Origin of the sequence: Candidatus Ichthyocystis hellenicum (genome assembly GCF_001460935.1) — a bacterium.
GTDB lineage: Bacteria > Pseudomonadota > Gammaproteobacteria > Burkholderiales > 2013Ark19i > Ichthyocystis > Ichthyocystis hellenicum.
On the sequence record NZ_LN906597.1, the window covers coordinates 992,652 to 1,050,322 of the forward strand.

Sequence of the window (57,671 nt, forward strand, 5' to 3'; positions counted from 1 at the left end):
TTGCCGTAATTGATAAGATGATTGATATTTTTGTTAGAAAGTGTGATGATGTGTTAAAGGAAGTAGTTCATTATAAGTGTTCATATATTTGTAATTATAGCAGTAATATTGACTGTGATCTTAGGAGGTTGGGTAATGAATTAAGTGATAAATTTAAGATTTTAATAGAAAAAGAATTTAATGAAAAAGTGGTAAATGAAAGATTTAAGGATAGTATTAGTAATTTTTTAAATGTTTTAGTTATATGGAGAGAGAATGAAAGTGTAGAAATAGATAGGGCGTTGATTGTTGATAATATTATTGATTACATGAAAAATATGTTGATGGATAGATCTAATAACAATGTATCTGATGTTGTTATGAGTTTTCGTGGATTGAAGGTGAGGTGTGGTAAGCGTTTCTCAAGTGATTGGAAGTGTAAGTTTGGTTTTAAAATTCATCCTGAAGATAGCTCAAAGATTTTGTCTATCAGGAGTAAGTTTGCTGATAAATCTAGGGCTATCGTTAAAAATAAGTTTTACGAAATGATAAAGGAGGAATATAAATTTTCAGACGGTACTACTGTTGGTATAGTCGGTTGGGATGAGATTTCGGAAAATATGTTTCCGGTTGCCCAAGAAACAATTAGGTGTTTTGTTGAGGCTGAACGTAAAGAGCTGCTCGAATTATTGAGCAATATTCGCATATTTGATGATGGTAGTATATTTGACGGATCCTCTTATGGTACAAGGAGTGCTACTTCTGAAGAAATGGATAAGATTTTTAAGCATTCTGTTGAGAATATATATAATTGCAGTAGAGATTTGTTTTCCAAGGTATGGAAAAATTTAATTAATAGTGAGAAAGTAGGGGTATTAAGGAGCATGGGTTACGGTGGACAATTAAACGGGGAATGTTCTCCGGGTGCTCCTTCTTATGCAGTGCAAAGCAACACGACTGGCTTTTACTCGATACCGGTAGAATTGGCAGAAAAGAACTGCAGTGTTTTTAGCATACTTGGATTAAACATCTTACCCGAGGATTATAACCTTATTCTTGGTATCAGAAGAAAGTTTTCTGTGAAAATTAGGTCTAATGTTGCTAAAATATTATCAGATACGCTGAGAAATAGAATTATATTTCCTAGTGGTGGTGTTATCAGATGTTCTCGTCGTTGTTATATTTATGGTGAATTATTTGATATGGCGGTAGAATTGTTTGGATTTATTGTTGAAGGCGAATCTGAAGAGTTAGGAAGAATATTATCTACATTGCATGTGGCAGATATTAACAGCGGAAATTATGTTTTTAGAATGACTACAGATCATGAAAGAGAGAATTTCATTACACGGTCTAGGAAGATTGCATATGCAAGGTTAAAAAGTCAAATTAGATCACTTTGGGCTAAAGTTTTTGATAAGGTTAAATATTGTGGTAGGGATGAAGATTGCGAAATTGGTGGGGTATGCACTTTACTAGATAAGATTAAGTGTAAATGTAATACTGGTATTGTTAATTTCAATAATAAATGTATGGGGGTAATTAGGTCTGAGATATTCAACAAATTTAGTGAAATGATAAAGAACAAGTATGAGTTTGATGATGGAACTACTGTTAGTAATAATTCTTCTTGGTTTGAGGTAGGTGATAAACTAAATCCGGTTGCTAGTGATTATGTTAAGCGTATTATGGAAAGTGAAGTTGATGAATTAAAAGCAATTGTAAATATATCATATGTAGTAATTGACTTCAAAGTTATTAGAAAGCTTACTGATAGAGAAAATTATGTAATTTCGTCGGATGTTATGTACTATATATATACTGCATCAAAGAAGTTGTTTGAGGTTATATGGGGTAACGTAATTGATTCATTGGCGGTCGAGTCTATTGGTGTTGACTGTTGTTTAGAGATTGGTAATTCTGATGATAAGTGTTCTTTTGTTAAATTATCTTCGATAGGGTTTAGAGATCTTATAGATGTAGACAAATCAAAGTTTGATAATGTTAGATTGGAATTTTTGGGTGTTTTGGGTCCAATGGTGAATGAAGTTATTGATTCATTGGCATTAAATAGGGATTTATCATTAACTTGTATAGGTGATGTTAGTTCTTGTGTTTTTGATATTGTGTCTAGAAGAAGTCACCATTTATTAAAGGAATTATGTTTTCTTGACAAAGCCGAGTCATTACTGCTGACAGCACAAGTGGTTATGGGATGTGGTGACAGTAGATTTATTACTGATGTGGAGAGTAAGTTTATACTCAAAGAATTTATGGATAGTATTGATCATGATATAGATTGTCTTGTTAAGAAGCGTATTAATAAATTTAAGGATTTGTTTTTTTTCAATGACGCTGAAAATGATGTAGGCCGTTGCAAATATCACTATGATCTTAAACTAGATATCGTTGCCGATGCTGTAAAATCGGTATTTTATGATCATTCTTATGCCAAAAAGCAGTGTTAACAAGAAATTGATCATATGTTTTTGTTGCAAACGGAATTTATGTATTTTGGTATACATCATTTTCATACAGAAAATATTTGTTAATTGTAAAAATTATGAAATATATTTCACGTATGTTATTTGTATAGCTGTTTCTGCTGTTGGTATTAAAAAATCATCTTATTTTTGTCTAAACTAATTAGTGTTTACAAGTGCAGTTACCGTTACCAAACTGCATTGTAAAAAGCTGATGTTATATGAGTTTTTCTTCAATTGTAAATATTATATTGATAAGAAAAAATTGGTACGCTATCCCATTATGTTCCCATAAATTTGGATATCAAGCTATTTGTCAATTATATTCTGAATAGGAATATAAGTGCTGGTGTAGTATATTTGGTGGTTTATTAACACTTTTGTAGATATACATCATGCATGATATAAATCATTACGGATATGAGTATGGCACAAGTCAGGATGACTCTAGTGTTTTATCTGTGGAAACTAATTTAGCACAGGTATCAGTTACAACTGATTTATCTTGTTTTACAGCGGCCAATAATTCGTTTTTATCTCATCAATTACCACGCAATTTCTATGTTGATTATGGGTATAGTATTGACATAGAAGAAGTATCAGAAAATTACGGTGATAATTTTTTGCGAGAATATGCTGCTAAGTGCGGATACCGATTTACCGAAGATTTTTTGTCAGCTATGGAAAAGCATAGGATGAATTTTATAGATAAAGTTGATCCTATATTGGTTTTTTTGTCTGATGTTTTTCCTAGATTTCCAAAAGAGTTAGAGTGTAGTAATGAAAACATTATATACGTAATGGATTTAATTAATAAAACTCGGGATTGTTTTTCTGAAAGAGTATGTCATTTGATGAATAAGTGCATTGACGTTTTGCGGTCTGATATCGTTCCTATAACAATAAGAAGTATTTTTAATTGTAATGTCATTGACTGTAATTCTCAGCGTAAGATGACTAACTCAGAGATGGAATTGTTGTTTTTACACTTTTTTTCTATCTTAGAGAAATCAGTTTTGCTAAGGGCAGTGAAGTATTGGCGATGTTTTTGTGATGATAATAAGTCGGTATTATCGTTTATTTCTGATGTTTATTATAGTGATAGATTTATTTTGGAACATCATCATAATAGAATTATTCCCCATATTAATTGTCAATCTGTTTTTATATGTAGGTTTGGTGCTTACATTTCTTTCATATCTGCAGCTAAAATTGATGAGATGATGGTTGGATTTATTGATAGATTCAGTAAATCATTTAAAAAAAATATTCGTTATAAATGTCACCGCATTTGTAATTTAAGTGATGAAGTATTTAGTAATATTGGAGAATTACGTGAAAAATTTTTTGATTTAGTGGCCGAAGAATTTGATAAAAAAATAATGAAAGATAGTGATATTTGTGTTTTCAGTGATTTTTTAAATGATATATTGATATGGGATAATGATAAATGGTTGGAAAATAGTGAGAAATCATCGGTTTTTGAAAGCATTGTAGATTATATGAGAAATTTTTGGGTAACTACTGCTACTACTGATGCATATAATATTGTCATAAGTTTTCAGGAAAAATTATCTCTAGAAGGACGCTTAATAGGTGATAAATGTTTACCTACCGTAGGAGACAAATGGAGATCAAGAATTCACCCCGACGATGATCGTAAGATTTTTTCTATCAGGAGAAAATTTAAGGCTAAATCTAAAGAAATTATTAAAGACAAATTTTGTGCAATGATAAAAGAAGAATATAAGTTTTCAGATGGCACAACTATTGTAGATGGTGATTGGGGGAAAATTTCAAAGAACCTTCTTCCTATTGCCCAAGAATCAGTTAGACATCTTGTTGATGAGGAATGTGTAGAGTTGTCAAAATTTTTATTTAACGTTCGCATATTAGGGGATAGCTGTGTGTCTGAATTTGATGAATCTTTTGTTAGTACGAGAAGAGCTAGTTCAAAAGAAATAAGAAATATTTTGGAAATAGTTGTCAACTATCTACATAGAAAAAATAGAAATTTATTCCATAAAACATGGAAATTTTTAATTAAAAATATGGAAATTAATTCACTAAATAGTATTGATTCTGGTAACGAGAAGAGATCATTTATAGATAGAATAGATCCCATTTTAGATACTACATTAGCACATTCAGTTGATGGAGAAAGTTCGTGCTCTTTAGTTAAACTGGAGGCTCCTGTTGTTGTTTCTATGCCGATAGATTTTTTAGGTAGAAGGGATAAAATTGTTAACACGTGGGGGCTAAGTCTACATCCTTATGATGATAAACTAGTTTTTTTTATAAGAAAAAAGTTCTCAGTAAAAATTTCTAATCATCTTCGTGGTCTATTTTATGGAATGCTGTTAAAAAAAACAGAACTTCCAAGTGGTAAAGCGCTATGCAATCATACTTGGGGAGATGTTTCTAGTGAATTATATCCAATAGCGGTGAAGTCTATTGAACCAATTATTAAAGAACAGTGTTCAGAGTTGCTCGTGGTTTTTTCTAAGTCACGGGTGATAGATGCTAATATGGATGATGAGTTCTCTTGCATTATTAGAAGAGTTACGGATGATGAAAAAAATTCTCTCATGTTACGTGCCGATGTTTGTACAAATAGCAGCTTAATGTGTGCTGCTAGATCAGCTTGGGTATCTGTAACTGGAACTTCAAAATCACATGTTTTTAAAGAAACTTTGGGAGTAAAACTTCGTTATGTTGATAATGTTGATATTTTGAATGCTAGAAAGAAATATTCAAGTAAAATTAAGTCTAAGATCTATGATAAATTTAGAGAGATGATAAAGAGCAATCATAAATTTGAGGATGGTACTACTATTGGTAATTTCTCTTGGGCGACGATGTCGAAAAAATTATTGCCAATTGTTCGAGATGAAATAAAAAATATTATTGATGATCAAACTAATGAGATAGAAAAAAATATATCCAAGGCACGTGTGGTACTTGATTTTGGAGGTGATAGGGAGATTACAGGCAAAGAAAAATCTGTTGTTTTAGAGCACCTTGATCGACTTATGTATGTTGCACTAAAGACCCTATCTAGGAGGGTATGGCACAGTTTGGTTATATCTTTGAAGGATAATTTTACTGATAAAGATTCTTTGGTAGCAGATGATTCAGATGTGAATTGTACTGACAACTTAATTGATGTTATTAATTCTACGGAGGTTAAATTAGGTAATAAGGACTGTGATGTAAGAATCAAACTTTGTTATAAAGATGATCTTGCTATTTTGAATATTAGGAAGAGATTCTCATCTGAGATTTATAGCTATGCTAGTGATAAATTTAGTGAAATGATAAAGGAAAGATATAAATTTGATGATGGTACTAGAGCAGGTGTTTATCGTTGGGAGAGAGTATCAAAAAATATTTTACCCATTATTAAGAAGGGAATTGAGCCAATTATAGAAAGAGAACGTATAAAAATAAGGGAAATGTTATCAGTGTCACGTTTAAATGTTTCCTCACCTGATAATTCTTCTGGTGCAACTACAATGACAAGAGAGCTTACACCTTTGGAAAGGAGTATTGCTCTTGATACAACTATGAAGTGTGTACATAGACAGGTCTTTCGTAATTTTTGTAGGATATGGAATGTAGCTGTTAAATTGTCATCTGTTGGTTTGTCATATCTTAGAGAAGTAGATAAATCAGAAATTGATAATATTCGTTTGGAATTTATAGATAGTTTGAGGTCAGTTGTGGATGAGGTTATTAATTCTTTATTATCTGATACCGATAAATCGTCATCTACATTAGACTATATGTGTCCTGATTTACATAGTATTTTATCTAAGAGAAGCTATAATTTGTTTAAGGTAGGTGGTTTTTCAAACCGGTTGATATTGTTATTGTCAAATGCACAACTTGCTTACCCATCTGAAAATGGTAGATTTATTACTTATGAAGAGAGAAAGTCCATGTTAGAAGAATTTATGGGTGTAATTGTTATTGAAAGGGATTATTTGGTTAAGGAGGCTATTGGAAAGTATAAAAATACATCTGTTTTTGGATTGCCTACTTGATTTGTTATGCGGTTTAGATTGAATACGAATTAATAGAAATAACTAGTTTATGTTTGATTAATTTAGTGTGTAATCTAAATTTTGCTCGTGTGGTAATTTTATTAAAATACGGTCTTGATTCATTGATAATATTATCTAATGTTTTTTGTCTTTTATTATATGTTGATATTATGAACTAGAGTTTGTGACTATAATAAAGTTGCGCTTTGCTGTGTAATAGTACTTAGTGGTAGTATCAGATGATGTTTTATTGTTTTCTTAATTATTATTAAAAATAAGAATAGATTTTTGTCGTAATATTGGTAATTACACTTCCGCATTTTATTAAAACTCCACAGAATCTTACCTGGAATATTTCATTGATTATTTTTTAACGATTATGTATTTTTTATTTAAGTTACATCATTTAAATTATAATTAATTGATTGGTGCTTTACTTTTTTAATAATGATACTATCATAAAATATACATACTATCATATGTATGACTCACGGGGTGGTCAATGAGTAATACACTTCATTATGAAGATTGTTGTTCAGTTAATAATTATGATGAAAATGAATTTTACGACAATAGATGTGATGATAATTTAGATTTTATATCATCGTCTGGGGTTGAGTATGGAAATTTGTTTTGTGATGATTATTTAGATCAACCAGAATTATTATCATCTGGTCCGATGCTAGCACCTGCAATGTCTGGAGTGAAAGATGTTTTATCGTTGTGTGATTTGTCACCGGTAGTGTCTGGTGCACAATATAATTTATCTCTATGTAATTTGTCGCCGGCAATGTCTGGTGCACAAGATAGTTTATCGCTATGTAATTTGTCGCCGGCAATGTCTGGTGCACAGGATAGTTTATCGCTATGTAATTTATCTCCGGTAATGTCTGGTGTGCAAGACAGTTTATTGCTAGGTGATTTATCTCCGGCAGTGTTTGAAGTACAAGACAGTTTATCGTTAGGTGATTTATCTCCGGTAATGTCTGGTGTGCAAGACAGTTTATTGCTAGGTGATTTATCTCCGGTAGTATTTGGTGAGCGAGACAGTTTATCGTTAGGTGATTTATCTCCGGCAGTGTTTGAAGTACGAGACCAGTTTTCGCTAGGTGATTTATCTACGGTGATGTCTGGAGTACAAGACGGCTTATTTTTGTGTGATCCAGAACCATTAAAATCTGATTTTTGTTCGTCTAAAATTGAACTAGGTGGATCCACTACCGTTATGTGGGGGCTAAATATTAATTCTGATGATGCTAAAATTATTCTAGGTATAAGAAGAAAATTTTCTGTCGATATTAGGGACAGTATTCGTATACTTTTTCGTAGTATGCTGGATAGAAAAGCATTACTTCCAAGTGGGAAGGTGCTGTGCAATTCTTCTTGGTCTGTAGTTTCTGAAGATCTATTTCCAATCGCTGTGGAGTCAGTTGGACCTATTTTGGAATGTGAGTATAAAGAATTAAATATAGTCTTGTCTGAATTACGTGTAGTTGATACTAACAAAAGTTCTAATTCCGGTTGTTTTTTTAGAAAAATTACGGATGAGGAAAGGATTTGTTTTATTGATCGTGCCAAGGTGTTTATACATAAAAGATTGTATCGCTCAGTTAGGTTAGTATGGTTATCTGTTGTTAGGACTTCAGTGGCTAATTCTTATAGGAGATATAAATTTATCTATGAAAAGTATACATGTGTTGGTTCAAAATTTGATATACATTGCACTGATAATGCTGCCATTTTGAGTATCAAGAAGAAATTTTCATCTATAATTAGGTCTGCGATTCATAGTAAATTTGTTGATTTGATGAAGATTAGATATAAATTTGATGATGGAACCGTTATTAGTAGAGTTGCTTGGTTTAGGATATCTAAAAAACTATTGCCAATTGCTCAATATGAAGTTAAACATATTCTTGAAGATGAAAGTAAGGAACTGGAAGAGGTTATATCTAGATTTCGTGTTACTGTTGATTACATAGTTTATAGGGATATTACTAGTCAGGAGAAATGTATCGTTTTAAGCAATATTATGAAAATTGTACATTCATCATTGAAAAATATTTCTAGGTATGCATGGGAGGATGTGGTAATTGCTTCTGCAGGAGATAATTATGGTGATGTTCCTGTTGATAATGCTAAAAAATCAGAAATAGTTAATAAAGGTTTTATTTCTAAAGTTAATCTTTGTTATGAGGATGATCGAGCTATTTTTAATGCTAGAAGAAAATTTTCACTTGCAATGAATAAATGCATTACTAGTAAGTTTCGTGAGATGTTTAAGGAGGGATATGAATTTGAGGATCATACTTTTATTTGTAAGACTCCTTGGAAAAAAATTTCCAAAAGATTATTACCTATTGCTCAGAAAGAAGTTGATGTAATACTGCAAGAGGAGTACGTGGAGATAAATAACATGCTCTTGAACTCTCGAGTGGTATTTTCTAATGATGATGGTGTTATTTCAGAGAGGAATATTACCCCAGTGGAGATATCTATTTTTATGAGATCTACTATGAAGCTTGTACTTAAACAGATGGTGAGTAATTTTAGTGTGGCTTGGAATAGAGTTATTAGATCACTAAAATAGTTAGTATTATAAATATTTAGTCGTTTCTTCATATAGAACTATCTGTTCATAAACAAATGATTTTTTATAAGTTGTATTAAATACAACGAATTAGGTAATATATGGATATTTTTCGTGTTTTAGTTGATGAAATTTGTTCTCATCCTAATAATATTTTGCTTAGCTGTATAAAAAGATAGTCTTGTCTATCTATAACTAACTGTATTATAGGTTGATGATAGAAGTAGATATGGTAATAATATGGATGGAATACATACTAATGAACAATATTATTTTATTAATCAGGATGGCTATTATGCGTGCTCTGACAAATCTGATGATGCTACATTTAGTTGCGATAAATTTCTTGAAATAAATGAACAGTATTCTTTTAAATCCTTGACAAGCACAGATCTTTTTCCTGTTAACTTAGTTATTTCTAACTCTACAAAAAACGATGTTACCTATTGCCATCAATTACTAAAATATTTATGTTGTGGTTATGGGTATAATATTAATCTTCAATCAATGTCAGAAACTTGTGATGATAATTTCTTGAAAGAATATGCAACTAAATGTGGATATAAGATTACTGAAGATTCTTATTCAATTATGAATAAATATAAAAATAATTTTGTTAATAAAATTGATTCTGTTTTGACTCATTTATGTAATAGTTTTAGTTTTTTGGAGAGATTAGGGGATGGTCGTGTAATTTTAATAGACTTAATGAATAAAATTTGCTCTTCTTTTTCTAGATACTTATATAAATTGAGACCTGTATGTATTGAGATTTTAGAATCTAAGATTATTCCTAAGGTGATAAAAGCTATTTTTGATTCTAAGGTTATTGATGGTGAGTTTGAGCGTAAAATGACCTATCCTGAAATGGAACAATTATTTTTATATTTTGTTACTTTTTTAGAGAGATTGGTCATAGTGAGGGCAATGAGGTATTGGAGTAATTTTTGCAATGAAAACAGACATCTATTGTCATTGATATCAAATATCGATTGGAGCAATCCTTTTACTAGTGCTTATAATTATGAAAAAATAAGTATTCCTAACATCATCCATCCAGCCGCGTTTACCCATAGTTTTGGGGAATATATTTCTTTTATGGCCGTTGCTAAGATCAATGAGATTATAAGTAATTTTTTTGATAAATATTATCATGAATTGAGGAAAATTATTCGCTCTAAGTGTTCTTATATTTGTAATTACAGTAGTAGTGTTCTTGACGATCTTAGAAAATTGCGTAGAGAATTGAATTATAAAACAAGTCCTCTTCTAGAAGAAGAATTAAAAAAAAAAATAATGGAAGAAAAAATAAAAGATAGCTTTATTAATTTTTTTGATGATTTATTGATATGGAATAAGTGCGAAGTTACAGAAAATGATAAATTGTTAATTTTTGACAATGTTGTCTCTCATATGCGTGATTTTTTGTTAGATAATTTTCCTGATGATATATATAAGATAATTATACGTTTTCAAAAAAGTGTATGGTCATCTAGAAGACGTGTGTTAAGAGGGGGAAATCATTTCCGTACTATAGAAGATAAGTGGGGGGTTAAACTTCATCCAGAAGATAATTATAAAATTTTGTCCATTAGAAAGAAGTTTTACTCTAGGTCTAGGAAGGCTATATATGATAAATTTAGTGAGATGCTAAAGGAAGGGTATGAGTTCTCAGATGGCATAGTAGTTGGTACGGTTGATTGGGATAAAATTTCAAAAAATCTATTTCCCATTGCTCATGAAACAGTTAGAAACCTTCTTGATGAGCAACGCAAAGAAATACATAGCATATTGTTTAAAATGCGTATCTTAGAAGATGTTAGTATATTTGACGGATGTTATTCTGGAACTAGAGAAGCTACATCTGAAGAAAGGGATAGTATTTTAAAAATTGTTACTAAATATGCATATCGTCAAATTAGAGACTCTTTTGGAAAAATATGGAAAGATTTAGTTAAAAAGGAAAAAAGTAATATCTCAAAAAAAAATGATTGCGTAGATAAATTATTATCTTCTGATGAAACTTCTAATAATTGTGCCAATTTTAAATTAGCATCTCCGGTTGATGGTGAAGATTTGATAGTTTCGACCTCTTTATCGCAAAATATAATGTTGGAAACAGATTCATCATCTGAAAATTTAAGCTGTTATTCTTTAGGAATGAAAGAGGAAAAAATTTTTAATAGGTGGGGATTAAACTTGCATCCTGATGACGATAAAATTATTTTGTTTATCAGGAGAAAATTTACAAACAAAATTGTAGATTACCTTCGTATAATGTTTTCTGGGATGTTAAAGCGTAGAGATGTTCTTCCAAGCGGCAAAGTGCTATGTAATTCTTCTTGGGCTGTTGTTTCTAGTGAATTATTTCCACTTGCAATTCAATCAGTTCAATCAATTCTTGAAGAAGAATATGCAGAGTTAGATAAAGTTATATCTAAAGCTCGTGTCGTAGATGTTAGTGTAAGTGATGATTTATTTTGCACTATCAGGAAAATTACGGATGATGAAAAGAATAATCTTGTTTTACGAGCCAAGATTTTTATAAAAAAAGTATTAAAGTATTCTGTAAGATTATCCTGGATAGATGCTTCTAGGTTAAAGGAAGATAATTATTCTTCTAAAGAAGTACATGAAGATGTTGACAATGTTTCCGTAGTAGATGGTAATTGTGAAGATCGTAATATTTTTCCCCATACTAAGATAAAACTTGGAACTAAATATGGGTACAAAGAAATGTCTAAAGATGTGGATGAATATTCTTTGGTAAAGGGTAGCTGGGGTGTTAAACTTCGCTATGATGATAATATTGCTATTTTGAATATCAGAAAGAAATATTCAGCTAAAATGAGGGTTAGTATCTGGAATAAATTTAGTTCTATGATAGATAATAATCATGTGTTTGAAGATGGTACTACTATTGGTAGGTTTGCTTGGTTCAGGATGTCTAGAAGACTATCACCAATTGCTAGGAATGAAGTTAAACATATCCTGGATGATGAAAGTAAAGTGCTGGAAGATGTTATATCTAAAGCACGTGTGGTAGTTGACTCTTCAACTGATAGAGGACTGATGCCTACAGAGAAATCTATTGTTTTGGGAAATATTAATAGACTTGTATTTACCGCCTTGAAATCTTTGTGTAGTAAGGTGTGGTCGGATATAATTTTTTCTCTAGATGAAAGTTCCGGTAATGTAGAAGATACTGTTTTTGCTGATGATAGTTCTAAGACTGTACTTTGTTACAGTGATCTTAGCTATGAAGATGATAGTGCTATTCTAAATGTAAGGAAAAAATTCTCTTATGAGATAAATACTTGTGTTCGGAAGAAGTTTCTTGAAATGATAAAGAACAAATATAAGTTTGACGATGGAACTGTTGTTTGTAAATCTGACTGGAAACATATTTCTAAAAACATGTTGCCTATTGCTAGGAGGGAGATTTATCCTATTATAGACAGGGAGAGGGTAGAAATAGATGAGATGTTGTCTAAATCTCGGGTAATAGTTTCTGAACCTTGTGGACACAGCAGATCTAGGAATCTCACATCTAGTGAGAAATTCAATATTATGGCAACTATTATGAGGTCTGTACATAGACAAGCATCCCATTTGATTGCTAGGGTATGGCATAGAGTTGTTGAATCTTTGGATGAAAATTATCTAGAATCATTTGTTGGTTATGATTTTGGTAGTGGTATTGTATCAAGTTCAAAATTACCGGATCTAATGGATGAAGATAAGTCAGAACTTGAAAATATTAGATTAGAATTTATTGGAAATTTAGGTCCTATTATATGTAAAGCTATTAGTTCATTATTGTTGGATGTTGATATATCAGTGCTAGTGCCGGAGGATATAAATTATGATGTAGTCAAAAAAAGCGACTTTCTATTCAAAGAGGGTGGTTTTCTTTGCAGGATAAAATCTTTATTGTCATGTGCACAAGCAATTGAATCATCCGGTGATAGTAGGTTTATCACTGATAGCGAGAGGAAACTTTTTTTTAAAATTTTTATGTGCAGGGTTTACAATGACAGACTTCATCTTGTAAGAAAACGTACCAGGGAATTTAATCTACTACACCACTCTTCTAGGGCAAACTCATCTTCTCTGTCCAGGGTTGAGGGTGAGAACCATGATGAAAATGAGATAAATATATTTTCTGATTTTGGATGTGTTAGTCGTGATCATTCCTACGCCAAGATTTGAAATTTGTACTAACCAACTATCTTATAAATATCCTTATAACAGAATGGGTAGTTGTTAATATGAAATAATGAGATTGTTGTGCTTGAAAGCACATGCCAACTTATATTTATATAATTGGCTATTAGTTAAATTAATGTATATTAAAATAGTTTTTAATGTCAGGTTTTTTGTTGGGAGTTCCAAGTTTGTTAGTTCTAATTCTGTGATGTTTATGTATAAAGGAGAAGTTTTATATCGCGTACAAGGAAAGTTGAGAATTTAATAATTGTATCAAATGGTATTTATGCTTTGTCTAAGTAATGTAATTTTCTAAGTTAGAGTCGTTGTTGTTATTTGCTAAAATTGTTGGATTGAATTACTTGATAATAATGAAAATGGTATCTTTTTAGATATTTATGGGCAGTTTTTATAGTGACTAGCCTATTATTCCCAAAAAAGAACTTGCAGTAGGAATTGTATCTATGTAGCTATCTACTGCTTTCGTTGATGATAGTAATGTTCGAATAAAAATAATTACCTGGTGGTGGATATTTAGCTATTAAAAGTTATGGTTTTGTAATGGTATGCTAAAGTGCGATAACGAAATTTGCTTAATTATGAACTGTGGTATTTTTATCATAAGAATATTTTTTATTGCTTAGATATTGTTATGTTGATGTATTTTACTGAGATCTGAATTGTTTATGTATGATGATTACCTGAATGTAAGGGTAGTGTTTTTAGACTTATGGGTATAGTAAATTTATTGATATTATAAAAAATGATAGCGATTTTGGATATAATGGAGATTGTTGATAAATTTAATTGCAGTGTCTATCTTAATGAAAAATAGCTTTATGTTACTAAGATGGAAGATGTTGAGATAAACGTGATTATTGAGTGATTTTTGTCTAATTGTGCTTTTTAGTATATTGGTTTGATGTAGTTTATGTGCTGTGATTTGTATTTATACTAAACCAGCCATGATTTTTTGTATTTATTGACTGTCGTTGATGTGATGCCTCCGAATGTTTAAGTTGCTATTATTATATTGATTGTCTTAGTGGCAGGCATAAATCTTAAAAATATGATCATAGAAATTATATCCTACAATGATATTAAAATACGTAGACACTCAAATGGTATGTTATTTGTTGATCCTTATGGATTAAATGCCTTTATCCTATTTAAGGTATTATGTATTTGATAGTAAGAAGGTACAATCATTTGCAATTTTGATAGTTGTTGCTAGTGAATCTGTTTATTAATAATTGTTAAGCATTTATATATATGGCAAGATATACATCTGACACATTGTATGTTAATTGTGTAGGTGTAGGTGTAGGTGTGTGCATGGTGTCTTAGTAAGTAAAGTAAATTTTATAATGTCGGTTAAGTGTAGTTTTTAAAATAAGTCTAGTGATATCGTATTGGAAAATATAGATATATATGAATTGCAATGTATTATTACCAAAGCAAGATGATTTTTCACTATGCGGTCAAAGTGATCAAGTTTTAAATGTCGGTAGTAATTTTGCTGAAACTGATGTGATGGGTACTTTGTCACAAATAGTTGATGGAGCAGGTGGTGTTGATGCTATTACATCGACGGTTGTTGATGGTAATGAAACTGATGATCATTCTTTGACCGATAATTTTTGGCAAGATATATGTTCTTTCTATGATTGTTGTTCTGAATTTAAAACAATATCTGAAATTTATGCTGATGATTTTTTTCAATTACATGCAATAAAGAATGGATATCGCTTTACTGAGAGTTTTTTGTTCCTTATTGGTAAAAACGAGAAAAAGCTTATAAGCGAGGTTGATTATATTTTGGAAGGTAGTTTTCCTTTTTTTTATGAATTAAAAAAAGATCAGAAAAATATAAGTAATTCAATGAAAAAAATTTTTCTTGATTTTTCTAAATCAATATATTGCAAATATGTGTGTCATTTGAAACCTAAATTTACTGATATTTTGCGTTATAGCATTGTTCCTGTAATAGCAAGTATTATCATTGATTCTAAGGTTATTTGTGATAAAGGCGAGAGAGAAATGACCTATCGTGAGATGGAGGACTTCTTTCTGCATTACGTTACTACGGCAGTGAGGATGGTTGTGTCAAGGATAATTAATTATTGGGATTGCTTTTTTGATAAAAGCATGTCAATTTCATCATTGCTTCCTTATATTGACTATACTAACAATTTTAGTATTCCTATTTATAGTAATAGTTTTACCAATATTTTTTGTTCTTCTGCTTTTACATACAAATTTGGTTTACACATTTCTTTTATGGCTAGTGTCAAGGTTGATGTTATGGTTGATGCTTTTGTAAGGAAATGTTCGGCTGAGTTAAAAAGAGTCATTCATTCTAAATGCGTTGATATTTGCAATAACAGTGTTAATGCTATTGATGATATTAAAAAAATAAGATACGAATTGCAGTCCTTAATAAGAAAAGAGTTTGATAAAAATATAAATGATGAAATTTATATGGATAATTTTAGTAGTTTTTTAAATGGATTGTCAGTTTTTGATAAGGATAAATATGTAACTAAGGATGTAAAAAAAAATAAGTCAGTGCTTTTTAGTGGAATTGTTAATGTTATGTTTGAGTCATTACTTAATACTGCTGTTAAAGACTCTAAGATAATAATTAAATATTTTCACGGAATAATAAGAAGGTCTAAAAGTGCTATATCTGATGCTAAATTTCAATCCGGTAATTATTTGATAGACATAGAAGATAAATTAGGAGTGAGGCTTCATCCCGATGATAGCTATAATGTTTTGTCTATTAGGCGGAAGTTTATATCCAAATATAATAAAGTCATTAGAGATAATTTTTCCAAAATGCTAAAAGAAAAATATGAATTTAAAGATGATTCTGTTATTAGTATGGTTTCTTGGGGTGAAATCTCTGACAAACTATATCCTATTGCTAAGGAATTGGTTAGTCATCTTGTTAAGGAGGAGTCTGACGAGTTATATAGACTTTTTTCTAGTGCTCGTATAGTAGAAGATAATTGCTTATTTGATGGGTCTAACGTTGGAACTAGGGAGGCTACATTTGAAGAAAAAAATATCCTCTTTAAGATTACTATGGGTGACTTAGATCTACAAAATAGGAATTCTTTTAAAATAATATGGGAAAATTTAATTAAAACTACAAATATAGAAATATCAGAAGATGTTTGTTTTGTACATGAAAAAGCAATGTCTTTAGAAGTTGAAAATCGGGATATTGATGAATCTTCTCCATCAATATCACTTCCAACTAAAGATGAATATTTATTGTTTTCTAATTTATCTCTGAGACGAGAATCATTTACAACATCTTCGTTATCATCTGATAATTCAAATTACGATTCATTTAGAATTAATAAGGATAGGATTATTGATAAATGGGGTTTAGATATTCATCCGAAAGAAGTAGAGTCAATTTTGTTTATCATGAAAAATGTTTCAATAAAGATTAGATCTATTATTAGTAGGATATTTTTTTTTATGATAGAAAGTAAGACTGTACTTCCAGTAATACTTTTTGGTGACAACGATTATTCTTGGCATGTTGTTCCTAGTGGATTGTACATAATTGCAAAAGAATCAGTTGAGAAAACAATTAAATATGAGCATTTAGAATTAAGTAAAGCATTATCTAAGTTGCAAATTATAGATGTTGTCACAGATAAAGCGCTATTAAGTGATTCTCATTATTGTGTTAGAGAGATTAATGATGATGAAAAAGAAATTGTTATGGATCGGGTTAATTTATTTATACATGAAGATTTAGAGTCCGCGATTAGTACACTATGGTTGGAAGTATCTAATGCTGCAAAAGAAAACTATATGATTAATGAGTATAGTGAGAAATTCGAAAGTATCGATGAATTTTATCTGTGTAATGATTGTATAATAGTGCTCCGTTGTGAGGATAGTAGCGCTATTTTAAATGTAAGAAAAAGATTTGCATCTGAAATTTGTGCTACTATATACAGCAAATTTTATGGCATGTTAGATTGTAGCTATAGGTTTGATAGTGATGTTGTTATTACCAAATCTTCTTGGAAAAGAATATCTAAAAAACTTTCGCCAATTGCCAAGAATGAAATAGGACCTATTTTAGATAATGAGCGTAGTGAATTACACAAAATTCTACGTGTGGCACGGGTAGTAGTTGATTCCAAATCATCTAGAGACCTTACAGATGAAGAAAAATCTAATGTTTTAGAAAGTATCATGAAACTTGTACGCAAGGAATCACAATCTTTGTTTAAAGGTATATGGGAAGATGTAATTATTTTATTTGTTGATGGAGGTTGTGGTAATAAAAATCATTGTTTTGCTGTTGATCTTTTTTATGAGGATTATGATACCATTTTTTCTATTAGAAGAAAATTTTCATCTGAAATTAGGGCTTCTGTTCATAACAAGTTTAGTGAGATGCTAAGAAATAATTATAAATTTGACGACGGTAGTGTTATTTGTATATCTTCGTGGAAGTGTGTTTCTAAAAAGCTACTTCCCATTGCTAAGAAAGAGATTAGGCCTATCCTGGAAAAGGAACGTATTGAAATAAATAAAATATTACTGAAATCACGTATAGTTATTTCAGATTCTGATAGTTTTTCTTCTAAGGATACTAGAATACTTACCTGTGAAGAAAGATTAAGTGCTTTAGAGGATATTATGAAGTTCGTATATAAACAAGCAATAGATATGATTGGCAGAGTTTGGAGGAGTGTAATTGGGCCACCAATGGGTAATATTTTGGGTGAAGTAGGAAGTGGTTCTGTATCAGTACTAATGAAATCATCTTCTGTAGATTCGTCATCAATTAAGATGGGTGTTTGTGAATCAATAGAAGATGATAATAATACTTATTCTGATGTTAAGCTTAGGTTCATAGATAATTTGGCCATTTCAAGCGCCAGGAGGGTATTTTCGTCCGAGATGAGTATTTGTATTCGTAATAAGTTTTATTTGATGCTAAAAGGAAGATATAGATTTGATAGTAATACTGTCATTCGGATGGTGTCTTGGTCAAATATATCTAAGGAATTATTACCTATTGCGGAAAGTGAAATAAAGCCAATTATGGACAGGGAGCGTATAGAAATAAATGATATTTTGCTGGAGTCACGTGTATTAATGTCTTCACATGATATTTTTTCTAGATCTGATTTATCATTTGGTATGACCAGGGCTCTAACTCAAAAAGAAAGATTTATTACTTTGGAAAAGATTATGAAGTCTGTGCACAAACAGTCATTGTGCATGTTCAGTAGAGTTTGGGGTGGTGTGATTAGACTGATACATAAAAGGTATTCAAAAGGTTGTTTAAATTATGATGCTAGCGATGGTATATCGAAAATTACTGAATCAGGAACAGTTTCTTCTATACTGTGTGATGAAGAAGAAGATATCATAGAAGAAGATTTGCCTCTTGAAGATATTATAGAGGAATCTGTATCTGGGTCATCTCTTGCTGTACCAACTTGGGGAATTAAGATTCGTTACCATGACGAGATTTTAATTATAAATGAAAGGAGAAATTTTTCTTATGCTATGAAGATTTATATTCATGATAAATTTTGTGAGATGCTTAAAAATGAATATAAATTTGATGATTGTACTGTCATTAGTAAACTATCTTGGAGGAAGTTATCTAAAAAACTTATTCCTATTGCACAAAAAGAAGCTGAACCAATTATAGAGGACGAACGTATAGCTCTACATGGGATTTTATTGAAATCACGAGTGGTAATTCCTAAAATTTATGATGGTTCTTACTATCACACTAGGGAATTGACGGATAATGAAGTATCCACTACCCTCGATAGGATAATGGGATCGGTTCGTAAGCAGGCAATAGATATTTTTGGAAGTGTTTGGGAAAGTATACTGAATTCGTCAGACAGAAAATACTCAGAAGAGTCTGTGCGCTCTATTTTTACTTCAGATGATTTCTATATATCAAAGGTTATTAGATTTGTTGATCTTAGGGATGAGGATAAGACGGAATTAGATAACATTAGGATAGAATTTTTCGGAGTTTTAGGGCCTATTGTTGGTGAGATTATGGAATCACTGCTAGTAGATGCCGATGCATCCTTGCCTCAATTTAGGTCTATCTTGCATAATGTTAACCTTACTGTCTATAGAAAAAGCCATGTTTTGTTTGAAGAAGAGGGGTTTTTTTCTAGGGTGGGGGCTGCGTTATCTACTGCCAAAGTTGTTGGTTCATCTGGAAATGATAGATCTCTGACTGACAATGAAAGAAAATTTCTTTTTCGATTGTTTATGTATAACCTTGATAAGGATAGATATTATCTTGTAAAAAAACGTATTGAAGAGTTTAGGCGTTCAAATTTAGTTGTTGGTGTAGTGCCTATTGGGGTTGATGCAAGTTCTATTTTGACATAATTTTAATCAAACAAATTTATTGATGTTTTACTATCGATATTATTACTACGGCATTGATGGTGTTGCTTTTGTAAAGATGGTTATGTAATTATAATCAACATTATTATAATGAGATCTTCATTATAATTTTTGAGATGATAGGTGCGTTACTAGAATGAATCCATTGAAATCAATAAAATTTATTCATGATTCCTATTCAATGGGAGCTAATATACAGGATTATCATTTTCTCCAGTGTTGGTATTGTTATATCTTATCATGATATATACACTACCATATCGTGTTATTTTTTTGGAAAATAGGCACATCACATAGAATAATAGTGGTATACAGACATGGATATCATAAATGCACATTTATAGAAGTAGTGTATCGGCAAATGATAAATATGACGATGGTTCTTTGTCCGTGCTGGCAGACCAGGATGAGCGCCTTACTACCGATCGTTTTACTAAGGAAGGATTGCCATACTTGTTAATGAAGATGATAGAAATTGTATCCTATATTTCTTCATTAGATGAAATTATTTGTCATGATCATAATTATTCATATTTTGTAAATATCTATAAATTTTATCCTGCAAAGTACAAATTATTACAGAAATTGAATTCTATATATGAATATAGTACGAAATTTGAAGTAATGGATGAATTACATAATGATAATTTTTTTCAAATATATGTAAGTAAATACGGAAATAATCTTGATGAGAATTTTATGTTAGTTATTAATAATTACAAAAATATCTTTGCGGATAAAATTAGTAACGTTTTACATGAGTTAGATAATGTAATTTCTCTCATGAGTGACATTACGAAAGAAACAATATATACAGTTTGCTATTCTTTTTCTAAAGATATATGCGATTCGATGGGTAAGTGTACTGATATTTTACAGTCCGATATAATTCCTATGGTGATAAAAGTTATTCTTAATTGTAGGATTGTTAATGAAAGTTATAAAAAAGAAATAACTTATGCTGAGATGGAGCAGTTATTTTTGAATTTTATTTCTGCTTTGGAGCGATTGATTATGTCAGGAGTAGTTAACTATTGGAACCATTTTTTTAATAAAAATAAATTACTCCTATCATTGAATTTTGTTGCCGATAATATTAGTAATTTTCCTTATAAATTTTGTAGGCCTCATATTACAGAAAATTCGTCTAACATTAATTGTTCCGATGCATTTACTTGTAAGTTTGGAGTTTATATTTCTTTCATGACCGTTGCCAAATTGGAAATTATTAGTGATAATTTTGTTAAAAAATGTGCTACTTCATTGAAAAACTTAGTTCGTTCCACTTGTATCTATATTTGTAATTACAGTAATAATTCTTATGATGATATTTTGAATTTAAGAAAGGGACTGATAAAATTAATAAAAAAAGAATTTGATAAAATGATTTCTAAGGAAAAGTTAGAAGACAATTTAAGTAATTTTTTAAAGGAATCAGTGATATATAATCAGAAAAATTTTGCAATTGAATTCATGGAAATAAATAGATCATCGGTTATTTCAGTTATTATTAGTGATATCTATAAATCATTAATTAGCTCTGTAAATAAAGATTTACTTATGATTATTGCGAGAACTAAGAATATAATAATTTCCTCCAAGGAACGTGCTTTAAAGGGTGGCAGCTCTCCTCGTACCATAGAAAGCAAATGGGGAGTTAAACTTCATCCTGAAGATAGCTATAATATACTAGTTGTTAGGAGAAAGTTTTCTGCTAAATCTAGGATTATTATTCGTAATAAGTTTTCTTCAATGATGAAAGAAGGATATAAATTTTCCGATGGTACTGTTATAGGTGTAGGTTCTTGGAATGATGTTTCAAAAAATTTATTTCCTATTGCTCAAGGAGAAGTTAGACATTTACTTTATAACGAACGTTTATGTATATTTAAAATTTTATCTAATGCGCGTATAATGAAAGATGTTGGCGCATTGGGTCGTTGTTCTATTGGCACAAGAGAAGCTACATCTGAAGAAAAGGAAAGTATTTTAAGAATAGCTGTTAAAAATTCATATATACAAACTAAAGATATGATCAGAAGTGTGTGGGTGTCTTTAATAAAAATACCAGATATTAATAAATATGATAAAAATATAGTTTCGGATATGAATTCATGTTTGTTGTCATCTGTATCTGAATTTAGTAATTCAGTAGATCATGTAGTTGATAAAGGTAACTTAATGGTTACTCCTCCATTATTGCAAGGAAAAATTATCGATAGGTGGGGGATAAATATTTATCCAGATGACGATAAGCTTATTTTGTTTATGAGAAAAAGATTTTCTACAGAAATTAGGGGTCATTTTCGCAGATTATTTTCTAGTATGTTAGAAAAGGAAACTGTTCTTCCTAGTGGTAGCGTACTACGAAAATGTTGTTGGTATTTAGTTTTCACTGAATTACATTCAATTGCTATTAAATCAGTTAAGCCTATTATTGAAAACGAATATCTAGAGTTAGATAGAGTTTTATCTAAAACGCGCATAATGGATGTTGATAGGAATAAAGGTTCTTCTTGCACTCTTAGAGTAGTTACTAATGATGAAAAAAGTGATCTTATGGAACGTGCTAGGATATTTATAGATAAAAGACTAATTGTTTCCACTAAGTTATCGTTGATGGATGTAATTAATACACCAATGTCTGGATATGAAGAAAAATATGAATGTGTTAATAAAAGACACATACTTAATGATTGGGGAGTTGCAGTTCGTTACGAAGACAATTGCTCTATTTTGAATATTAGAAGGAAATTTTCATCTAAAATTAGGTCTGTTGCCTATCATAGATTTCATAAGATTATAAAAGATAAATATAGATTTGAAGATGGATACACCATTGCTAAACTTGATTGGATTATGGTATCCGATAAAGTTTTTCCTATCATTTTGGATGAAATTAAGTACATTATTGAACGTGAAAGTATAGAAGCTGAGGGAGTTGTATCTAAAGCACGTATAATAGTTGATCATGGAATTGATAGAGAGACTACTAATGAGGAAAAATCTGTTCTTTTAAAGAATATTATGAAATTTATGGATAAAAAATTAGAATGCTTACTGGCTAAGGTATGGAGAAATGTGATTGCTTCTTTAGAAAATAATGACGGTGGCAATAGAGATTTTACAGAAACTAAAAGTTGTGATGTTGTAAATTGTAATCGTGAAGTATCTGTAGCATCTCCTAATGTATCAGATATTGTAAAATTAGATTCAAATTCTGCTGAGTGCAAGTTTAGTGCCAAACTTAGAGGTGAAAATATCCGTGAGATTTTGAAGGTGAAGAAGAAATTTTCATCTGAGATGAATAAGTGTGTCAGTGATAAATTTTGTAAACTGATAGAATATAAGTGTACATTAGATGATGGTACGGTTATTGATAAATATCCTTGGAAAATTATATCTAAAAAAATGATTCCCATTGCTAAGAAAGAAATTGAACCAATTATAGAAATGGAGAGGGTTAAAATAAGGGAGATATTATTGAGATCACTAATTATTATTCATGGTATGGATGGCCACACTAGAACTAGGGAACTTACATCTGATGAAGTATTAAGTACTCTTGAAGAAATTATGAGTTCTGTATACAAGAATGCAGTATATAAGTTTAGTATAATCTGGGGAGTTGTAGTTAAGATGCCAGAGAAGGATAATTTGGAAGAGGGTGGTGATACTACATCAGAGAAAATTTACCACGGTAAAGGTTATTCGTCATTGCTAGAGTCTCTCGATATTAGTGATGCAGATAAAGTAGAGCTTGATAATATTAGATTGGAGTTTGTTGGAAATTTAGGATCAATTATTGGTGAGGTTGTTAATGAGCTATTGTTAGATGTAGATAATGGTACATCCTTGTCAGATGATATAAGCATGATAGTATCTAATAGAAGTTGTATTTTGTTTAATGAAGGTGGTTTTGGGTCTAGGGTAGAATCGTTGTTGTCGTCTGCTAAAATTGTTGGATCATCTGGAGAGATTAGATTAGTTTCTGAGGAGGAGAAAAAATATCTTTTTAATAAATTCATGGATTCTATTCATAGTGATAGGGACCATCTTGTCAGAAAAAGAACGGAGGAATTGGCATTGTCTTCGCATGTAGTATAAAGAATGATTACTCTACTTCCTATTGTTTTTTTATTTTGGCATGAAATTATATGGTGGGTTCAAAGCGTTATAACAAAATTAAGTAAATTATGATTTTGCCAAGAATTCAGTGGTGTTTATTGTTTATTTTAATGAAATTATACTAATATAATATATTAAGATGTCATTTTACTAGATATTACGATGGTGTTGTTGGATCGGTGTTGATCTGTGGGTTTTTTCATTTTTACGTGTTTAATTGTTGTAGGTGTTGGTGTGCTTGGTGAATTTTTGTATTTTGTATAGGTGAGGTATCTGATGATGGTGGTGATATTTTTAGAGTAACGATTAAACTTTAAGGATTTTATACTTATCATGATGGATGTGGGGGATGTGTGGTTTATTTCAGCTGTTTGGAATGAGTGTGTGGTCGATTTGTGGATGTGCTTAAAAATTTACGGTTAAGAGGTAGTAACAACGTAATTATGATTATGAACTTAGTAATATATCGGGTGAAGATGTTTTCAGTAAAGAGTTTACGTCTTTATAGGGCTTTACTGACATTGGTGATTGCTGTGTATGGAGCTTAGATAATATCGTGTTGAGGTTTGTTGTAAGTTTAGTGTTTAATGGAATTTGAGGGGTGTTATTGTTCAATGGGGGGGTTATATCGTTGCCTGTTTTTGATTAATCCTAAGGGATACGTTTATTATTCGATGATGGTTATTTGCTGTATAGAGTGAGAGTGAAGTTGTTGTTGTCGATGTTACGAGTGGATGAAGTATTAATGAATTATATTGTTTGGGTAAACTATATATTTTTTAAGATATTTACTGATAGTGTTAAATATATAGTTTAAGTTTAAATTGTCTCGTTAAGGAAATATTAGAGTATTGATGGCAGAAATTTATGTTAACGGTAGATGTATATGCGTAATTAATTCTTTGCCTATTAACATTAGAAACTATGTTATATAAATATACCATAACGATTAATTTTGGTTTGTCTTGTTCTTGCTAAGGATGTTTTAAGTAAATTATTTGTAGGCCATAATTAATTTGTGATGTGCTTTTTGGTTATTATGGTGTATGTATATATGAATCATGTATATTAAGATAAGAATATGTATGAATTATATGTTAGTAATTAGCATCGACTTATATAGTATTTAAGATAGTAATTTTTAATTAAGACTTGAAGGTGCTAGTTTGGTATTGCAATTACGTATTTATATATTTTTGCTATCAAAAATTATATTGAAGATTATTTCTTGCTTTCATCATTTCTACAATGTTGTCTTATTTTTTATTAATGTATAACTGATAGATAATTATTTATTAGATTTTGTCTCAGTAAGTCAAGTTCAAGTTATTTTAGGTGTTGTTTGATTCCGATAGTATTGGCTAGTGGTGTAGAGAAATTATTTGGCATATTATATATAATAGCTGGTGCTATAAGCATAAGTGTTTTAATCATTATAAATTGACGAATTTTCTTAGAAAGAAAAATAAATCTTATTTCTAAATGTTTATATATATCATGGCAGTTTTTGCGGAGGTTATGTTTCAAGGATCTTACTACGTAACCAATGTGGTGGTTTTTATTAAACAGCAGATAAAAATTTTATTCATAAATTTTTACGATGATTTTTTGCGTCTTTACTGTAGTTATGTAAGAATTATATTTCTGTTGATGCTGTGACTATGTCAAAAACTAATCATGTACTATACCATAGTTAAATGAATGTTATCTTTATGATAGAAGATTGTCATTTTCTTTTTAATATATAGTGAGATTATGGATATTATAAGTAAGCATGTAAGGCGTAATTATGTTGCTCAAGGTGATAGTTGTGAGCATCATGATATAAATGATACCCATTCTTTGACGCAATCAGTAGTTTCAGGTTCTTCTAGTATTACTTTGGTTCCAGAAGTTGATAATAGTAATAGAGATTTTTATTATGGTTATAGCTATGTTAATAATTATAAATCGTTACCAGGAGTTTTTAATGATGTTCCTTTACAAGGATACGCAATTAAGTGTGGATACCAGTTCACTGAAGATTTTATCTCTATCATGTGTGAGCATAGAATTGATTTTTTGGAGAGAGTTGATAGATTACTATCTGATTCATCAAATAGTTTTTCCTTATTGAAAGGTATAGTAGAGTCTGAAGAGACGGTAGATCTGAAAGGTAAAATTTGTTCTTTTTTTTATGATTATATGTACAAATTTAGATCTAAATGCGTTGACATATTACGGTCTGATATTATTCCTATAGTAATAGCGAGTATTTTTAATTGTAAGATTGTTATTAGAAATAATGATCGTATAATGACATATCCTGAGATGGAGCGATTATTTTTGTATTTCGTTAGATCTTTGGAAAATTTAATTGTGGTAAATCTAATTAAACATTGGCATAATTTTTGTAGTGAAATACATCTGATACCTTCACTAACTTCCGGTATCGATTACAGCAATCTTCTTTCTTACGATGATTGTTTTTATAGAGTGAGCCTGGATAATATTACTTATCCAGCAGCTTTTGCTCGCAAATTTGGAAAATATATTTCTTTTATGGCTGTTTCCAAGATTGATGAAATGATTTCCAATTTTATGGGTAAATTTGTAGATGAGTTAGAAAATTTTTTTCATTTAAAGTGTTACTATATTTATAATTACAGTGATAGTGTTGTTAGTGATCTTGTAAATCTAAAATCTGAATCGAGATACCTAGTACGTAAAGAATTTGATAAAAAAGTAGTAGAAGATGGATTTAAGGACAGTTTTAGTGATTTTTTAAGTAAATTATTGATATGGGATAGGCACGAAGTAAGAAGAAACACATTACTGGTTTTTGAGGAAATTGATAGTTTCATGCGTAACTTGCTGGAATTTAATTATTTCAATAGGTTTCTTGGTACGATTAAAGTATTTCAGAAGAGAGCGTGGAGATCCAAGCTTCATGTATCTAAAGGTGGTAAACGTTTCACGATAAAGGATAAGTGGGGAGTTAATCTTCATCACGAAGATGATTATAAAATTTTATCTATCAGGAGAAAATTTGTTGCTAAATCTAAGAATGTTATAAGAAGTAAGTTTAGTTATATGCTAAAAGAAAAGTATGAATTCTCGGATGGCACAGTTATTAGTGCTGTTGGATGGGGTAAAATTTCTAAAAAACTATTTCCGATTGCTCAGGAAACAATAAGGGACATTTTTGATGACGAACGTGTAGAGCTGCTTAAGGTTTTGTCTAACGTACGTATATTTGATGATCTTCATGTTGGTACTAGATGTGCGACATGTGAGGAAAAGAACAGTATTTTAAAAACAGCAATCAAAAAGTCAGAGCGCCAAATGAAAGACACATTTAGGTTGGTTTGGATAAGTTTAATTAATGGCACTAAAAATACCGTCTCAAAACATGTTGATTCTGGTTGTGAATTGATAGTACAGGGAGATAATGTAGTTTATGACGATGTAAGTTCTAGGTTAGTTCCAACGATTGATAATGTCAGTTCATTGGTTGATGTTTCTTCAGCGCAAGGTGAGTTGCCGGCAGTTTCTGCAGTACCTATGGAATTAAATTATGCTTCATTGGGTTTCAGGGTGGAGCAAATCATCAGCATGTGGGGATTAAATATTCATCCAGATGATGATAGGATTATTTTATTTACCAGAAGGAGTTTTTCTGCAAAAATTATGGAATTACTTCGCGAATTATTTTCTGATATGTTGGAAAGAGAGGCTGTTCTTCCTAGTGGAAGGGTTATTAGTAGGTGTGCTTGGAAGGATGTTTCTAGTGAGTTATATCCAATTGCTATTGATTCAATTGAATCTCTTGTTGAAGATCAATATTCAGAATTAGATAGAATTTTTTCTAAGGTGCGTGTAGTAGATGTTAATAGAGATAATGATTCTTTTTGTATTGTTAGAGAAGTTACAGCTGCTGAAAAAAATGATCTTATGGTCCGTGTTAGGGTGATTGTAGGTAGAGGACTAAAGTATTCTGTTAGATCATCATGGCTTAGTGTCATTAGTAGCTTTGAATCTTACAAATTTTATAGAAGAGAAACCTCTGTGTGGGGGCTTAAGCTTAGATACTGCGATAATAGCTCTATTCTGAACACTAGGAAGAAGTATTCATCTAAAATCAGATTAAGAGTATATGACAAATTTAGTAAAATGATAAGTGATAAATACACATTTGATGATGGTACTACTATTGGTAGATTTGCTTGGTTTCGTGTGTCTAAGAAAATGTATCCAATTGCCATGTCTCTAGTTAAGGACATTATTGATGGCGAAAGTAGGGAATTAGAAGAAGTCATATCCAAATCGCGTGTTGTAACTGATTATAAGACCGATAGAGAAATTACGGATGAGGAGAAATCTAACGTTTTGGAAAAAATTATGAAGGTTGTATTTAGGGAATTAAAAAATTTATTTGGTAAGATATGGCTAGATATACTTTCTTCTTTGGAGGATGATCATGGTGGTGTGGAAGTTTGTGAAGAATACACTAAATCTTTTGAGTTTGATTGTACTGACATAGAGAATAAATCATCTACTGATATCTTTGGTATTGACTCTAGTGCTGAATTTGATGCTCATAGAGTAAATCTTCGTAATGAGGATGATAATAATATCTCAAGATTAAGGAGTGAGTTTTTATCCAAAATAAATAGTTGTATCAATATTAAATTTAGCGAAATCCTAGAAAAGGAAAAAGTGGGTGAGTTTGACAATCGCAAGATTACTGATAGATTTTCTTGGAAAAAGATGTCTGATAAACTTTTACCTATTGCTAAGAAAGAAATTGGTCGTGTTATGGAAGGAGAGAGTGTAAAAATAAATAATATATTATTGGAATCACGGATGGTTGTTTATGGAAATGATGGATGTACTGTGGATAGGGATCTTACATCCGAAGAGATATCTAGTTTCCTGGGTGCTATTGTGAAGTCTGCTTATGAACATTCTATTTGTGAGTCTAGAAAATTATGGATGCATTTGATTTCTTCTTCAGATGGTGGTACAGGAGATCTTAGTTTTAGTGCAAGTAGCGGTGATGTTCAAGTATTAAAGCTTTATTACGAAGATGACCGTGCTATTTTGAATGTAAGGAGAAGGTTTTCATCTAAGCTAAATTGTTGTATTAGTGCTGTATTCCGTAAAATTATAAAAAAAGAGTATGAATTTGGAGATCGTGATATTAGTGATAGATTGTCTTGGAAAGTGGTGTCAAAAAAAATATTGCCTATTGCCAAGAAGGAAATGGATCCTATACTGCGAGAAGAACGTATGAAAATAAAGGATCTCTTATTGAAGTCACGTAAGGTGTTTTCTGGGGGTGGAGGTTATAGTGAGGTTAGAGAACTTAATAATGAAGAAGTGTTATATATAATTGAAGATATTATGAAATCTGTCTATAGGCAATCTTTAGATATGTTAAGGAGGGTATGGAGAAGGGTATCTAGGTTGTCAAAAGTGGATATTATGGGTATGGATGATAAAAATATGAATGAGATATTGGATTTGGGAAAAGAATGTTCATCCTTTGTTAATTTTGCTAATCTTAGTGAGTTGTATAAAGAGGAATTTGATGACATTAGGTTAGAGTTTATTGGAAGTTTGGGACCTATTGTTGCTGAAGTTGTTGGTTCGTCATTGTTAAATATCGATGTTACCCCATCTATTTTGGATAGAATAAAGTCAGATGTTGTTGATGGAAGCTGCAGTTTGTTTAAGGAAGGTGGATTTATTGACAGGGTGGAATTATTATTGTCAGAGATACAAGTAATTCGACCCTCGGGAAAAGATAGGTTTCTTACTGAAGACGAAAAGAGATCAATTTTTCAGGAGTTTACGGATAATATTGCAATTGACAGAGATTGTTTTGTTGATAATCGCATTGTGAGATTGGTGAAGAATATAGACCCAACTAAGGAGGAGTTTCTCCTTAGTTCTGCTTGTTGATTTTTTATTCCTTTGTTGTGGGGCCAGGTAAATTATATTTTTGCTTGGACGGTTGGTATGTCAAAGATTAATTGTATATTATGCCATAGTTAGATGATTATTTTTTTTCTAAGCGATAACATTGTCATTGCTGTTTGAATAAAATATAGTGGGACTATGGATAGTATTAATGGGTATGGTAAAGTTTTTTATGTTGCTCAAGATGGTAGCTGCAAAAATCTTGAGACAAGTGATAGTTCTCCGTTGAGGCAGGTGGTAATTACTGGTTGTCCTGTCGTTCCTACTGTTAGTAATCTGTATTTTTATTCCGATCATAGATGCGATGTTAATGTTGTAACCTCCCCTAAATTTTCCGATGGTAGTTTTTTACAAGAATACGCACTTAAGTGTGGTTATAGGTTTGCCGGAGATTTCTTGGTGGCTATGAATAGACATAGAATTAACTTTGTAAATAAAGTTGATCTCATTTTAGCATGTTTTCACGGTAATTTTAACTTTTTAAAAGATAAGGGAAATAGTAAAAACACATTGAAACCTGGAGGTAGGGATAGATCTTTTTTTTACAAAAGGTTACATGATTTGAGATCTAAATGTGTTGGTGTTTTGAAAAATGATGTTATTCCCGAGATTATAAAGATAATTCTTGATTCCGATGGTATATATGAGGACTCTGACATCAAGATGACATATACTGAAATGGAGCGACTGTTTTTTTATTTTGTCAGTGTTCTAGAAAAATTGATAGAGGTAAAGATACGTAGCCATTGGAACAGTTTTTGTAGTAAGAATGAATTGTCATCTTCATTAATTTCAGGTATCGATTGTAGTAAGATTGTTTATGGTGGGGATGTTGTGTCTGGTATTACTCATCCTGTATCTTTTTCTCTTAAATTCGGTAGATATATTTCTCTTTTAGCAATTGCTAAGATTGATGGAATGATGTGTAGTTTTGTTGGAAAATGTTCAAACGAATTAGAGAGGTTTGTTCGTTCTAAATGTTTCTATATTTGTAACTATAGTGACAGTGCCGTTAGTGATCTTATAAAATTGAAATCAGAAATTAGGTTTTTGATACGGAAAGAATTTGATAAGAAAATAGTAGAAGAAGAAGCCCGTGATAATTTTAGTAGTTTTTTAAAAAAATTGACTGTATGGGGTAAACCTGAAGTTTTTTTAGGTGATAGTGTATTAGTTTTTGACAGAATTGTGTGTTGTATGTACGAATCACTAGTAGATAGTTCTTCAAATGATTTATCCAATATGGTTAGACGTTTCCAGAAGAAAGTATGGAAAGCTAGAAGTCGTGTGTCAAAAGGTGGTAGATCTTTTACCACAAAAGATAGATGGGGGATCAAACTTAATCCTAGTGATGACTATAAAATTATATCTATAATGGGTAAATTCACAATCAAATACAAAGATGTAATTGAGAGCAAGTTTTGTGCAATGATAAGAGAAAGATATACATTTCCAGATGGTTCAGTTATTAGCATGGTTGATTGGGGGAAAATTTCAAAAAATCTGTTTCCAGTTGCACAAGAGGCTGTTAGACCTATTGTTGAGATGGAACGTGCAGAGCTATGTAAGTTTTTATTTAATGTACGTGTATTAGAAGATGATGGTGTGTTTGACGGATATTCTGCTGGCACTAGACGAGCTACTTCTGAGGAGGTAGATATTATTTTGAAAATTTTTATCAACCGAGTACATCGTAAAAATAGAGAACTGTTTAGCAGAATATGGGGGGGGATAATTAATTCTTCAAAAACTAATGTTCCAGAAGATGTTAGTGTTGAATTAGGAACGATTGAAGAAGATGTGAGCCACAATACCACTTCTACATTGGATAGAGGTTCTAATAATGATGGTGATTCTTTGGTTACTCCTTTAGATAAGGATATAGGGTTTATTACATTATTGCCTTCAGAATTAAAGGAAGATAAGATTAGTAATATATGGGGATTAAATCTCCATCCTGATGATGATAGGATTATTACCTTTATAAGGAAAAAATTTTCCAAAGATATTTCTGATCATTTTCGTAAGCTATTTTCTAGTATGTTAGAGAGTGGTGCTGTGCTTCCCAGTGGAAAGCTTGTTAGTGATTGTTCTTGGGGGTATGTTTCCAGCGAATTGTGTCCAATTGCTATAGAATCGGTTGAACCTATTTTTAAAAGTCAATATGCAGAATTAGACAGAGCTGTCTCTAAATCACGTGTGGTGGACGTTAATAGAAATAATGGATGTTCTTGTGTTATCAGAGAAATTACAGATGACGAAAAAAATAATATCATGCTACGTGCTAGCTCGTTTATAAAGAGGAGTTTAATGTATTCTGTTAGGTCATCTTGGGTTTCTGTGACCAAAAATTCTAAATTGTATGCTTGCAGAAAAAGTTTGGGAGTCAAATTTCGTCATAGTGATGATGTTGCTATTTTGAATATCAGAAAGAGGTACTCACAAAAAATTAAATCCAAGATATGTGATAAATTTACTGATATCTTGAAAAAAGAGTATAAGTTTGATGATGGTACTGTTATTGGTAGGTTTGCGTGGATTAGGCTATCTAAAAAATTACTTCCGATTGCTATTGAGGAAGTTAAGTATATTGTAGAAGATGAAATTAAAGAACTAGAGGCAGCTATATCTAGATCACGAGTGTTTGTTGATTCAGGGCTTTGTAGAGAGCTTACGGATAAAGAGAAATCTGTTGTTTTAGGAAATATTGTTGATCTTGTTAATAGATCTTTGAGAACTTTATCCAATAGGGTATGGTGCGCTATAGTATCTTCTCCAGTAAATCCAGTAAATAATGATAATAATGATCAAGTTTCTGCGGGTTCTGAAAGTTTTGTTCCAGCTAATTGTTTGGTCGGGTCGTCTTCGTCTGAGTTCAACTTTTCTTACGAAGATGACAATGTCATTATAAATATAAGGAAGAAGTTTTTGTCCGATGTCCATAAATGTGTTAAGGGTAAGTTTTTTGAAATGCTAGAAGCTGGTTACAAATTTTGTGATGGTACAGTCATTGATAGATTACCTTGGGGAAATATATCGAGAAGACTGTTGCCAGTTGCTAAGAAAGAGATTGAGTCAATTCTAGAAGATGAGCGCACCCAAATAAATGATGTTTTGTTGAGGGTACAGGCAGTGTTTCTTTCCTCTAATGGTTCTTCCCAGATTACTAGGGTGCTTACACCTGAAGAAAGGTCTAATCATCTAGATTCTATTATGAAATATGCTTATAGACAATCTGCTGTTGTTATTAGAAAAACTTGGGTAGATGTAATTAAATTGTTAGATGGAAAATGTTTAAATTTGACAACTAATTCTGATGCTGAATCTGGTAATGACTTGAAAATAGTTAGTTCTGTGATGGAGTCTGCATCACCATTAGGTTTTAATGATCTCAGTGGTAAATGTAGGGAGGAATTCGATAATATTAGGTTGGAGTTTATTGGAAATTTAGGTCCGATTGTTAGTGGAGTTGTTGATTCTTCACTGTTGGATGGTGATGTGAATTTATCTTTATTGGATAATATAAACTCAGATGTAGCCGAAGGAAGTTGCAGTTTATTTATAGAAATGGGTTTTTTAGAAAGGTTGAAGTTGTTATTGTCAAAAGCACAATTGGTTGAACCTTCAGGAAGTGGTAGGTTTATTACTGATGAGGAAAAAAAGTATTTTTTTGAAAAATTTATGGACAGTATTGCAAGCGATAGAGATTATCTTATTAAGAATCGTGTTGTTAAATTGATTAAGAACTTAAATCTAACTACTAAGGAGGGTTGTTTGTATGGCGGCTCTGCCTGTTGATAATGAAATGTGCGCAAGTAAGTTAATATATTATGTGCTAGTGTTATTGTTTTTTTGCATTGGTGTTACTTTTTTCGTGATTGTTTTAAGATATATAAGTAAATAGTGATAAAAATTATGATATGTGCTAATAAAGGTCATCATAAGTACGGTAGTTTTTTCTTTTGATAATGTGCCTGTGAGTAATGTGCCAAGATGATACATTTGCATGTTACTCCTGCTATTACTAATAATAGAGTTTTATGTAGTTTTGATCAAAAACTGCAAGATTTATGTATTGGTTATGGGTATGGACTAGATTGTTGAAGCGATATTCAATGTTATAGACAATAATTGTGAACGAAAAATCATCCATCCAGAGATGGAATGATTATTCTTATATTGTGTTACTCCATTGGAAAGACTAATTATGTTAAATATAATATCTTATTGGCCTGATTTTTATGATAGTAATGTTGTGCCTAATATTAGTTGCTTTGCTGCGTTTTCCTGTATATTTAAGTCATGAATTTCTTTTCTTGCCATTAATAAAATTGAAGATGTGATGGATGATTTTGTTATCACGTTAGTTGGTAAATTGAAGAGTGTTGTTAATTGTAAATGTTCATATATTTTAAATTATGCTGATAATCCTTGTTATGGTATTAAAGAAGTATATGATGAACATGATGAATTTACTGCATTAATAAAAAAAGAATTTGATAAAAGTATAAGATAAGAGGCAAAAGATGATTTTATTAATCAAGTATTTTTGATAAAATCACATCTTGTATGTACGGGCTATTTTGGGATGATTGTACTGCTGATTTATCTAGGATAGGTAAATGTTTTCAGAAAAAATCATGTAGCCATATAAGTGGGCACATCAAAAAATAGGATTCGTTTTGCTGTGGAAGACAAGTTTTGGATCAGACTTTATCCTGAAGGTTATTACAACATTTGCCTTATAGAAAATTTTTAGGTGCGCTAATACTTTGTACTTATGCTAAATTAATTGAAATCATAAGTAATCAATATAAATTTGGTGATGCTATTGTTAGTAGTGGTTTTAATTTAAGAGCGACATCTAAAATATACTTTCTATTGCTAAATAAAATTTAGATAAATCATAAAGAGCTAACATATATAAGATGTGTTATTCTATATTGATATTACGTAATGAGATATCTATTTAAATAGGGATGCTCAGCTTTAGTAGATACTGATCTTATGTGCTTGAATTAAAAATAATAAAAGTACTTATTTGATTATATGATCAAATGTTTTTGTCACATCAATGATAGTTGAATTTTATAAAAATTATTTATACGACTAAGTCTAATAAATTTCGTAGTAGCTGGATCAGAAGAATTTTTAATATTAGAGTAGTATTTACCTTTACCTTTACCTTTACCTTTACCTTTACCTTTACCTTTACCTTTACCTTTACCTTTACCTTTACCTTTACCTTTACCTTTACCTTTACCTTTACCTTTACCTTTACCTTTACCTTTACCTTTGGGATAACTATTGTTTGAGATTATGTCTCGTTATCTCTTGGTCTTGGTGTGGTAACATCACATAGCTTATACAGTCTTAGTTTTTTATGTTGCTAAAAGGGTTATCGTCTTGTTTGATTAAGGCAGTGATAGTAGGTGAGTGTTGCTGTTGTTGTGTATGTAATTGGCTGATTAATTTTTTGATAGAAGGTTGCAGATTACAGATATTGTGCCACACAATTCTCCGTTTTGGTGTTCAAATTGATCATATAAGGACAATTACAAGTGCGTTAGATATGGTTATCTTATTTTTCTAGTATCTTTCCTATCAATACTATATTGATACATAATAAAGTAAGTAAGATATTCATGTCAGTTGTGTTTGATCATAGTAAAATGGTGGTTTACTTTTTAATCAATAATATTATTATTACAATGTCAATAAATTATAGTAAGACTATGAGTGGTGTAATTGCGCAGGTGAAAAAGTATGGCGTATCTCAGTATGATGATAGATCTGTTGATATCGATGATAAATCTTCATTGATACAGGATTTTACACATCATTCTCCTATTGTCTCAGCTATTGCTGATAATGATTCAGCTGAAGTTGGCGTTTCATATTTATCTTGCAAGACATTACAAGATCTGTGTTTTGGTTATGGGTACAGTATTGATTTTGAGACGATAGCAAAAGTTTGCGATTGTAATTTTTTCCAAGAATATGCTAGTAGCTGTGGTTACCAATTTACCGAAAGTTTTTTGTCGTCTATCTATAAACATAGAGTGAAATTAGTTAGAAAAATTAATCCTATTTTAACTGAAGGATTTTCTTTTTTAAAAAATGGTAGCTCAAAATTGAAAATCACAGATGAATTAATGGATGGTATTTCCTATTCTTTTTCTAAGGCCGTATATGATCTGAGACCTAAGTGTATTGATATTTTACAGATTCATATTGTTCCTTTGGTAATAAAGAGTATTACCAACTCTGGTATTATAGATAATAATTGTGAAAGAAAAATGACATATCAGGAAATGGAGAGATTTTTTTTGTATTATATAACTACATTAGAACGATTAATTATGGCAAAGATAATGAATTACTGGGAAGATTTTTGTGATGCTAATAAATATAAATTATCATCTCTTTCTGTTGTGGATTATATTAATCCCTTTACTCGTTCTTATAAATCAGCTGGAATTATTGTTCCACAAGTTAACTATCCTGCTGCATTTGTGTGCATATTCGAATCGTGCATTTCTTTTATGGCTATCGATAAAATTGAAGATATGATGGACGATTTTGTTGTTAAGTTCGTTGATGAATTGAAGAATATCGTTCGCTGTAAGTGTGCATATATTTGCAGTCATGGTGATAATGCTTGTGAGAGCATTAAAAAAATGCGTAACGGATTAACTGACTTGATTAAAAAAGAATTTTATAAGAGGGTTAGAGAAAAAGAAGTAACTGACTATTTTAATAATTTTTTGAGTAAATTAATAATATGGCATCCTCAAAATTTAGGTGATGAAAATGTAAAAAATAGTAAATCATTAATTTTTGAAGCAATTATTGTTGATATATATAAATCATTAACTCATAGTCTTGATTATGATTTGCAAAATATAGTTAAGTACTTTCATTACAAATTAACAAAATCTATGAAATGTATGTCAAAAGTAGGAAATTTACATATAACTTTAGAAAATAAATTTATGGTTAGACTTCATCCCGAAGATAGCAACAGTATTTACTCCTTGATGAATGATTTTCATGGCAAATATATTGATGTTATTAGAGATAAGTTTTGTATGATGCTAAAAGAAAAATATGAATTTCCAGATGGTACTGCTATTAGTACTGTTAGTTGGGATAAAATTTCAAAAAATATATTTCCGATTGTTAAGGAAGCTGTTAGCAATATTGTGAAGGAGGAGCGTTTGTGTATATATAAAATTTTATCTAATGCTCGTATAGTGGATGATGCATATTCCTCTTTCGCTAATATTAGAAATGCAACTTCTGAGGAAAAGGATAGCATATTCAAATTTATCATTTATAAGATAGATCAAAAAATCACAGAATTGTTTAAAAAAGTATGGGTAGATTATAGAAAAGATAGTGTTGGCTGTACTTCTGGCAATAACGAAAGTAGTGTAGTTTCTGTTGACGATGTGATCCCTATGTCTTTGCCTAAATTTAGAAGTGATATCTTGGTTTCTGCTGGTTATGAACAAGGTGAGTCACCATTAGTTACATCATTTCCTATAGATTTAGATTTCTTTTCATCCACTGTTAGGGGAGATAAAATTGTTAATATGTGGGGCTTAAATCTTCATCCTGAAGATGATAAACTAATTTTAATTTTGAGGAAAAAATTCTCAAGTAAGATTAAGGAGCATGTTCGTAATCTATTTTCCGATATGCTAAAAACTAAATTTTCACTTCCTAGTGGGAAGGTTATACATAAATGTTCCTGGTCTCTTGTTTCTAACGATCTCTACACACTTGCAATGGAATCAATTGAGTCAATTCTTGAAGAGCAGTACGTAGAGTTAGATGAGATTTTGTCTAAAGCCCGTATAGTTGATGTTACTGCGAATGATATTTCATCTTGTATTGTCAGAGATGTTACCGATGATGAAAAAAATATTCTCATGATAAGATCTAGGAAACTAATATATGGCAGATTATCTCATTCTTTTAGATTGTCGTGGTTAGATATAACTGAATATTCAAAAAGCGCTGGATACGGTTATAAAGAAATATCCGAAAATGCAGATGATGGAGTTATAGAGGGCAGTTGGGGTGTTAGGCTTCGTTATTCTGATAATATAGCTATTTTAAGGGCTAGGAGGAGATTTTCTTCTGATATAGTTGTATGTATTAGTAGTAAGTTCCATGAAATGATAAAAAACAAGTATAAATTTGGTGACGGGACTGTCATCGCTAGAGTTGCTTGGTTTCGAGTGTCTAGGAAATTATTTCCAATTGCTAAAGAGGAAATTAGGTACATCCTCGAAGATGAAAGTAAAGAACTGGAGCAAATTATATCCAGGTCACGTGTGTTAGTTAATCCTGGGGTTTATAGAGATATTACAGATGAAGAAAAGCAAATTGTTTTAGAAAATATTATGAAACTTGTGTGTAAAAAATTGAAGCCTTTATTTAGTAGATCATGGTCAAATGTCATTACTTCTTTATGTCGTAGTCATTCCGATTTAGAAGATGGTGTAGAGGATGAAGCTACCACTAATTATGGTGGTGAATTATCTTTACCTTCATCTGATTTTATGAGTATTAGGAAGGAACGTGATGCTGAAGTTGCAGAGGATGTTTGGGGAGTTATAGTCCGCTATGAGGATGATATCGCTATTTTAAATGTGAGAAGAAAATTTTCATCTGAGATAAGTAAGAGTGTTCGTAGAAAATTTATTGAAATTATAAAAAACGGATATAAACTTGAAGATGGTACTACTATTGGTGATCTTCCTTGGAAGACGGTGTCCAGAAAACTTATGCCTGTTGCTGAGAATGAAATTGCTCCAATTGTGGAGATTGAATGTGCAAAAATAAACGAAATTTTATTGAAATCACGAGTTGTTATTTCTGAATCTGATTTTACTAGAGAGCTTACTTCTGATGAAAGATCTAGTATTATGAAAACCATTGTTAAATCTATACATAAACAATTTGTTGCTATGTCAAGTATTATATGGGGAGATGTAATTAGGTTGTCAGTTGATAGCAAAAATTCAGAAACTACAGGTGAAAACAAAGGGAAAATAGGTAGTAAGAAAATAGGCGGGGTTAAGATTCGTTATGACGATAGTGCTGTTATTTTTAGTATTAAGAGGGAATATAATCATAAGATTGTTCCGGTCCTTCGTAGTAAATTTTCTAAGATGATAAAAAATAGATATAAATTTGAGGATGATAGTATTCTCGGTAAATTTGCTTGGTTCAGGGTCTCCAAAAAAATGTTTCCGATTGCTAAAGAAGAGGTTAAAAACATTATTGAAGATGAAAGTAATAGATTATGGGAATTTTTATCTGAAGCTCGTGTTTGTGTTGATGATACAACTGATAGATCTCTTACAACTGAAGAGAGAGGTGGGGTTTTTAAAAGCATCACTAGATTGATAGATAAAGGATTAAAATCTTTGTGTGCTAAAGTTTGGTCGGATGTGATTTCTTGTTTAGGACGTACTTATATTGATCATGATGTATGCATTACTTCTGAGTCTTCTCTGTCATCCGATGATCTGATAAAGTTTATGAAAGTAGATGCTGGGTTTGTAATTAATAATTCTAGAGTTATGTTCTGTTATGAGGATGATATATCTATTTTGAATGTGAAGAAGAGATTTTCGTCTGAAATTAGTAGGTGTGTTCGTTGTAAGTTTGTTGAAATGTTGGAAATTAAGTATAGGTTTGATGATGGCACCATTATTGGTAAATTACCCTGGAAAGTGGTGTCTAAAAAAGTATTACCCATTGTTACAAAAGAAATTATACCAATTATAGAAAAAGAACGCATAGAAATAAGTAATATTTTGTCAAAATCACGTGTGATTGTTTATTCTTCTAATGATGATTCTAGTATTACTAGGATTTTAACATCCAAAGAAATACATGGTATTTTGAATATTATTATGGAATCAGTATATAGGAGTGAGATATATCGTTTTAGTAAGATTTGGGTGAGGTTGATTAAGTCACTAAAGGAGGAATCTTTAAGGAATGATATGAATTTGTATCGTTGTGGTAATGAATCAAAAAAGGTTGAGTCTGATAATAATTGTTCATCTCCACTCTGTTTGTTAGATCTTAGGGAAGAAGACATAGAAGAACTTGATAATATTAGGTTGGAATTTATTGGTAGTTTGGGAGCTATTATTGGAAATTTTGTTAATTCTTCGCCATCTAAGGATGTTGGTATTTCTTCATCCTATAGTTTAGATGATGTGATATCATACGTGTCTAAAAGGAGCTCGGGTTTGTTCAAAGAAGGGGGATTTCTTCATAGGGTTAAATTAATTTTGTCAGTTGCTAGGGTAGTTAGTTTGCCCGGAAAAGATAGATTGCTTACTGCTAAGGAGAGGAAATTTATCTCCCAACTATTTATGGATAGTATTGATAGTGATAGAGATTATCTTATTAGGAAGCGTGTTGGGGGTTTGTCTTCTAGACCATCTGTTGCTAAGGTTGCTTATAAAGATCATGACAAATGCATGAGTAGGATGATAACTCTGTGCACATATCCAGGAAATTACTCTTCTTCTAATAAAAATTCTTATAACTACAATGCCTGATTATGCCTAATCCATATTCTTATGTGATTTGAATAGTAATTTTGTTTGTTGCTACTATTTATTACACTTTGTCTGAATTGGAGAAAGTTTTTCCTTAAGTCAATTTTATTGATGTTGCCTGCCATTGGTTATATAACTTTTAGAGAATAGTACGATCAATATATGTTGGTTGTGGTTAAAAAATGATTATCTTAGTCATTACTAATCCTTAATAAAGGATCTACATTTTATAATGTTAGTTATATGCATTTTTTAATTAGTTATTACTAAATAATAACTAAGACAATATATATTTTTTTGTCATTTTATGCAAAAATTATATTTTTCTATAATAATGACAATTAATTTCTTAAATTTTATACTGTTAGTGTTTAGTATTAAATTCTAAATTATCACATTAGAAAATATATATATTATTAAATTACATTAAGAAGTTAATATTTATTTTTGATGTTACTGTATTGCTATTGTTATCTATGTTAGGGGATATTTAGAAATGAGTATGAGTAATGTGTACGATGATTGTAATGTTGCTATTCATGATTATTACGCTGATAATGATTCACAATTTCCATTAACTCAACTGGGTGTAACCGAAGATTATAATCTGAATCCTGCTGCTTTAATTGGTGTTGACACTACTTATTTTTCTGATCAATTTCTAAAAGATTTATCTCTTGATCATATATATAGTACTAATTTTGAAAGCATATATAGAGTTGATGATGATAATTTTTTCCAATTACATGCCATAAGATGCGGATACAATCTTACCGGTGATTCTTTATCCGTTATGAATAAACAAAAGATTTATTTTTTGGGAGAAGTTGATTCTGTTTTAAATGTATTGAACAATGATTTTTATTTTTTGAAGGAATCAGGACGTAATTATGAAAATAGACTAGAATTAATTTCTAATATTTGTTCTTCTTTTTCTAAAAGTGCACGTGATTTAATACCCGTGTGTACTAATATTTTGCAATCTAAAGTTGTGCCTACAATAATAAAAAGTATTTTTGATTCTGTTGTTGTTGATAATCATTGTGTGCGTGAAATGACTTACCCAGAGATGGAGCAGTTATTTGTACATTTTGTTTCAACTTTAGAGAAATTAGTTATTCAAAGGGTAATGAGGTGTTGGGATAATTTTTGTTATGAAAATAAAGGTTTTTTATCGTCAATTTCAGTTGTTGATTATAGTAATCCATTTGCTTTAGAATTTGATTACAATGGAGTTGCAGTTTTTGGAGTTACTCATCCTGCTGCTTTTATGTATAATTTTGGGGAATGCATTTCTCTTATGGCTGGCACTAAGATTGGTAATATAGTTTCTGATTTTATTGTCAAATGTTCTGATACATTAAAAAACATGTGTAGTTACAAATGTAGTGATATCTGTAAGTATAGCTCTGATTCTTATGCTGATATTAGAGAATTTAGAAATAAGTTAGATAAGTTGATAAAAGGAGTGTTTGATAGAGAGATTATTGATAGTAGCTTAAAGTACAATCTTAGTGATTTTTTGAGCAAATTGATAATATGGAATAATCAAAACATGGGAATTGAAGTTATTGAAAAGGTGAGATTATCAACTGTTGAATCAATTGTTGATTATGCATATAATTCATTGTCATCTTTTATTCGTGAAGATTTGTATGACATAGTTAGTGTTTACTATTTAAAAATACTAGAAGGTAGTAAATATACGCCTAAATGGGTTGTTGATTTAGGATCTATTGAGCATAGGTGGGGCATAAAACTTCATCCCAGAGATAGCCATGGTATTTCTTCTATTAGGAGAAAGTATTCTTCTAAGTCTAAGGTCATTATTAGAAATAAGATGCTTAAAATGCTAAAAGAAAAATATGAATTTTCTGACGGTACTACCATTAGTATGAGTAAGTGGTCTGATATTGTAAAAAAATTGTTTCCAATTATTAGAGAAGCGGTTAATAATCTTATAGATGACGAGCGCTTGGAAATATCTAAAATTTTGTCTAATGTTCGTATAATAGAAAATACTGAAATATTTGATGATCATTATTCAGGTACTAGAGAAGCTACATCTTGGGAAAAAGATAGCGTTTTTCATACAGCTTCCAAGAATATAGATATCCAAACTAGAGAATTGTCTAGGAAATTGTGGGTAGGTTTATTAAAAAAATTAAAATCCAGTGAGCATGAGGAATGTGTAGATTTAAATGATGATGTTGATTCTGCCGTTGAAGATAATGGATCTTTAGTTCCTGCTCTGTTAGATAAAAGTAAACTGCCAGTAGTTACTTCAGTGCTTGCATCAGCAGGTTATTTGCCACTAGATAGTAAAATTAATTATAAAATTATTAGTAAGTGGGGATTAAATATTTATCCCGATGACGAAAAGCTCATTTTGTTTATAAGAAGAAAGTTTTCTGGACTAATTAGATCAAGTTTTTGTAAATTATTTTCTGATATGTTGGAATTAGGTGCTGTTCTTCCAAGCGGAAAGGAATTGCAAGTTTGTTCTTGGGGTATTGTTTCCCGTGAATTGTCTGATGTTGCAATAAAGTCAGTTGAATCTATTGTTGAGGATCAGTATACGGATCTAGAAATCATATTATCTAGATTTCGTATAGTAGACATTGATGTAAGTAATAATTCATCTTGTACTGTTAGGGCTATTACAGATGATGAAAAAAGTATGGTCATGATTCGTGCTAAGAAATTTATAAGTAAATCATTAATTTGTTCTGCGAGAATGTCATGGTTGTTTGTAGTTAATAATAAATCTAATTCTGTGGGTGTTCATCCCAGGTTAAAGGGTAAAAATATTAAGTTAAGATCTGCTGCTCCAATTTCTGGTATTAAACTTCGATATTCTGATAATTATGATATTTCTAAATCTAGTAATGAGTTTTTATCTGAGGCTAGTTCTATCATCCGTGATAAATTTAGCGGAATGCTTAAAAATAAGTATAAATTTTCTGACGGTACTACTATTGGTAGATTTTCTTGGAATAAGTTATATCCAAAACTAATTCCAATTGCTAAAGAAGAAATTAATAATATTTTTGAAGACGAAATTAAAAAACTAGAAGGAATTATATCTGAGTCACGTGTATTAGTTGATTATGTCAATTATTGTATAGTCGATAGAGAGCTTACAGATGAAGAGAAATCTTACGTTTTTCGAGATGTTATTAAACGCTTAAATGAAGATTTAAGACGGTTGTTTAGTGTTTCCTGGAGAGACATAACTTCCTATGGTAGTTATCATGTTGATGCAGCATATTTTTCAAAAGATGTTGTTGATAAACCATCTGCATCATCTATAGATGAAATTAATTTTGGTGAAGAATATGCAGAGAATAGAGACTATAATCCTAAGATAAATCTTTACTATGAAGATAATTGTCTGATTTTAAAGATTAGAGATAAATTTATGCGGGAAAAGGTTGATGCAGTTCGAAATAAATTTATTGAGATGCTTACCAATAAATATACATTCGATGATAATACTGTAATTGATAAACTTCCGTGGAAACAACTGTCTAAAAAACTACTGATTGTTGCTAGAGATGAGGTTAGTGCTATTGAAAAAAAGGAACGTGTTGCAATAAATAATATATTGTTAAGGTCACGAGTGATAGATTTTCGTGACGATGGGTATGCTAATGCTGTTAGAGATATTACATCTGAGGAAAGGTCTAGTTTTCTGATATCTATTATGAAGCGCATATCAAGAATATCAAGATGTGCTTTTAGAAAGGCATGGGATAGTTTAATTAGTTCACAGTAGAGAAGATGTTAAGCTGGTAAATAATTATTGTTTTTCCATCCATGATATTTATAAAATTTAATTAAAAAGGTTGGTGTTAATTTGGTAGGTATTTTTGATCAACAGTTAATTAGTATAGTTGTTTATTGCATAAATATAAATAATCACTTGGTAATGTAATATCGTAAGTATATTTTTACTTAGATTGTGAAGTAAGTAATAAATTCTATATTATTATAAAGGTATGGCCTTAGTTTGGTAATAATTTTTTGATTTGTAATTTTATTGTTGTGGGATTAATTGCTTATTATATCGTAGTTAAAATTTGACTCGTTTGGCATATTTATCTTGCTGCTACTTTTAGTATGACAAATTATTTATAAGGTATATGTCATATGAAAATATTGTTAGTTCTGTTTTGTTAATTAGAGTACAATTGTTTATTAATCCTACACTAGCAGTATTACTGCAGTCGCTAAGGGCGGTTGTATTAAGCATATGGATAATATACGTATTCATGGTTTTCAAGATTGCACATCTCAAATTGCTAGTAATGAATATTTTGGTCAGTCTTATAAGGACAGTGATAGTACTCGTAGTTCCGATCAATGTGTTTCTGCACATAATATTTTTGAAGCTGGCTGTGATCATAAATTTACTTTTGATGCTGATGGTAGCTGCTCGTCTTCTTATAGGTTAATTAAATATCTATGTTTAAATTATGGGTTCAGTGTTAGTTTTGAAGCAGTAGAAGAAGTTTTTAAGAATTGTTTTTTTCAGTTGCATGCCGCTAAATTTGGGTATCAATTTACTGAGAATTTTTTATCAGTTATGAACGCACACAGGGATAGCTTTGTATCGGTAGTTGATTCAATTTTAACTGACTTGTATGATAGTTTTTCTTTTTTGAGACAATTAGGAGATAGCAATATAACCTTAATAGAATTAATGGATAAAGTTTGTTTTTCCTTTTCTGAGAGTTCGTATAACCTTAGAGGTCGGTGTTGCGATATTTTGCAATCTAAATTTATCCCGTTGATAATAAATAGTATTTTTGATGCTAGTGTTATCGATGGTGGTTTGGAGCGTAAAATGACCTATTGTGAAATGGAAAAATTTTTTATTCATTATATCACCACATTAGAACGAATAGTTATGTCTAGGATAATGGACTACTGGAATAATTTTTGCGACGAAAACACATCCATGTTTTCACCATTTTCTGGTGTTAGTTACAGAGATCCATTTTATTATGCTCATCATGTCTACGGGGTTAGTAAACCCGTAGTTACTTGCCCAGCTGCTTTCTCAAATAAGTTTGGTGCATTTATTTCATTTATGGCTGTTGCCAAGATTGATTGCATGATTAATAATTTTATTAAAGAGCGGTTGGGAGTGATAAAGAGCACTATTCGCTCTAAATGTACAAGTGTACATGATAAAATTGTTGATGGCTATAATGCAGACTTAGTTGGTGAAATTAAAAAAATTAGAGAATGCTTTCCTAGTTATATTAGTGGTAAATTTAGCAAAATGGTGAATTTTGGTTCAATACGAGATAAATTACATAATTTTTTGAAAAAATTACTTATATGGGACTCACATGATGTTGGAATTGAGGCTATGGAGGAAAGCAGGTTATCGTTACTTGAGACAATCACTAACCAAGCACATGAGTTATTAAAAACTTATGCAAATGACATTGTATACGCTGTAACTAGAGATTTCCATAGCAGAATTATAAAATCTAGGAAAATTGTGTCTAGGGTTAGGCGCTCTGTTCGTACCGTAAAGGATAAGTGGGGAGTTTGTCTTCATCCAAGATGCAGTCACGGTATTTTGTCTATAAGGAGAAAGTTTTCTGCTGCTCTTAAGGAAATCGTTAAGAGTAAGTTCTGTTCAATGATAAATGATGGATATAAGGTTTCGGGTATATCCTCCATTAGTAAGTTTACTTGGAATGAAGTTTCAAAAGATATGTTTCCAATCATTCAAGAAGAAATTAGGCCTGTAGTTTTTAAGGAACGTGAAGAATTATCTGTGCTATTGTCTAAAGCACGTATAGTGGTGGACAACGATAAATTTGATGGTTCCTATTCTGGTACTAGGGAAGCTACATCTGAGGAAATTGTTAATGTTTTGAGAATTGCCGTTTATAATATGAATGTACAAACTAAATCTTTGATTAGGGCTGTATGGTCAAATGTAACTAAAGTTTCAAGGGAAGTTGATTCTAGTGCAGGTTCTGTAATGTCGTCAAAACAAGAAGAGTTCGTTAATGTTGAGTCTTATTCTGAGTCTTCTCTTTCGGGTAAAGATGTTGATTTATCTGCGCAATATGGTTCATCTGCAGTTTCTTCAAAACTAGTTTATGCTTCTTTAGTTATTAAGGGAGATAGAATATTTAATAGATGGGGACTAAACGTTCATCCCGATGATGTTGATGTTATATTGTTTATTAGGACAAAGTTTTCAAAAAAAATTAAGGATTTAGTTCGTATTTTTTTTTCTAGTATTCCTAATGAAAAATCTAAACTGAAACGCAATAATGTATTTGATGATTATAAGTGGAGTGATATTTCTGGGGAATTATATCCAATTGTGCTGGAGCATATTGATCCAATTATCAAAGAGGAATATTCAGAATTGGAGGAGTTTTTGTCAAAAGCACGTGTAGTGGTTGTGGGTAGGGGGGATACTTCTTCTTGTGTTATTAGGAGTGTTACAAATGATGAAAAAGATAATCTTATGAAACGTGCTGTAGCCATTATACATAAAGAGTTAAGGTCTTCTGTTAGATCCGTTTGGGCGGCAATGAATAAAATTTCCAAGTTTAATTTTGGGGGAGATTTTAAGGACGGTGAGGTAGAAAAAAGTATTTACTGCGGAATAAGGCTTCGTTACGAAGATAGCATGGATATTGTTAACATTAAGAGAAGGTTTTTGTTCGACATAAAAGGGTGCATTGTCAATATATTTAGTGAATTAACGAAAACTAATAAATTTCCTTGGAGGTATGTTTCAAAAGATGTGATTCCCACTATAAAGAAAGAATTTTATCCTATTATGGAAAAAGAACGTGAAGAATTGGATCTTGTTTTACTGAAATCGCGCGCAGTAGTTGGTGATAGCGAGTATGATAAATTACCTGAAGCTGCTAAGTATAGGGAGATTACATATGGAGAAAGATCAGAAATTGTAGAGTTTATTATGGCATGTGTATATAAGAAAGCGATTGATGTTGCTGGCAGAGTTTGGAGGGGTATGATTAAATTCCATGATGTAAAGTGTGTAGGACCAATCATGGATAACATGGAATTTACATCTGCGGCTAAGGGTAGGAAGTTTTCAGATGTCTCATTTAGATTATCAGATATTAGCCGAGTGGATAAGGATGCTATCGATAACATACGCCTGGAATTCATTGGAAGTTTAGGCCCCATTATTGATGAAGTTATTAATAAGGTATTGTTGGAAGTTGGTGGTTCTTTATCTAGTATCGAATCTATGGTAGATAAGGTGATTCCAGTTGTAGCCGAGAAAAGCTCTTTACTATTCAATAATAGCGGATTTTGCGACTCCTTAAATTCATTGTTATCTAGTGCACTAGTGGTTGGCAAGAGCAGAAGATCTATATTTCTCAGTGATAAGGAGAGGGATTGTGCTTATCAAATGTTTATGGATTCTGTCAATAATGACAGAGATAATCTTATCAAAAAACGTGTTATTAAATTGACTAAGTATTCGAAAATCAGGTATTGATTGATAATTAATTGTTTATTCTCATTGTTGAATGTTAATTTTGTGGGTACTTTTAAGGTTGAATGGCGTTATTTTAAATATTGTTATGTACCTAGTTTTGTAGAATAGTAGATGGTGATATATTGTTCGGCTGATTTTTTGACTAATCATCAGATGTGGTAGGTCATATATTAGTGCAGGAGTCGTAGAATGATCGTCTGTTTTTGTATATTTTGATGTGTTGCCGTGTATAACATAAAATCAAAATCAGCTGTTTATGGGTAATTGTGTGGGGTGGTCGTGATGTTTGTTTTGTGGGATATGTAAAATATAGTGTGGTATGTAGTGGTTTTATGAAATTTTAAAGGATACGTATATATTTTCTTGGTATTATTACTGAGAATGTTGGGTGTTGATGTAATATAAAGAAAGTTTAGTTGTTTGTGTTGTAAATGATTATGGTGGTTTTTGATTATGTTGGTGTCTAGACAAGAGTGTTATTTATTGTGCATTTATATATCATAATCTCTTCATAGAATTGGATATTTACGGAATATTAGTGATTTATTTTGTGGTTTGATTTGTATTTTTGTGATTCGGTATGTGTTGATTGCGAATAACGATAACTTATATTTTATAAAGAATGAAATATAATTATGAGACGATGTAGGGATGTAGGGATTGATGTGATTTTTCTGTAAAGAGATGAGTTTGCGATTGCAGTCGTTATAGTTATTGTGGGCGTAGTTTTTAAGTTATTATCGACTATTGGTGATTATATGATTTTTTGTATGGAAAAATGGTTCTGTTTTCGTAGTCTTAGAGGAGGTTCTTATGCCTGTATTTGAGGTGTAGTTGGACTTTGGTTCTTATGCAATGGAATTTCAGTTTCTTCGAAAAATAAATTTAATAGTAATTATATATGGATAATTCATATATATATCGGGTGCAATGTCATTTACCTAATGTTAGTGACAGCTCTTTTTGTGGTCAAATTGGTGAGCTTGTAGATCATAATTATTCTTCTATAATAGAATCATCGCAAGTGATAATAATTGCAAATGATAATTGTGGTTACGTAGAAAATGTAAACTTATGCTCAGTATATAAATTATTATATGATTTGTGTTCTGACGTTGATAATAGTATTAGTTTTGAGGTAATAGATGAGATTTACAATGACAATTTTTTTCAACTATACTCCGAGGATCAGGGGTATAGTCTAACTGCAATGTTTCTATCGTCTATGAATAAATATAAGTCAGATTTTATAGACAGTATCGATTGTATTTTAACGGGGTTACGTAATAGCTTTTATTTTTTGAGATTTATAGGGGATGAATGCGTAACCGCTACAGAACTAGTGGGTAAAATTTGTTCTTCTTTTTCTAAATTCGCGTATGACTTAGTTCCTAAGTGCATTGATGCTCTGCAATCCAAGTTTTTTCCTCCAATAATAGAGATCATTTATAGTTCAGAAATCATTGACGACAGAGGCCCTCGAAAAATGATGCATACTGAAATGGAACAATTCTTTCTGCATTCCTGCAATTCACTAGAGAGGCTTATTGTATCAAGATTAATTAATTATTGGAATAATTTTTGCAATACAAACAAGAATATTTTATCGGTTCTTCCCGAGTCCTATTATAGTAATCCATTTATTCATTACTGTCGTTACTCTTTTGCGAGGAAATCTAGATTTGTTATTCCATCTGTGTTTTCTAAAAAATTTAGTATCTATATTTCATTCATTGCTCTTGACAGAATTAACAGCATATCTGACAGTTTTATTGGTGAATGTTTAGTTGAGTTGGAGAATATTGTCAGGTACAAGTGTTTTTATATTTACAACTATGTCTCTAGTGCTAAATCTAATCTTAGAAAATTGTACAAAGAACTTCCCAGTATAATTAAAAAGGAATTCTATAAGAAATTGTCTAAAAAGGGAGTGATTGATAATCTTAATAATTTTTTAAATGAATTAATAATATGCAAGAGTACTCCTGACTTAATAGAAAAAAAAGAATCTATCCTTATGAAGGATATTATTAGTGAAATGTATACTTTATTTGAACGTAAAGCTATTTGTAATGAGAGTAAGGTTATTAGAAAGTTTCAATTGATGCTAAAGAAATCTAAAAAAATTTTATTGGACGATAAATACTTATGTAATATAGTTGATAAGTGGAGAGTTAAAATTTGTCCTGAGGACAATTATAATATTCTATCTATAAGAAGTAAATTTTCATCTTACTCTAAGGATATTATTAGTAATAAGTTTTTCTCAATGCTGAAAGAGAATTATAAATTTTCAGATGGAACTTTTATCAGTAAAGTTGATTGGGACGTAATTTATAAAAATTTGTTTCCTATTATTAGGGAAGATATTAGGCATGTTATTGATGAAGAACGTGTAGAGATATCTAGGGTTTTATCTAAAGCGCATGTTGTTGTAGATGATAACGAGGTTAATGATAGTAATATTGTTACGAGAGAAGCAACATCTGAAGAAAAAGTTATTGTTCTGAAATTTGCTATTAATAAGATACATGTGCAAACAAGACATTTGTTTAAGAGAATATGGAAAGATTTACTCAAAATTGAAGATGATTTTTCTTGTAATGATTCTATGGATTCTGAAGAAGATATATCTTTCGATATGCCTGTATTTGCTGCAGTTGAAGATGTTGATTCGTCAGTTATTAATATTTGGTCAAGAAATGAATCATTAAAGGTAGGGTCAGAATCTATAGACCTAATTTTTGCTGCGTTTGGTGTTGATGACAATCAAATTATTAATAGGTGGGGAATAAACCTTCATCCCGATGATGATAGTTTTATTTTATTTATGAGAAGAAAATTATTATCTGAAATTAAATCAAATATACATAATTTATTCTCTAGGATATTGGAGAATACATCTGAGTTTAACGGCATTAATATAGTAAATAAACATTTGTGGAGCAGTGTTTCTAAGGAATTGATTCCGATTTCACTGAAGTCAGTTGAGTCAATAATTGAAAATTATTACCTGGAATTAGATTTAATTTTATCTAGATCACGTATAATAGAAATTACTAAACGTAGTACTAAATCTTGGTTCATTGAAATCAGGAAGATTACTGATAATGAAAAAAGTAGTCTTATGGTTCGTGCTAAAAAATGTATTGATAAAAATTTGAAAATTTCTATTAGGTTATTATGGATATCGCTAACTAGAACCTCAAAGTATACTGGGTACGGCTATAAGGAAACTTCTGGGGATATTGATAGAGAAGATGTAGATATTGATGGTAGTTGGGGGGTTAAGCTTCGTTATAATGATAATATTGCTATTTTGAATCTAAGGAAAGAATTTTCATCTGAAATTAAGAATATAATTTATGACAAATTTTATGGGATGCTAAAGAATAAATATAAGTTTGGTAATAATGATGTTATCGGAAGATTTTCTTGGAGAAAGATGTCGAAAAAGTTACTGCCTATTGCTCAGGAAGAAATTAATTTAATCCTAAAACGGGAACGTATAGGCTTAGAGACGATTTTATCTAGATCACGGGTGATAACTGGTTCTTCTGATAGAAATATTACAAATGAAGAAAAATCTACAATTTTAGAAAAGATTATGAATCTCATACATAGGGGGTCAAAATGTTTAGTTAGAAAGGCATGGTTAAATGTTATTTCTTCATTCGATGATTATAACAATTCCAAATTTTCTGAAAAAAAACCAGACACTACTGTATCTGATCCTATTAGTGATTTTTTATCTTCGGCAGATGTGACAGATATTTACAAATCACAATCACGTAATGCGGAAGATATAAATTTTTTGTTGGGAATCAATCTCCGTTATGAAGATAGTGATGCTATTTTTAAAGCTAAGAAGGAATTTTTGTCTGATATAAGAAACTGTGCCCATAATAAATTTTGTGAAATTATTAAAAACGGATATAAACTTGATGATGGTGATTTTATTTATAATTTTTCCTGGGAAAAAATATCTAATAAAGTATTTCCTATTGTCAAAAAAGAAATTGATACTATTGTAGATAGGGAACGTTCATCAATGCATGATCTCTTGCTTAAATCACGTGCGGTGGTTTTTTCGCCTGATGAATCACTAACATCTACTAGAGAGCTTTTACCTGATGAAATATCTAGTGCTATAGAGACAATTACGGGAGTGATATATAAGCAATCGAGGGAAATTTTTAGGTTGACATGGATAGATGTAACTAATTTATTAAATAAGACATTTTCAAAATCAAAGGAATGTAACAATTATGACATTATGGGTGCTATTGATTTAGATGCAGTAGTGCCTGTTAGGTCTGGTGTAAATTTTTTGTATTCTCCTGATATAGAAAATCTTAGTGAAATTGATGCAGTAGATCTTGATAATATTAGGTTAGAATTTATTGGATCCCTCGGTTCTATTATTGATAAAACTATTAATGAATTATTAGTGAATGTTGATACATCTTCATTAGGGCATGAATTTGTTTTAAGCAAGGTTAATTCATCTATACATGAATGTAGTTATAATTTGTTCAAAGATGGAGGTTTTTTAAAAAGAGTAAAGTCATTACTATTTAATTCTAGGGTGGTAGAATCATCTGGAGGTTATAGGTCCATTACTGATTGTGAACTGCGATGTATATTTAAAGCATTCATGGATAGAGTCTATGATGATAAAGAGTATTTGGTTAAGAGGCGAATTAGTAAATTCACCAGATCTACATCTATTTATTAGGATCCAGTATAAATTGATTTTAGCTAAATTGGTAATGATTTGTCATGGGTTGTTACTTGTTTAGTAGAATTGATGTGTTATGCGATGTTAGTTGCTTTTTGTTTTTTTTAGGTATTTATGGGAATAATTAAGAAATTATTTTTACTCATATTGATATTGATTGAGTAGTATATTTCATAATCAACATGTGGCTTATACGTGGTATGAGTTAAATTTTTGTTCGGTGAGAGTGTTTTTCGTGTGAGGTGTATTTTATGTACATGAATACACGTTTTAATTTGTTTGCTAACTAAACTTCTTATTAAATTTAAATTCGATGATCAATTATATGATTTTACCATTAGTTTGTTTGCCAGTGTGGTGGTGGTACGTTTTCGAGCGTTAAAGCTAGTGAATAAGTTATATAATTTACTTGTGATTAATATATATAAATGGAAAGTCTCTGGCAAATGTCATTTTATTGGTAAATCATTCATGCGATACCATATTAATATAATGCAATGAATTAAAATTGGTTAGTGTTTTTAATTCTTCATCTAACTAAAGCAGCTAGTATAACTATACAGATACAGTCTATATTATAGCCCTAGTAAGCCCTAGGATTTGATTAAATTTGTTGATTATATTTTAAGTAATAAAATATAATCGTGCTGTTTTTAGTAAAATGACATACGATTTAGTACGTTTTGTGATTATATTATGAAAATTTGGATGGAAATAAGTGAATAATATGTAGACTATGTGGTGTTAATTGGTTGTGGTAATTTTTCATATCATTATGGAGCATATTATGTGTTTGTATTGGTATTTTTGTGTGGGTTATTTTCTACTATAATTGTGCTGTTGATTGGTTATTCCTAAACTTATTTGAGTATGTAAAATTTAGGTAAAAATTTGGTTAATATTATGGATGATTTATGGATGATGGAAAAATAGGTTGCCCCTCACATCAAGTTTATCAGAATAATAGTGGCAATTTGTGTGCGGAACAAAGTTTTGACTTACTAAATCAATGTTTAGATTATCCATTTTCTCATCCGGTTTTAAACCCAGAGGCTAATGAGATGTCGTTGCCATTACCTATGGAAAATTATGATTCACTAATGATTGTTAACAGTGATGTTCATACAAATCCTAGTGTTGGTTATAAAAATAACCCAATAACATTTGATTCTCATCAAACAATTTCTAGTATTTATTCATTCGATTTAGTTAAGGACTTGTGTTTTGGGTATGGATTTAACACTTGTTTTGATGGTTTTGATAAAATTTTTGAAGATAGTTTTTTTCAGATTCATGCGCATAAATACGGATATGAGTTGACCAGTGATTTTTTGTCTGACATGAATGTACACAAAGATGATTTTTCAATATTTATTGATAGTGTTTTATCATCTAGTAGTGCTTCTTTTGATGGTGGAGTAACTTTTTACAATTCGAGGTTATTTAAGGAAGAAATGGATTTTTTTGTAAAAAAAATATCTGAGGTCTCTGACGTATCTACTCCTGGTGTGATTGAATTGTTAGATAAAGCTTGTAGTTATTTTTCTAGATATGTGTATGATTTAAGATCTAAATGTGTATGTATTTTGAGAACGGATTTTATTCCAGCAATAGTGAAGACTATTTTAAATAATAATATTATGAATTATGGTTCTGAGCGTAAGATGACTTACCCAGAAATGGAGATGTTTTTCTTGCATTCAGTTACTTCACTGGAGCGTATGGTTATTTTAAAGGCAATGTATATTTGGAATGATTTTTTTAAAGGTAAGGAATTAATTTTTTCGTTGCCATTGCATATGGGATATAGTAACCCTTTCATTCATTCTAGCGTTTTTTGCGGATTGGAAATTCCTGTTGTTGATTATCCTGCTGCGTTTAGTTTTTTTGATAATACTGAGATATGTATTTCTCTTTTTTCTATAACTAGGATAAATGGGTTTATTAAAGAAATTTCCGATAAAATTTATGGTGTACTAGATGGTGTTATTAGTGACGAGATTGCCGTTACTTCTGATACCGGTTTTGACTATGTAACTGATTTTAATGTATTCCGTACTAAAACGTTACCGGCTTTGATTAAAGTAAAGTTTGATGAAATGTTGTTGAATGATCAGACTGAACTCAATAATATGATTTTTGAGTTAATGATGTGGAATTCACGAGAAGATAAGGAGGTTGATTTGTTGATGTTCCGTGATTTAATTGTAAAGTCTGCTTACAAATCATTGGAGCTAAGATTACACAGCCTTTCCGATAGTGTTATCGGATACTTTTCTCGAAAAATTGATAAATTTATATCAAAGAAAGAAGGTCGGTATTGTCGTTTAGCAAAAAACAAATGGAGAGTAAACATACATCCCAAGCTTGATTATAATGTTTTGTCAATAAAAAGCAGGTTTCTTATTAAATTGAAACCTATTTTTTGTAGTAAAATTTATAGTCTTATAGAGGATGGTTTTCCTAAATTATCATGGGATGATGTATCTGCTGTATTGTTTCAAATTCTTGAGAAAGAAGCTGAGGAAGTTATTTCAGATAGGTCTGATAAATTAGCTGATGTGGTGACTAGAGCACCCACTGTCGATAGTTATGATGTATTAGCTCTTACAAATTCTCAGGCCTCAAAACTTACGTCATTAATTATGACGCACTCTGACTCAAGTTTAAGAAGTTATGCCAAGTCTTTGTGGGATAAGGTGCGTGTCTCTGTGGGGAAAGCTTATTCATTTGCATCTGTAGACATGACTAGTGTAATTGTTGCTTCAGATCAGGAAAATACGAATGTGTCTTTGGACTCTGCGGTTACTATCGATCAATTTTCATCAGCTATAGATACATCTAGTACGGATCATGAAATTTTAAATAAAGGTGCAGTTGCAGCTGTTACTATGAATGAATCGTCCTTATGTCCGGAGGCTGAGGATATTATATGTTCTCGTGAATTGCAAAGTCTTTTTCAGTCATTTTTGGATCGAGTTGTTTGTGATGGCAATGATTTTGTGATGAGTGGTATTGAGGAGTTGATGTCTTCTTCTCAGTATGTGAAGGATGATAAATTTGATATACCAAAAGCTGATCATGTGGTTGCCAACGAACGTGATCTCAAAGTGTATGCCAGTAATTTGAATCCGATTGATTTCCATTCTACTGCCAGTGATACTAACAAAATTAAGAAGTGCTACTACAAAATTAAAGGGGATGTTTCTCCCGTATTTGTTGATTTTGGTGAATTGAGATTTGATGTAGATATTGATAGTAGTATTAGCGTTATGCTTGAGGAGCACCTTACGGGTATATATAATTTTATTAAGCATATTATGCTTGACTTGGAAAAAAATCATAATGTTGGTGTTGATAGTGCAATTTTAGATAGATTAAGGTCGTTTTGTGATGATGATTTATCTAAGTTTGTTCATAGAATGAATAGTTTTTTTATTGATGTTTTTGTATTGGACGTTGATTGTGGTAGGTTAATTAATGATGATGAGAGGCACTGCATAGTGAATTATTTTTACAATTATCTTCATAGTCAATATGAGCAGATTATGTCTTGTGAATTGCCAAATATAATATCAATGACAATAAAATAAATTTTCTTGGTCTTGATTACACGGCGATACTTATTTATTAGGTATATATTATTACATTATGTTTTGTATATTTAATGAATGAAAAAAGTTTGATGTGTATTTGTATGTGCATTATTAACTATTGGTTTATCATAGTTGTCATTGTATACTCTACACTTTGTTGCAGTCTTATTAAGAAGTGCTATTGATCTAAAAGTAATAATTTTCATTCCAATGGAGTAAGTTTTTGACTTGTGTTTATGTTATTTAAGGAATTTTTTCTTTGATATTTAATGGATTGTTCATTTATGGTATGTCTTTAGATGTAATTTTTTGTATTGAATGTTGAGGTTGTCATGCTAATAAAGATGCATAATGTTGTGATTGTTTTTAGTGAGGGGTATTTATTTTAGAGATGGGGGTGATTGTTACTGAGGTTGTTTGTTTCCTTGATTATTACTGCAGATGGTATTGTCTTTTTCCGAGCTATCTATCTATTTATGATGAAGTTGTTGGTTTTTCTATGTATAGATTTGGTGACTTTGTTTTTTAGTTATCGAGTCAGTGTGTATCTTATTTGTGCGTTTAGTGTTTTGCGTATGAAAATTAAAAGAGTAAGGTGTTAACATGAATATTAAAAGATCGAGGGATGGTTTTCCTTTTCCTTTTTATCCTTCGGACCAAGATTCAGAATCAGACCGGAGTGATATTGATCTGGATGGTGATGATGGTCCGTATTTGAAAAGCATTTTGGTGCGTGTTGGTAATTACAATGTTGGTGGATCTGAATCTGTTGCTCAGGATTATAGTTCTAGGAGTATGTTGGTATTAAGCAATGATAGTTCATCACATTATGTACAAGAAAGAGTTTCTTTTTCGGAGCAGCATTTGCACTTGTGTAGCAATTATGGATTCAGTACATGTACTGAAGGTATGCTTGGTTGTTTTGATGTTGATTTTTTTCAGAGATGTGCTTCCAATATAGGGTTTACTCTTACTCCTGGTTTTTTATTACAGCTCAATAATTTAAGGAATGCATTTTCGGATCGTATTGTTATTGTCTTTAGTGATAATGGTTTTGATGTTCTCTTGTGTAAATTGGATGTATGTGATTCGGTGGATCCGTTGTTGGCACTAGACGCTCATTGTCATAATTTTGCTAGTGCTGTGTACACTGCTAGAGATACATTGATAAATTTTCTAATCTCTGAAATTATTCCTTTGCTTATTGGAATTATTAATAAATTTGAGGTTGTTGGTAAGAGTGGAAATCATGTAATGGGCTATAATGATAGGAATAAGCTTTTTTTGCATGTTGTTACTGTATTTGAAAGATTAATTATGCTTAGGGTTATGGATTATTGGGGTAGTTTTTGTGATCTTAACCGAGATCTTATATCATCATTTCCCAAT

At 30.8% G+C, this 57,671-nt stretch carries 17 protein-coding genes (2 of these 17 cut by a window edge); all 17 read left to right on the forward strand.

Annotated features, from left to right (window positions below; translation table 11 throughout):
- Positions 1 to 2,447: the 3' portion of a hypothetical protein gene (locus tag Arg41_RS04210; protein ID WP_092343530.1), read on the forward strand. The gene continues 784 nt to the left of window position 1, outside the view; the window shows 2,447 of its 3,231 coding nt (coding positions 785-3,231); the start codon falls outside the window, past its left edge; its stop codon occupies positions 2,445 to 2,447.
- 410 nt (positions 2,448 to 2,857) lie between these two features.
- On the forward strand, positions 2,858 to 6,508 hold the full coding sequence (locus tag Arg41_RS04215; RefSeq protein ID WP_092343531.1) for a hypothetical protein: 3,651 nt from the start codon (positions 2,858 to 2,860) through the stop codon (positions 6,506 to 6,508).
- Positions 6,509 to 7,010: 502 nt separating this feature from the next.
- Entirely contained in the window at positions 7,011 to 9,098 is a 2,088-nt protein-coding gene (locus tag Arg41_RS04220; protein ID WP_092343532.1) for a hypothetical protein, read from the forward strand.
- Between the two features lie 240 nt (positions 9,099 to 9,338).
- Positions 9,339 to 13,310 (forward strand): hypothetical protein, encoded by a 3,972-nt coding sequence (locus tag Arg41_RS04225; protein WP_092343533.1) that lies wholly within the window; start codon positions 9,339 to 9,341, stop codon positions 13,308 to 13,310.
- 1,428 nt (positions 13,311 to 14,738) lie between these two features.
- Complete coding sequence (locus Arg41_RS04230) at positions 14,739 to 19,721, forward strand: hypothetical protein (RefSeq protein WP_092490501.1); 4,983 nt, start codon at positions 14,739 to 14,741, stop codon at positions 19,719 to 19,721.
- A 348-nt stretch (positions 19,722 to 20,069) separates the two neighbouring features.
- Positions 20,070 to 23,846, forward strand: coding sequence for a hypothetical protein (locus Arg41_RS04235; protein ID WP_092490502.1), 3,777 nt, complete (start codon positions 20,070 to 20,072; stop codon positions 23,844 to 23,846).
- 1,518 nt (positions 23,847 to 25,364) lie between these two features.
- Positions 25,365 to 25,526 carry a hypothetical protein gene (locus Arg41_RS08170; RefSeq protein ID WP_172792667.1) on the forward strand — a complete coding sequence of 54 codons (162 nt, stop codon included), beginning with the start codon at positions 25,365 to 25,367 and terminating at the stop codon, positions 25,524 to 25,526.
- A gap of 96 nt (positions 25,527 to 25,622) precedes the next feature.
- Positions 25,623 to 29,813 (forward strand): hypothetical protein, encoded by a 4,191-nt coding sequence (locus Arg41_RS04240; RefSeq protein WP_092343722.1) that lies wholly within the window; start codon positions 25,623 to 25,625, stop codon positions 29,811 to 29,813.
- 156 nt (positions 29,814 to 29,969) lie between these two features.
- Positions 29,970 to 33,629, forward strand: coding sequence for a hypothetical protein (locus tag Arg41_RS04245; protein WP_092343723.1), 3,660 nt, complete (start codon positions 29,970 to 29,972; stop codon positions 33,627 to 33,629).
- Positions 33,630 to 34,173: 544 nt separating this feature from the next.
- The gene (locus Arg41_RS07905) at positions 34,174 to 34,347 is read left to right on the forward strand and encodes a hypothetical protein (RefSeq protein ID WP_157722267.1); all 174 of its coding nucleotides are present in this window, start codon (positions 34,174 to 34,176) and stop codon (positions 34,345 to 34,347) included.
- A gap of 1,219 nt (positions 34,348 to 35,566) precedes the next feature.
- On the forward strand, positions 35,567 to 40,426 hold the full coding sequence (locus Arg41_RS04255) for a hypothetical protein (protein WP_176695793.1): 4,860 nt from the start codon (positions 35,567 to 35,569) through the stop codon (positions 40,424 to 40,426).
- A gap of 496 nt (positions 40,427 to 40,922) precedes the next feature.
- Positions 40,923 to 44,204, forward strand: coding sequence for a hypothetical protein (locus Arg41_RS04260; RefSeq protein ID WP_092343727.1), 3,282 nt, complete (start codon positions 40,923 to 40,925; stop codon positions 44,202 to 44,204).
- A gap of 477 nt (positions 44,205 to 44,681) precedes the next feature.
- Entirely contained in the window at positions 44,682 to 47,945 is a 3,264-nt protein-coding gene (locus tag Arg41_RS04265; RefSeq protein ID WP_092343726.1) for a hypothetical protein, read from the forward strand.
- A gap of 901 nt (positions 47,946 to 48,846) precedes the next feature.
- The gene (locus Arg41_RS04270) at positions 48,847 to 52,683 is read left to right on the forward strand and encodes a hypothetical protein (protein WP_092490503.1); all 3,837 of its coding nucleotides are present in this window, start codon (positions 48,847 to 48,849) and stop codon (positions 52,681 to 52,683) included.
- A gap of 917 nt (positions 52,684 to 53,600) precedes the next feature.
- Positions 53,601 to 56,279 carry a hypothetical protein gene (locus tag Arg41_RS04280; protein ID WP_092490505.1) on the forward strand — a complete coding sequence of 893 codons (2,679 nt, stop codon included), beginning with the start codon at positions 53,601 to 53,603 and terminating at the stop codon, positions 56,277 to 56,279.
- Positions 56,280 to 56,673: 394 nt separating this feature from the next.
- Positions 56,674 to 56,811, forward strand: a complete 138-nt coding sequence (locus Arg41_RS07910; protein ID WP_157722268.1) for a hypothetical protein — start codon at positions 56,674 to 56,676, stop codon at positions 56,809 to 56,811.
- A gap of 74 nt (positions 56,812 to 56,885) precedes the next feature.
- Positions 56,886 to 57,671: the start of a hypothetical protein gene (locus Arg41_RS04285; protein ID WP_092343718.1), read on the forward strand. 1,947 nt of this gene lie beyond the right edge of the window; 786 of the gene's 2,733 nt are visible here — the first part of the coding sequence; its start codon is at positions 56,886 to 56,888; its stop codon lies off the right edge, out of view.

Excerpts from the sequence above, each read along its gene's own strand:
- Arg41_RS04215 (WP_092343531.1), top strand. The coding sequence starts at position 2,858 with ATGCATGATATAAATCATTACGGATATGAGTATGGCACAAGTCAGGAT.
- Arg41_RS04220 (WP_092343532.1), top strand. The coding sequence starts at position 7,011 with ATGAGTAATACACTTCATTATGAAGATTGTTGTTCAGTTAATAATTAT.
- Arg41_RS04225 (WP_092343533.1), top strand. The coding sequence starts at position 9,339 with ATGGATGGAATACATACTAATGAACAATATTATTTTATTAATCAGGAT.
- Arg41_RS04230 (WP_092490501.1), top strand. The coding sequence starts at position 14,739 with ATGAATTGCAATGTATTATTACCAAAGCAAGATGATTTTTCACTATGC.
- Arg41_RS04235 (WP_092490502.1), top strand. The coding sequence starts at position 20,070 with ATGCACATTTATAGAAGTAGTGTATCGGCAAATGATAAATATGACGAT.
- Arg41_RS08170 (WP_172792667.1), top strand. The coding sequence starts at position 25,365 with ATGGCAGTTTTTGCGGAGGTTATGTTTCAAGGATCTTACTACGTAACC.
- Arg41_RS04240 (WP_092343722.1), top strand. The coding sequence starts at position 25,623 with ATGGATATTATAAGTAAGCATGTAAGGCGTAATTATGTTGCTCAAGGT.
- Arg41_RS04245 (WP_092343723.1), top strand. The coding sequence starts at position 29,970 with ATGGATAGTATTAATGGGTATGGTAAAGTTTTTTATGTTGCTCAAGAT.
- Arg41_RS07905 (WP_157722267.1), top strand. The coding sequence starts at position 34,174 with ATGGATGATTTTGTTATCACGTTAGTTGGTAAATTGAAGAGTGTTGTT.
- Arg41_RS04255 (WP_176695793.1), top strand. The coding sequence starts at position 35,567 with ATGAGTGGTGTAATTGCGCAGGTGAAAAAGTATGGCGTATCTCAGTAT.
- Arg41_RS04260 (WP_092343727.1), top strand. The coding sequence starts at position 40,923 with ATGAGTATGAGTAATGTGTACGATGATTGTAATGTTGCTATTCATGAT.
- Arg41_RS04265 (WP_092343726.1), top strand. The coding sequence starts at position 44,682 with ATGGATAATATACGTATTCATGGTTTTCAAGATTGCACATCTCAAATT.
- Arg41_RS04270 (WP_092490503.1), top strand. The coding sequence starts at position 48,847 with ATGGATAATTCATATATATATCGGGTGCAATGTCATTTACCTAATGTT.
- Arg41_RS04280 (WP_092490505.1), top strand. The coding sequence starts at position 53,601 with ATGGATGATGGAAAAATAGGTTGCCCCTCACATCAAGTTTATCAGAAT.
- Arg41_RS07910 (WP_157722268.1), top strand. The coding sequence starts at position 56,674 with ATGGGGGTGATTGTTACTGAGGTTGTTTGTTTCCTTGATTATTACTGC.